Raw genomic sequence first — 57,220 nt, 5'->3', positions numbered from 1 at the left:
AGGGCCCGACGTCATCGCTGTACGGCACCAGCGAGCCGGGCGGCACCTTCAACGTGGTCACGCGCCAGCCGCAGTTCCGGCCTGCGCAGCGCTATGGCTTCGAGCTTGGCACGCGCGACGGCTATCGTGCCACGGCCGATGTCACCGGCCCGCTTGGCGAGAACGTGGCCGGCCGGCTGATCGCCGTGGCCGACCACCAGGGCAGCACGCGCGACTACATCAACAGCCAGCGCTACCTGGTGGCGCCGTCGTTCACCTGGACCCTGGGCAACGACACCGTGCTGCAGTACGCGGCCGAATTCCAGCGCTACACCACGCCGATGGACCGCGGCGTGGTGGCCGTCAACGGCCAGCTGGGCCGCATCCCGCGCTCGCGCTTCCTGGGCGAGCCCGGCGACGGCGACATGCGGCTGGACAGCCAGTCGCACCAGCTCAGCGTGGAGCACCAGTTCAGTCAGAACTGGAAGGGCAGGCTCGGCCTGTCCTACCGCGGCGGCGCACTGACGGGACATAGCAGCGAGGCGACTTCACTGGCCGCCGACGGCCGCACGCTCTGGCGCCAGCGCCGCTACCGTGACTTCCAGTCGGACGATGTCTCGCTGCAGGCCAGCGTGACCGGCAAGTTCAGCACCGGCCCGGTCGGGCATGAACTGCTGATGGGGGTGGATGCCTACCGCTTCGGCAATACCATGGCGATCCTGCGCAAGAACCCCAGCGCCGCGGCGCCGTACGCGATCGACATCTACGACCCGGCCTATGGCCAGCCGGCGCCGCCGATGCCGTGGAACATGGACACGTACGAGCGCCAGCGCAATCTCGGCGCCTACGCGCAGGACCAGCTGAGCCTGGGCGAGCGCTGGCGCGTGCTGGCCGGCGTGCGCTTCGACGCCTTCGACCAGTCGCTGGACAACCACCTGCGCGGCACGCGCACCACGCAGCACCAGAACGCAGTGTCGCCGCGCGTGGGCGTGAGCTACCTGGCCAGCCAGAACGTGTCGCTGTTTGCCAATGCCAGCCAGTCATTCCGTCCCAATGCCGGCGCCGACGCCGCGGGGCTGCCGTTCGACCCCGAGCGCGGCCGCGCGGTGGAGGCCGGCATCAAGTTCGACAGCGAGGACCGCCGCAGCGGCGCCACGCTGGCCATCTTTGAGATCCGCAAGCGCAATGTGCTGGCCACCGACCCGTCCGATCCCTCCTTCTATATCGCCGCCGGCGAAGCGCGCAGCCGCGGCCTGGAGCTGGATGTGGCCGGGCAGCTTGGCACCCACTGGCGCGTATCGGGCAGTTTTGCGCTGACCGATGCCGAGATCACGCAGGACACGCGCCTGGCCGCCGGCACGCCGCTGTCCAACGTGCCGCGCACCAGCGGCAGCGTGCTGGCGGTGTACGAGGATGCCGCGCCGGTGGGCCAGCGCTATGGCGTTGGTGCCGGCCTGCGTTATGTGGGGCGGCGTCCGGGCGATGTGCAGGACAGCTTCTCGCTGCCGGCCTATGTGCTGGTGGACCTGCATGGCTACTGGCAATACAGCCGCAACGTGCGCGTGTCGCTCAACGTGGGCAACCTGTTCGACAAGACCTATTACGCCAGTTCGTACAGCAGCCTGTGGATTGCGCCGGGCGCGGGCCGCAGTGTGCGGCTGGGCGTGCAACTGAGCTATTGACGATGCTGCCAGCCAAGGCGCGCACTGCCGCGCCCCTGTCTTCTCCGACAGACTTCCCTTCTGCCGCGGTCGCGCGGCCGGCCGGCGGCCGGCTGCTGTCCATCGACGCTCTGCGCGGACTGGTGATCCTGATCATGCTGCTGGACCACGTACGGGACATGTTCTTCCTGCACGTCCAGGTGGCCGATCCCATGGATGTCGCCACGACCTCTCCGGCACTTTTCTTCAGCCGGCTCGCCGCGCATCTGTGCGCACCGGTTTTCATCTGGCTGGCCGGCATATCGGTGTGGCTCTACGGTGCCGCCGGGAACGACCGGCGCGCCGTCAGCGGCTTCCTGCTCAGGCGCGGCGTGTTCCTGGTGCTGCTGGAGGTGACGCTGGTCGGCTTTGCCTGGACCGGGACCTTGCCGCCGCAGGTGATCTACCTGCAGGTGATCTGGGCCATCGGCCTGAGCATGATGGCGCTGGCGGCACTGGTGTGGCTGCCGCGGGCAGTGCTGATTGCCGCGGGCATTGCGCTGGTTGCCGGCCACAACCTGCTGAGCCCGCTGCATTTCCCGGTGGACAGCGCCTGGCACGTGCCCTGGGCCATCCTGCACGACCGCACCTGGATCGAGGTGGCTGATGGTTTCAGGGTGCGTACCTCATACCCGGTGCTGCCGTGGATCGGCGTGATCGCGCTGGGCTATGCGGCGGGGCCGTGGTTTGCCGTCACGGTGCCTGCCGCGGTACGGCAGCGGCGGCTGGCTGGATGCGGGCTGGCGGCGCTGGCAGGCTTTGCGGTGCTGCGCGCGCTGAACGGCTACGGGCAAGAGCAGAAATGGCTGGCGGGCAGCGACGCCTTGCATACCGCGATGAGCTTCCTCAACGTCACCAAATACCCGCCGTCGCTGCTGTTCCTGCTGCTGACACTGGGCGTGGGCTGGTTGCTGCTGGTGTGGCTGGAGCGAGCGCAGGGCGGCTGGATCGCGCGGCGCCTGGCCGTGTTCGGCGCCGTGCCGATGTTCTTCTACCTGCTGCACCTCTACGTGCTGCAGGGGCTGTACCAGGCTTGCGTGCACCGCTGGGGCCTGAACCAGGGCAAGGTGTTCGGCCTCGACCACGTCTGGCAGCTGTGGCTGGGCGCGGCCGTGCTCGCCCTGGCGCTGTGGCCGGCGGTGCGCTGGTTCGCGGCGCTGAAAGCAAGGCGGCGGGACTGGCGCTGGCTGAAGTACTTCTGACCAGCGCCTGGGTCCCGCACGTCCCGGCTCAGCGCGGCGTGGCCGCGACGGGTGCCGGCTGTGCCGCCGCCGGGGATTGCGCCGGAGCCTGAGGTTGCGCTGCGGCCTGGGGCTGGGCTGCTGCCTGAGCCGGTGCCACGGCTTGAGGCTGTGCGGCGGCTTGGGGCCGTGCCACGGCCTGAGGTTGCGCCGCGGCTGGAGGCTGCGCCACGGCCTGCGGCTGCGCCACGGCTTGAGGCCGTGCCACCGCCTGGGGCTGTGCCGCGGCTTGCGGCCGCGCGGCCGGTGCCTGGCGTGCGCCGCCATTGGCCGCCGGGGCGGCCTCGGTCACCTCGCGCCAGCCGCCGCCGAGCGACTTGTACAGCGATACGCGGCTGGTCAGGCCGGCCAGCTTGTACGTGATCAGCGCCTGCTGCGCGGTGTAGAGCTGGCGCTGCGCGTCGAACACGCCGAAGTAGTCGTCCACGCCGTTCTTGAAACGCATTTCCGACAGCCGCCGGGTCTCGCTGCCTTCGCGCACCAGCGCTTCCTGCGCCTGCACCTGGCGCTCGTAGGTGGCGCGTGCCGCCATGCTGTCGGCCACTTCGCGGAACGCGGTCTGGATGGTCTTCTCGTAGTTGGCGATGTTGATGTCCTTGCGCACGTTGGCCGCATCCAGCCCGGCCCGGTTGCGGCCGGCGTCGAAGATCGGCACGGTCAGCTGCGGCGCGAACACCCATGCCATGCCGCCGGAGAACAGCCCCGCCAGGCTGCTGCTGGCCACGCCCAGCGCGCCGGTCAGCGAGATGCGCGGGAAGAACGCCGCGCGTGCCGCGCCGATATTGGCGTTGGCCGCCTTGAGGCGGTGTTCGGCGTTGAGGATGTCGGGGCGGCGCACCAGCACGCTGGACGGCAGCCCTTCGGGGAACTCACTCACCAGGGTGCGCGCGTCCAGCGGATCTCGCGCGGCGGCGTTGGCGTTGGCCGTTGCCGCGCCGGCATCGGTCACGGATTTCGGCAACGGGCCGCCGATCAGCAAGGACAGCGCGTTCTCATCCTGCGCCACCTGCCGCGTGTATTGCTCAACGCCGACCTGCGAGGTCTGCACCTGGGTTTGCGCGCGATGCTGGTCCAGCTGCGCCATCGCACCAACCTGCCGCCCGCGCCGCACCATCTCCGCCGCGTCCTGCTGCGTCTTCAGCGTGTCCTGCGACAGCTTCAGCAGCGCGCGGTCGGCCAGCAGCGTCAGGTAGGCGTTGGCCACCTCGGACACCAGGCTGATCTGCGCGCTGCGGCGCGCTTCCTCGGTGGCCATGTATTCCTCGAGCGCGGCATGCTTGAGGCTGCGCACCCGGCCGAAGAAATCAAGCTCGAACGCCGTAAAGCCGATGCCCGCGTTGTAGGTGGTGATCTGCGGCGACTGGCCCGCCGCGCGCAGCCGTTGCGGCAACCGCTGCGAGACCATGCCGGCATTGCCTTCCACCGTGGGGAACTGCGCCGCGCGCTCGATCTGGTACAGCGCGCGCGCTTCGTCGATGGCAAGCGTGGCCATGCGCAGGTCGCGGTTGTTGGCCAGCGCCAGTTCGATCAGCTGGCGCAGTTGCGGGTCGACGAAAACATCGCGCCATCCCAGGTCCGCGGCCGAAGGGCCGGCGGGTTGAGCCGGCTGGCCCGGCTGCGCCGCACCGGCCTGCGGGGTGCGGTAGGCAGCGCCCTCCGGCCACGCCGACGGGACCGGCGCGTCGGGGCGCTGGTACTGCGGTTCGAGCGTGCAGGCAGCAAGGGCCAGCACGAGTGCGCCGGGCAGCAGCAGGCGCGGCGGGGGCAGGGTACGGGGGCGTGGCAGGCTTCGCATGGATGGTTCCGGAGAGTGGAGATTGTTATCTGGCATGGTTCAGCCCAGCAGCGCGCGCCGCACAAAGCGCGACAGCGCCAGCTTGGGCTGCCCCTGCCGGGCAATGTTGTGTGCGGGATCGGTGAACAGCAGCCGGATCAGCGCGTGGCGCGCCGCCATGCCGGCGTTCAGGGCGATGCCCAGCAACTGGCCGTCGCGGCGCACCACGCGGCACGGGATCCAGCCGGCCTGCGCCAGCCACAGCGCGCCCTCGGTGCCGGCTGGAATGGCCGGCGCCAGCGGCGTGGTGACGGCAACGCCGTTGCAGGAAAGATCCCTGGTGGTCACGCGGTATTCCTTGCCATCCACGCGCAGCAGCGCTGCCGCGCGGTGCGGGAAGCGCTCTTCCTTGCGCGGGCGCGGCAGTTCCACGCAGACCAGCAGCGAGGCCAGGTACAGCATCAGCGCCACCCCGGTCCAGATGGTGTTGAAGGCGAGCCCTTGCGCATCGGGGTCCACCACCAGGGCGCGGCCCAGTCCCAGCGCGGAGAAGCCCAGCAGCCCCGCGTACAGTGCAGCGAACTTGCCGTGGATCACCAGTTTGGAGCGGTCCAGCCCCTTGTTGGTCACCTTGAAAGGCCGTCCGAACGGCTTGAACATCGCGCTCACCAGCGATGCGGTGACGGCCAGCGCCGCCACGATCTGCGTGACTTCGGTGAAGATCGGCAGCGCGCGCTGGCCGGTGATCCAGATGCTGTACGCCCAGTACGCCACCAGCGCCGGCAGGCCGTAGGCGAGAAACTGCAGCGGCTCGCCATACAGGGTGGAGACGCCGAGGTACCAGTACAGCAGCGGCCCTGCCAGCAGCATCAGCGTGAATGGCCGCGACAGCCAGTGCAACAGGCCGTGCACGTAGTGCAGCCGCTGCATCCCGGTGTAGCCGCGCCCGCGCAGCGGCCCGTCCGCGGTCAGCGCCACCTGGATCGTGCCCAGCCCCCAGCGGCTGCGCTGGCTGATGTACTCGGGCAGGCCTTCGGCTGACAGGCCCACGCTCAGGCGCTCATTGAGCCAGCGCGTGATATAGCCGTGCGGCAGCAGCCGGTAGGTCAGGTGGATGTCCTCGGTCACCGTGCCGGTGGGGAAGCCGCCGATCAGGTCGATCAGGTCGCGCCGCACCACGAACGAGGTGCCGATGCAGAACGCCGCGCCCCAGGCGTCCTTGGCCGGCTGCATCACGTCGAAGAAGGCGCGTTGCTCATCGACCCAGCATTCGGTGGCACGCAGGTTGTACTGGATCGGATCCGCGTTGTAATAGAACTGAGGTGTCTGCACCACGCCCACGCGCGCATCGCTGAACAGCCCCACGGTGCGCAGCAGGATATTGCGATGCGGCGCGAAGTCGGCGTCCAGCACCAGGATGTAGGGCGCGCCGCCGGCCGCGGCGCTGTGGCGCAGGCCGTTGTTGAGATTGCCGGCCTTGGCGTGGGCGTTGTCCGGGCGCGTCACGTAGTGCGCGCCGACCCGTTCGCAGAACTCGCGCAGCCAGTCGCGGCGGGTGTCGTCCAGCACCCAGACGCGGAAGTCGGGATAGTCGATCGCCAGCGCCGAGACAATGGTCTTCTCCAAAATGTCCAGGCCTTCGTTGTAGGTGGCGATGAAGATGTCCACCGGCGGCACCTGCTTCGCGCGGCGCAAGGCGGCCTCGCCCGCGTCGGCGTCGGGGGTGTGGTTGCTGGTGCGCGCCAGCACCACGATCGACAGCAGCGTATAGGCCAGCGTCATGCATTCGAAGGCAAAGAACACATGGGCCCACACGCTGGCGAAGTTCATCTGCCAGTCGGGCAGCGTTTCGCGGACGCGCCAGGTCAGGTATACCGCCAGCAGCAAGGCGGTGACGCCGCCGAACAGCACGCGGTCCGCCGGCCGGTCTTGCCGGCACAGCATCGAGAGCAGCACCATCGCCAGCAGCACGCCGCCGTTGATGACCAGCAGCGTCTGGTTTTCCAGAAACAGGGCGAACATCGTCACTCCTTGGCGGCGGTGTTGATAGGGGCGGTTGCAGGTGCCGCGGCCGCAATGGCCGGCGGCGGGCAGGACGGTTCCAGGCATCCGCCCGGACGGAAGGGGTTCCAGCGCGCCGCGGCCAGCACGGCCCATGCAGTGGCGCCCAGGTGGGGCAGGTGGAAGTAGTGGAAGTCCTCCGTGGTCGAGGTGGGCCCGATCGACAGCCCGGTGCTGATGCGCGCCTCGGGCGTGGCGTAGAGCATCCCGGACGGCGCCCGCTGCGACAGCAGCAGCTGCCACAGTGGCTGCGCCTGTTGCGCCTGCCCGGCGGCCTGCAGCACCAGCGCGGCCTGCCCGGTGCCTTCGGTCCAGATGCCGTCGGGGCCACCCTTGAAGCCGTAGCCCGCGCCGGCGCGGTGCTTGGCCTCCACCCACGCCAGGTTGCGGCGCCAGTCCTGCGGCGGGTCCGGGATCGCGATCAGCGGCCACAGCACCGCATCCAGCGCGGACGGGCCGGCGTTTGGCGCGCGCCCATCGTCGCGTGTGCCGATGATGAAGCGGCCCTCGCGCGCCTGCCACATGGCGCCGACAAAGCCGCGCGAGCGCGACGCGCCGTCGCGCCAGCGCGGATCGTTGCGCTGGCTGGCGAGCCAGCTGAAGGCGGCATAGGTATCGACGTTGTGCTCGGTTGATTTCCAGCCCTGGCGGGTCTGCTTCGGTTCATGGCCGAAGAAGCCGCCGATGTAGCCGGCGGGCGCGCCCGTGTCGGGCACGGTGGCATGCACCCAGCCCATCAGCGCGGCGGCGCCATCCAGGTAGCGCGCATCGCGGGTGGCCTCATGCACGGCCAGCAGCAGCAGCGCGGCCCAGGCCACGTTACCGGTGGCAGTGCCGGCCTGGTAGGCATCTTCAAACCAGCGCTTGCTGGGCTCGTCCCACCAGCCTGGCAGGGGCACCGCGCCGGCCGGCAGCGGGCCGGCGCGATAGGCGTTGCGCAGGCGCGCATCGCGGAAGTGGCGGTCCTGGCGGGTTGCCTGCAGCACGGCGTCGGCAATGCGGCGCGCTTCGGCGGGACGCTTGCAGGCCACCAGCGCGATGCCGGCCAGCGCGTTGTCGTAGACGAAGGCGGCATTGCGCAGCGCCGGGGCCAGCGGCCCGCCGCCCGGCGCCGGCTCATAGCTGGCGAGAAACAAGGGGCCGTTGCCGCTTTCACGGCTGACGCGCTCGGCCAGGGTCTTGCAGCCGTCGGCCAGCAGGGTCTGCTGGGCAGGCTCGGCAGCGCGCGCCGCGCCTGGCGCCAGCGCGAGCACGGCGGGAAGCAGCGCGCCGGCAACCAGGCGGGGCAGGCGTGCAGTCGGGATCGGCAGTCGCATCCGGGTCTCCTTTGCCTGCGTCGGCGGTTATATCAGCGATGCCCGCAGCTGGCCCAGCCAGCTCTGGTTCAGCGTCACGCGCGCCCAGCGGCCCATGCCGCAATGGCCGGACTGGGTTGGCCCTGCCGCTGCCCGTGCTGCTGCCCCTGACGCCCCGCCAGCCTTGCCGGGCACGTTGCCCAGCGGGCGGTCGAGCTTGGCGATCACATAGATCTCGTTCTTCTCGATCGGCGGGAAGGGCACGAAGTAACGCGCCTGGTCGCCGTCCGGCGCGCGCGGCAGTACCTCTGCCACCGATGCCGGCAACGCCGTGGGCACGCCGTCGACATTCACGTTCAGCCGTGCACCGGGCAGCAGGTTGTCGCTGAGGCTGCGCGGGAACACCGCAACCACGCGCGTCTGCGCGCAGTTGCTGGCGCGCGCCAGGGTGGCGCCGGCGGCCACGCGCATGCCGGGCTGCGCGATCAGGTCTTCGATGGTGCCGGGTTCGGCCGAGCGGATCTCCAGGTTCGAAAGCCGGTCGAGGCGTTCCTGTTCCGTGGCGATCATCTCGTCCACCGACTTGCCATAGGCCTCCAGTTGTTCCAGCTCTGCCGTCAGCTGTGCCGATTCCGCGCCCAGTACCTGGCGCCGCTGGGCCAGCGTGGCGCTGGGGCCGTCGGTGGATGAGGCATAGACCTTGTTGCGCGCGGCCTCGCTCACGCTGACTGCGTTATCGAGCTCGGCCTTGGCCGCTGCCTTGGCATTGGAAAGCATCGACAGCTGGTAGCGCGAGGCATTGGTGTAGGCCTCGCTGACGGCCCCGGCCCACTGCATGTTCTGGTTGCGGTTGACCACTTCCTGCTGCTGGTCTTCCTGTGCCCGGGCCGATGCCAGGCGCGCCTCCAGGGCGCGCACGCGCGCACCGTGCTCGCGTTGCGCAGCGCTGTTGTAGCGCTGCAGGTCCTGCTCGGTGGCGGCCATCAGCCGGCGGTTGCTTTCCAGCCGCGCGCGGGCGGAGTCATGGCGCTGCTGGTTGTCGAGCTTCTTGCCGGTCAGGTCGACCAGCAGCGAACGGTCGATGTTCGGGTTCTGCACGATCATCAGCGCCTGGTTGGCCGAGAACGACTGGCCCGCGGCCACCATCTGCTTCGTCACGATGCCTTCCACGGGAGAAGTCACCAGGCTGACCGGACTGTTCACCACGGCCCGCTCCGACGAGCGCGTAAACACATTTGGAAACATGATTGTCAGTACGGCCCAGATGATGAACAGCACCACGCCGTAGCCCGCCATGCGCGGCACGATGTGCCAGAGCGGCACGGTAACGGGCTGCGGGCGTTGCACCAGGCCGTCGCCGTGGGGCTGGCGCAGCGGAGCCGGTGTCAGCGGGTGTTGTCTGGGTGGCGGATTATTGCGCTGGTCGGCCATGGTGTTGTTCTCCGGCAAGCAAAGTCAAAAAGCGTCCCCGCCGGCATGCACAGGGTGCATGCCGGATGAGCGAAAATTCCACGCAAGCGGGTAGCGTCGCGCAAGGGCTGTCGCGCGGTGCCCGGCTTGCATGTCCCCAATTCAGCTTGTTGTCTGCAGCACGCTCGATGTGGCCAGGCCGTATCGGCGCGCCTTGCATTCGGGCCGACAAGCGGCCCCTGGATTTGCCCGGCTTCATCCGGGCAGAGTTGAACAATGGCCAGTCAATGGCCAAGAAGTGGCAGCCCGCTGACGCAAAGATTCATGCACTCAGGCCGCCGTGTGTGAGTTAAAGGCTAGTCAGTTGCCCCGTCCCTTGCTGTAAAAATGTGTAAGGGGAGGCTGTAGCACTGCTTAACACGGCAGTAACATGACATGCAATGAACGACGAATACAGCACACATTGACGGGGTTTTGACGCTGGTACGGAGTTGAGTCCGGCAGCGATGGCAGTTGGCGCGCGCTGCGGTGACGCGGGCTAATCGTCGGCTGCGAGTGGCGGCGCGATGTGCTCCAGCGGCCGCCGTTCGGCGTCGATGCCGAAGCGCAATGCCAGCAGCCCGGCGACGATCACCAGCAGCGCGCCGAAGCCGTAGCCTGCCGCCACGGCTTCGCGGCTGCCGCTTTCAATCAGCGCGCCCAGCAGCACCGGCGCGATAAAGCCGCCGGTGCCGGTGCCCACGGCGTAGAACACCGAGATCGCCAGCGCGCGCATTTCCAGCGGGAAAACTTCGCTGGCGGTCAGGTAGGCGGAGCTGGCCGCGGCCGAGGCCAGGAAGAACACCGCCGACCAGCACAGCGCCTGGCCGCGCGCATCGAGCCAGCCTTCAACGAAGGCCCAGCCGGTCAGTGCCAGCCCGATGCCGGACAGCACGTAGGTGGCGGCAATCATGCGCCGGCGCCCGATGTGGTCGAACAACGGGCCAAGCAGCAGCGGCCCCAGCGCGTTGCCCAACGCAAAGGGAAAGATATACAGCGCCACGCGCGCTTCCGGCACGGCATAGAAGCGTGTCAGCACCAGCGCATAAGTGAAGAAGATTGCGTTGTAGAAGAAGGCCTGCGCCACCATCAGCGCCAGCGTGATCATGCTGCGGCGGCGGAAGCGCCGCAACAGCAGGCGCATGACTTCGCCCACGCCCGGCGCGGCGCGCCGGCGCATCGCCACCGCGACGCAATCCGGTGCCACCGGCGGCAGCGGGCCATGGCGGGCGCGCACCTCGGCCTCGATCGCGGCGATCACGCGCTCGGCCTCTTCCAGCCGGCCATGGGTGGCAAGCCAGCGCGGGCTCTCCGGCACATGCTTGCGCACCAGCACGATGGCCACGGCCAGTACCGCGCCCAGCGCGAAGCAGACGCGCCAGCCCCAGACCGGGCCGAACACGCGCGCATCGAGCAGCACCAGGCTCAACCCGGCGCCGAGTGCCGCGCCCAGCCAGAAGCTGCCGTTGATGGCCAGGTTGACGCGCCCGCGCACGCGCGCCGGGATCAGTTCGTCGATGGCGGAATTGATGGCCGCGTATTCGCCGCCGATGCCAAGGCCGGTGAAAAAGCGGCAGGCCGCAAAGAAGGCAAAGCCGGGTGAGAAGGCGGTTGCCAGCGTCGCCACCATGTAGACCGCGAGCGTGGCCAGGAACAGCCGCTTGCGCCCGAGCCGGTCGGCCATGCGCCCGAACACCAGCGCCCCCAGCACCGCGCCGGCGATATAGAGCGAGCCCGACCAGCCGACCTGCGTCGCGGTCAGGCCCAGCGTATCGGGGCGCTCCAGCACGGCGCCGACCGAGCCCACCAGCGTGACTTCGAGGCCATCGAGGACCCAGGCGACGCCCAGCGCAATCGCCACGCGCCAGTGCCAGCGCGACCATGGCAGGCGGTCCAGCCGCCCCGGAATGTCGGTGCGGAATGCGGTGTCGACGGGAAGGCTGGCGAGGGCGGTATCGGTTGGCATTGCCAACCAGTATAGGAAACGGGTGCAAACGGGTGCCGCAGCGTTCAGCGGTACAGCACCGTGGGCAGCCAGAGGCCGATGCCGGGGAAGACGTAGAGCAGCACCAGCGCAATCAGCTGGATGCCCATGAACGGCAGCATGCCCAGGAAGATCTGGTTCAGCGTGACATGCGGCGGCGCCACGCCCTTCAGGTAGAACGCGGCCATTGCCACCGGCGGCGACAGGAAGGCGGTCTGCAGGTTCAGCGCCACCAGCAGCCCGAAGAACAGCGGGTCGATGCCGAAGTTATCCAGCAGCGGGATAAAGATCGGCATGAAGATGATGATGATCTCGGTCCATTCCAGCGGCCAGCCGAGCAGGAAGATGATCAGCTGCGCCAGGATCATGAACTGCACCGGCGACAGGTTCAGCGACAGCACCCACTGCTCGACCAGCGCCTGTCCGCCCAGCAGCGCGAACGCGGCAGAGAAGATCGACGAGCCCACGAACAGCCAGCACACCATGGCGCTGGTCTTGGCCGTCAGCAGCACCGATTCCTTGACCACGCGGAAGTTCAGCTGCCGGTACGCTGCCGCCAGCAGCGCGCCGCCGAGCGAGCCCACCGCCGCGGCTTCGGTCGGCGTGGCCAGCCCGAACACGATCGAGCCCAGCACCGCCAGGATCAGCAGCGCCAGCGGGAAGAACGACGACAGCAGCATCTTGAAGATTTCCAGCCGCGCGAAGCTGAAGCGCCAGTAGAAGTACACCAGCACCGCCGCCACGGCCGCCAGCGTGATCCAGAACCAGCGGGGTGCGGATACTGCAGCCGCCGCCGGCACTGGCGCTGGCTGCGCCCCGGCTTGCGCTGCGGTCGTCGGTGCAGGGGTGGTAGCGGCGGGAGCGGCCGGCGCTGCGGGCGCAGCGGATTCTTCCACTGGCGGCGCCTGCAGGTCGTCGAGTGATGCGCTGCTTTCCTCGGCGCCTCCCATCGACAGCGGTGCCTCCACCGCGACGCTGGCGGCGGGCGCGGTGACCACGCTGTATATCGTTCCCATCACCAATACCACGGCGATCGCCGGCAGCAGCACGATGCCCAGCTGGCGCGCGAACACTGCCGTCGGCAGGTCGGCATTGCGCGGGCCCTTGAGGGCGCGCATCAGGCCAGCACCGAGCGCAGGCAAGGCATGGGTGGCGCCGCCGGCTTCCAGCGTGCGCGCCACCGGCGGCAGCGGCACCACCCGCTCTGCTTCCGGCAGCGGCGGCGCCAGCGCAGGCTTGAGCTTGGCCAGGATCAGGATGTAGACGATATAGAGCCCGGTCAGCATCAGGCCCGGGAAGAACGCGCCCGCATAGAGCTGCACCACCGACACGCCCGCGGTGGCGCCGTAGACGATCAGCAGCACCGACGGCGGGATCAGGATGCCCAGGCAACCGCCCGCGGTGACCGCGCCGGCCGACAGCGACGTGCTGTAGCCCGCGCGCAGCATGGCGGGGAAGGCCAGCAGGCCCATCAGCGTGACCACGGCGCCGACGATACCGGTGGCGGTCGCGAAGATCGCGCAGGTCACCAGCGTGGCCACCGCGAGCGAGCCGGGAATCCACGCCAGCGCAAGGTGCAGGCTGCGGAAGAGCTTTTCGATCAGGTTGGAGCGCTCGACCAGGTAGCCCATGAACACGAACAGCGGGATCGAGATCAGCACGTCGTTGGTCATGACGGCATAGGCCCGCTGCACCATCAGGTCCAGCGTCTGCTGCACCGCGATCGTGGGGTCGGCGTGGCGGTAGGCCAGCCAGGAGAACAGCACGCCCATGCCCATCAGCGTGAACGCGGTGGGGAAGCCCAGCATGATCGCCACCACGATCAGCGCCAGCATCAACAAGCCGAGGTGTCCGTTGGTCCATTCCGCCGGCGCGGGCATGAACCAGGCCACGGCGCCGACGATCAGCACCATCAGGGAAATGCCGAACCACAGTTCCTTCCTCATCGGCCGGCTCCAGGCTGGTCGTCGCGCGGCGGCGGTGACTCGGCCAGCTCAGCGGTAGGGGTGCCTTGCACCATCTCCTTGAGCTGCTCGACATCGACTTCCTCGACATCGCCTTCGCGCGGCGGCCAGCTGCCGTTCGCCAGGCACAGGATGCAGCGGATGGTCTCGGCCACGCCCTGCAGCAAAAGCAGCGCGCCGGCCACGGGAATCACTGCCTTGAACGGATAGATCGGCGGACCGTCGGCGGCGATGGAAGAGTGTTCGTCCTGTGCCAGCGAGACCTCGAAGAAATCGATGCCCGCCCAGGCCAGCGCGATCACACCGGGGAAGAAGAAGGCCAGGTAGAGCACCAGGTCGATTGACGCCTGCATCCGCGGCGGCAGGAAGCCATAAAGGATGTCGCCGCGCACGTGGCCGCGCTTGGCCAGGGTATACGCGCCGGCCAGCATGAACATCGTGCCGTACAGCATATTGCTGGCATCGAACACCCAGGCGTGCGGCGTGCCCAGCGCATAGCGCGAGAACACCTCGTAGCTGATCATCAGCGTGAGCCCGATGATCAGCCACGCGCCGGCCTGGCCGACGAAGGTGCTGATGCGGTCGATGCCAAGCAGCAGGCGTTGCACGGTATGGCCCCCGGAGTGGCGCGGCTCAGGTGCGTTTGGAGAAGTAGTGGCTCGTTGCCAGCCGGAAATCGACGTTAGTGTCGTTCTGCCAGCGCGTGGCGCGCTCGGCGAAGGCCTTCATCGAATCATTGACCTTCTTGAACATCGGGTTTTCCTTTTCCTTGCGCGCCACGATCTCATCCCATACCTTCAACTGCGCCTGCAGCACCGAGTTGGGGGTCGCGTAGAACTTCACGCCTTGCTTCTGCAGCGCCTGGTAGTCCTTGGAATAGCGGTCGATCGCCTTGATCGACATATCCGCGGACGCCGCTTCCACCGCGTTGGCGATCAGCGCCTTGAGCTTGGCCGGCAGCGCGTCATAGCGCTTGCGGTTGAACAGGATCTCGAACTGCTCCGAGGGCTGGTGGAAGCTGCGCAGCATGCAGACCTTGGACACGTCCTGGAAGCCCAGCGCGCGGTCGGAGCTGGCGTTGTTGAACTCGGCCGCATCGAGCAGCCCGCGGTCCATCGCCGGCACGATCTCCGCGCCCGGCAGCGCGTTTACCGCGGCGCCCAGGCCGGTGAAGATGTCGATCGACAGCCCCACCGTGCGGAACTTCAGCCCCTTGAAGTCTTCCGGCTTGGTGATGGGCTTCTTGAACCAGCCCAGCGGCTGGGTCGGCATCGGGCCATACAGGAACGACACCACGTCCAGGTTGAGGCTGCGGTAGATCTCCTGCTGCAACTCCTTGCCGCCGCCGTACTTGTGCCAGGCCAGCAGCATGTTCGGGTCCATGCCCCAGGCCGGGCCCGAGCCCCACAGCGCCAGCGCCGAGTTCTTGCCATACCAGTACGCGATCACGCCATGGCCGCCGTCCAGCGTGCCCTTGCTGACCGCGTCGATCAGGTCGAAGGCCTTGACCACCGCGCCCGCGGGCAGCAGCTCGATCTTCAGGTCGCCGCCCGACATATTGTTCACCTTGGTGACGAAGTCGCCGGCGAACTCGTGGAAGATGTCCTTGGTGGGCCAGGTGCTCTGCCAGCGCATCGTGACCGGGCCTTGCGCCTTGACGATGGCCGGGAAGCCCATTGCCGCGGCGCCCGCGGCCGCACCGGCGGCCCCCCCAAGGAAGCCGCGCCGGGAAACGCCTGGCTTGGTTTCCGCTTCAGGTTTTGCTGCGCCTGCTTTCCTTGTCCTGGATGCCATGACCGCCTCCATTTGCTATGTGTGGGATTACCCGCGAGCGCCGGCCATGGGGGCCGAGACAACTCGCCACTGACGCGAACATCGGAAAAGTCGGGAAATCTGAAGCATGCCGGGCCAGTGGCCGCGCGGCAGAAGCGGGCGTGCAGGTGGCCCGTGATTCCCTTCATGGTAGGAAAGGGACAGGGAACCACAATCTAGGGATTACCCGCGCGGTGTGGGCCCGCGCACTTCGTGGCGGGGCCCGCCGATGTCGCGGATCCGGGGCTGGGCGCTCAGGTGCGGACGATGCCGACCGTGAACTCGGCCTCCAGCAGCCCCGCTGCATCGGCAGCCTGGCGCACGCGCATCTGGTTCGGGTGGGGTCCCGCGATCGGGTCCTGCGTGGTGGCGCGCGACGGCACGCCGTGCGCGCGGTAGGCCGGGTGGCTGCCCAGCACCTCGCGGTTCAGGGTATCGCTGAAGTACAGCTGGCTGGTCAGGGCTTCCGACCGCTCCAGCAGCACCTTGAAGTGGATATGGATGGCGCGTGGCGCGTACCAGCCGGGATAGATCGACGTGAACGCGGCCACGCCGTCCTGGCTGGTGGGCTGGACGCCACGCAGGAAACGCGCCTGGCGGTTGCCGCGGCCCTCGCCGCTGTAGCTGCCGTCGGCATCGCAGTGCCAGATGCTGACCAGCGCACCCGGCACTGGCGCGCAGCCGCGCCCGGCATCCACCACCCGGATGCACAGCCGCAAGGGTTGGCCAGGGCGGTCGTCGCGGATGTCGGTGCGCACCAGGGCGTCGTCGAGGTAGAAGGGGCCTTCGGTGGCGGCGGGCGTCAGCAGGCAGGCGGCGGGGGTGGCCGCTGCCGCCGCGGGCGCGATGCCGGCAGCGGCAAGCAGGCCGCCCAACTCATGCAGGAAGCGGCGGCGCGCCGCGTCGGTGGCTGCCGCGCTGTCGGCGCCAATTGCCGGGCGCACTGTCATGGTGGGCTCCGAGGTGATCCGGGTGCGCCTTGCGGCGCGTGGTGCTGCCGCGCCGGCGCCGAGACGTCAGCGTCCCATCGCCTTGAGCATCGAGTAGCCGTGGCTGGTAATGCGCGGCTCCTGCCGGCGGCCATGCAGGATCTCAAGTTGTACGAGTTGCTTTTCGACCAGTGCCTTCAGGTCGATGGGGTCGATCTGGCGGGAATCGCTGGAATCGAGAGAATCGGGGCCGTCGCTCAGCAATAGCAGCGTGGCAAATTCATGCGGGCTCAGCACGTTCGTCTCCTTGGCTAGAGGGGGGCGTTTGCTGGGAGTCTGCGCGGCGCAGCAGCGCCAAACGCGGGAAGATTGTCAGAAGCCCTGGAGACGATGCGGCACATGCCGCCCATGCGTGCTGCGCCGCGGTGAAATGCTGCGGCGCGGCATCCTGTCTCCGGCGACTAATTGGTTTGACGAGGCCGGCAGCACGCGGTTCCGTGCAACCGCTCGCGGTTACATGTGACCGGGCGTCGCACGCCGTGATCGTCATCCGCCGCTCATTATCAGCCTGTCACGATGACAATGTGATGGCCATGCCGGTACTGTGGAATTGGGCGGCAGCCTACCGCCCATTGCACCGCTTGCGCCGCATCGCGGCGTCTATCGGTCCTGCTGCTCGCGCCACGCCTCGTACAGGTCGATGCCCTCGTCGCGCGCCGGTACATAGGCCAGCGTCATCTCCCGTTGCTCCAGCGGCCTGGCCAGCTCGATATAACCGCGCTCCGCGGACAGGTCGTAGGGTTCGCCGTCTTCATTGGAGTAGGCGTAGTAGACCGCCTTCACGCCGGCCAGATACATTGCCGACAGGCACATCGAGCAGGGGTAGCCGCTGGCGTACACCGTGCAGCCGCTCAGGTCCGGCTTGCCCAGTGCCCGGCTGGCGGCGCGCACGGCCTGCATTTCGGCGTGTGCACTCGGGTCGCAGGTGGCGTCTACCTGGTTGACCGCGCGGGCCAGCACCTCGCCGTCCCTGACGACCACGGCGCCAAAGGGCCAGGTATTGCGTTCGCGCACGTTCTCCATGGCGAGGCGGATGGAATCAAGCAGATAGGCTTCTGTCGTGGACACGCGTTGTCTCCCTTGAGGCCTGGCCCGTGCAGGCGGACGATGGTTCGGGCCTCGGGACTATAGGCCAGCGTGCACGGGCATGGTGGCGTGGGTTGTTATAGGGCGTATTTGGGCCTTGCGCGTGCAGCACCGGTTATTGGCGATGGCACTGGCGTGCATTCGAATCCATAACTTCGCGCGGCGTGGCCGACATGACAGAATGCACCGGACCGCATCGACACCCCTTACACCCGACGCATCCGCACGGAGGAAAGAACATGCTGGCGGCGCGCCTGTCCATCTGCCTTGCCCTGGTCATTGCCATGCTGATATCCACCCCAGCCGCCGCCGCCGGCGGCCCGCCCGAACAACAGTTGCGCGAGGCCGCGGCCAGCGGCAACGCCGCGCAGGTCACCGCACTGCTTGGCCAGGGCGCCAGCATCGATGACCGCGATGCGCAGGGACGCACGGCGCTGCTGCTGGCCACGCACCACAACCGCGTGCAGGCGGCCAGGGTCCTGGTCGATGCCGGCGCCGACGTGAACGCGAAAGATGCCATCCACGACAGCCCCTACCTGTACGCCGGCGCGCGCGGCTACAACGAGATCCTGCGCCTGACGCTGGCACATGGCGCGGACCTGCGCAGCACCAACCGCTACGGCGGCACCGCGCTGATTCCCGCCGCCGAGCGCGGCCATGTCGAGACCGTGCGCACGCTGATCGCGGCCGGCGTGGCGGTGAACCATGTCAACAAGCTCAAGTGGACGGCCCTGCTGGAGGCCATCATCCTTGGCAACGGCGGGCAGGCCCATACCGAGATCGTGCGCCTGCTGGTCAAGGCGGGCGCCGACGTGAACCTGGCCGACGGCGACGGCGTGTCGCCGCTGCAGCATGCGCGCCAGCGCGGCTATACGCAGATCGAACAGATTCTCAGCGCCGCCGGCGCACGCTGAACCCTGCGCCGCAAGGCGGCTCGCTCTCGCCTGCCTCATATATACTGTCAGTGTGCATACAAAATGGTGAGAGCGATGTCTGCGAGAGCGAAACGCAACGCAACGAGTGGCAGTCATGAGGTGGCGGATGCCATGCCGGAAGCCGATCCGGCAAAGGAATTGCTCTGGGCCCGCCCGGGGTTCCTGGTGCGGCGCTTGCACCAGATCCACGTCGCGATGTTCTTCGAGGAGTGCAAGTCGCCCAATATCACGCCCGTGCAATATGCCATCCTGACGGTGCTGTCGGTGCTGCCGGGATTGGACCAGACTTCGCTCGGGCAGGAGGTCGGCCTGGACCGGACCACGACCGCCGACGTCGTGCGCCGGCTCGAGGAGCGCGGGCTGGTAGAGCGCCGCGACAACCCCGCCGACCGGCGCACCCGCCACGTCCACCTGACGCGGGAAGGCAAGAGCGTGGTCACGGCGCTGCGTGGCGACATGGCGCGTGCGCAGGAGCGCATGCTGGCGCCGCTGAAGCCCGCCCAGCGCGAAGTGTTCATGGACCTGCTGGCGACGCTGGTGGAAGCCAACAACCAGTACAGCCGCACCGTGCTGCGCAGCATGTGAGCCCGGCGGCGGGCGCAAGGCCCGCCGCGCCCCCAACGCGCGCTAGACCGGGTAGACCAGGTCGTTGGCGATGATGGTGGTGTCGTAGACAACCTGCCGCTCGCGCAGCAGCAGGCTGCCACCCTGGCGGCGGAAGCGGTCGTAGTAGGTCCCCGCCAGGTGGATCGTGGTGGGGCCCTCCACCAGTGTCTGCAGCAGCATGTAGTTGGCCTGTGCCACGATATCGCCGTCCGCGGTTTCGTCGCTGACCCGCGTGTTGGTCACCAGGTGCAGGTTGTAGCGCGGCGCGAACATCTGGGTATTGGCAATCGCAGCGGCGCGGTCGCGCATCATGCCCACCCCTTCGGCGTAGACCAGCCCCACCGGCAAGTTGCGCTCGGCATTCTCGCGCGCGGTGATCCGGTAGAGCGCATCCTCGGTGAAGAAGCGGGGCCATTGCTCCACCAGGCCGGCGTCGAGCACCGCGCAGTATTCCGCGTGGAAGGCCTCGATCTCCAGTCGCAGTTCAATGGCGCGCGCGGTGCCGAGGGCGCTCTCGCGATAGAGGGAATAGTTCATCGGTTTCATATTCTGGGAATCCCGTTAGCCGCCGTTCAGAACCCCATCACGCCGCGGTAGTACTGGTACATCGCACGGATGGCGGATTCGGAGATCAGGGAGTTGGAGGTGCCGACCTGGTCCGGGTCCAGCTTGAGCACATTGAGGTCGCTGCTGGAGCGGCGCACGCCTTCCTGCACGAACTTCATCGCCTCGTTGTCTTCCAGCCCCAGGAAGCCAGCGGGGCCCATCAGGTTGCCTTGGCGCAGGCGGTGCTGCGTCATCTCCTCGGTATCATCCTCGTAGCCGAACATGGTCCACAGCATCAGCATGCTGTCCGGCCCGTTGGGCACGATCTGGCGCACGCCGAGGGTGTTCATTTCGCGCTGCACGATCAGGTTCGGCCAGATCGTCTGCATCGTCACCGACCAAGGCGAATCGAACTCTTTCACATATTCCAGGAAGCGTTCGTCCTCCAGGCGCATGCCTTCATGGTATGAGCGCATCTCCTTCTTGTTCTCGTCGCTGACGGCCGCGTACTTGTCTTCCTTCTTCGCCGACGCCATGGTGCCGTGCCGCCCGTGCACGGGATCGGCGATCATGGCGCTTTCGTTGCCCGCCACCAGCAGTCCGAACACCACCAGGAAGGAGTGCAGCAACGTGGCGTGGTACGGGTCCTTGAGGTTCTCGTGGTACATCTTCCAGTTGCACGGAAGTTCGTTCTTGTAGTACCCGAGCACCTTGAGCGGCTTGCCGTTGAAGACGATGTCGAAGTCCTTGAGGATCTCCGGCGTCAGGTAGTCTTCCAGGCTTTCCATGTCCGCCGCGTACGAGGCGAAGATCACGCCGTTGCGCGTGGCCACGTTCAGCTTGACCAGGCCGTGGTCCTCGTTGCGGAAGTCCCTGGGCATGCCACCCGCGCGATTGACGCCGCGCTTGAACGGAACGCCCTGCAGGTTGCCCTTGAGGTCGTAGGACCACTGGTGATAGGGGCAGACGAATTCCTTTGCATTGCCCTGGCTGTGGCGGCAGAACTCGGCGCCGCGGTGCGCGCAGCGATTTTCGAAGACGTTGACCGAGCCGTCTTCGGCGCGCGACACCACCACCGGCGTCGCGCCGACATAGGAGCGCTTGTAGTCGCCGGCGTTGGGGATCTCCGCTTCGAGCGCGACGTAGTTCCAGGAGCGTCCGCGAAAGATCTTCTGCAGCTCGAGGTCATGCACCTCCTTGCTGGTGTAGACCCAGTCCGGGATGTAGTGCAGGCTGTCTTCGGGCCAACGGCAGTCGGCCAGGCCGGCGTCTTTCTTGCCCAGCGTGTGCTGGATCACAGCTTGTGTCTGGTACATGTGGGAGTCCTTTCAGAGTGTAGCGGGGCTGGCCGCTGCCGTAGGGAGGTCGCGCACCAGCTGTCGCAGCGGCATGGCGTCATCGCACAGCCGTGGCAGCAGGTCTTCGACGGCATGGCCGAAGAGCGCGCGCAGCGGCCGCAGGTCGCCGCCGGCATTGATGGCGATGGCGTGGCTGAGCCGGCCGTGCCGGGTGCCGAGCAGCATGAACCTGGGGCAGGGCGCGTCGCTGGCGGCGATGCCGCGCCAGGCATAGCGGGTATCGGGAGTGGCCGCGCCGAGCATCTGCACGTTGCAGCCGAACTGGTCGGTCCAGAACCACGGCATCGCCGCGGGTTCGGCCTGCACGCCCAGCATGGCGGCGGCGGCGATGCGCGCCTGCTCGTTGGCGCTTTGCCAGGATTCCAGCCGCATGTGGGCGCCGAGCCGGGGCTGGTACTGGCTGCAGCAGTCGCCCGCGGCATAGATGCCGGCCGCGCTGGTGCGGCCCTGCTGGTCGACCTGGATGCCGCCGTTGGCGGGGTCCAGCGCCAGGCCGGCGGCGGCGCCGAGCGCCACCTCGGGCGTCAGCCCGATCGCGACCACCACCAGCGGCGCCTGCAACGCCGCGCCGTCCGCAAGCCTGACCTGCACGCCATCGGCCTGCGGCACCAGGGCCGCGATGCCGCAGCCGAGCCGCAGCTCGACGCCTTGCGCAAGCACGCGCTGCGCCAGCCAGCTGCCAAGCTCAGGCGGCAGCGCGCGGCCGAGCAGCCGGTCGGCGCTTTCGATCAGCGTGACCCGGAGGCCGAGGCCGGCCGCGGTCGAGGCCGTTTCCAGGCCAAGGAAGCCGCCGCCGATCACGATCACTTCGCGCGCGCGCTGCATGGCATCGCGCAGGCGGGCGGCGTCGTCGAGCGTGCGCAGGTAGTGCACGCGGGGCGTGCCCGGGGGAAGCGTAGGCAGGACGCGCGCATTGCCGCCTGTGGCGAGCAGGCAGGCGGCGTAGCGAATGGCCTCGCCATCGGCGCAGTGCGCCACGCTGTGCGCGGGGTCCAGCGCGGTGACCGTGATGCCAAGCCGCAGCTCGATCTCCTGCCCGGCATAGAAGCCGGCGGGGTGCACGCCAATCTTGCCGTCCTGCGCGGCATCGGCGAGCACGGACTTGGACAGCGGCGGGCGTTCGTACGGTGCATGGCGTTCGCCGCCGGCCATGACGATGCGGCCGCGATGGCCGAGCCTGCGCAGTTCGGCAGCGGCCATCGCGCCTGCCTGGCCGGCGCCGACAATCAGGATGGGCGTGTCTTGTGGCATGCTCGGCTCCTTCAAAGCTCGACCCACACCCGGCTGTCTTCGAACTTGACCGGGTAGGTGCGGATGTCGCTGGTGGCAGGCGCGCACATCGCCTTGCCGGAGCGGATGTCGAAGCGGGCCTGGTGCAGCGGGCACTCGATGCAGCCGTCTTCCAGGTAGCCGTCGGACAGCAGCGCGTACTGGTGCGTGCAGACGTTGTCGGTGACGAAGTACTGGTCGTCGCTGCGATAGACGGCGAGCTGGCGGTCCCCCAGCGTGAGCGGCATTACCTCGTCGTTCCGCAGGCCGTGGGCGGCGTCGATTTCAATCCATGCCATGGCGATCTCCGTGAATTTGATTTGTCAGTATGCTGAATATATAAGATCAGTGTACTGATGTTTTATGCTCGCAGTATTCTGGTTAACCCTGGCCCGGGTTGGCCGCGCCGGATCCGGCTGGCCCCACCGCGGGCGCGCCGGCCTGCAGCGACGGGCGGGCCTGCCAGCGCGCCAGGATCTCGCCCATGATGCCGCGGCGGAACGTCAGCACGCACACCACGAAGATCAGCCCCGTCACCATGCTGACCGATTCGCCCAGCGTTTCGAACCAGCCGATGCCGGTCATGGCCGCGAGCGCATTGCCGGCGTCGCCCAGCTTGTTTTCCAGCGCCACGATCACCAGCGCGCCGACCAGCGGGCCCGACAACGTGCCCATGCCGCCGACCAGCGTCATCAGGATGACCGTGCCCGACATCATCCAGTGCACGTCGGTGAGCGTGGCAAAGCCCAGCACCAGGGTCTTGAGCGCGCCCGCCAGCCCGGCCAGCGCCGACGACAGCACGAACGCCAGCAGCTTGAAGCGGTCCGCGTCATAGCCCAGCGAGATGGCACGCGGCTCGTTCTCCTTAATCGCACGCAGGATCTGCCCGAACGGCGAGTTGACGATGCGCATGATGCCGAGGAAGGCCGCGGCGGTGATCAGCAGCACGACGTAGTACATGGTGTGGTCCGACGCCAGCGGCAGCACGCCGAACAGGTCGCCCCGCGGCACCGCCTGGAGGCCGTCTTCGCCACCGGTCGCGGGCGCCTGCAGGCAGAAGAAATAGAACATCTGCGCCAGCGCCAGCGTGATCATGGCGAAGTAAATGCCCTGCCTGCGTATTGCCAGTGCACCAAACACCAGGCCGAGCAGGGCACCGAACGCGGTGCCTGCGAGCAGGCCAAGCTCCGGCGTCAGCTGCAGGAACTTCATCGCATAGCCGCAGGCATAGGCGGCGCCGCCGAAGAAGGCCGCATGGCCGAACGACACCAGCCCGGTGTAGCCCAGCAGCAGGTTGAAGGCGCAGGCAAAGAGCGCGAAGCACAGCAGCTTCATCACCAGCACCGGGTAGGCGCCCAGCCAGGGCGCGAGCAGCAGGACCGCCAGCAGCAGTCCGTAGGCGAAGGTCGCACGCTTTCCGCTTGCCATCATTTTTCCTTTCCAAAGAGCCCGGCGGGGCGCACCAGCAGCACGCACACCATGGCGACGAAGACCACCGTCGCGGAGGCTTCGGGGTAGTAGACCTTGGTAATACCCTCGAAGACACCCAGGCCAAGTCCGGTGAAGATCGAGCCCAGGATCGACCCCATGCCGCCGATCACCACCACGGCGAAGACCGTGATGATCAGATTCTGGCCCATCAGCGGCGAGACCTGCATCACCGGCGCGGCCAGCACGCCCGCCAGCGCGGCCAGGCCCACGCCGAACGCGTAGGTCAGCGTCACCAGCAGCGGCACGTTGACGCCGAAGGCCTCGACCATGCGCGGATTCTCGGTGCCGGCGCGCAGGTAGGCGCCCAGCCGCGTCTTCTCGATCATGAACCAGGTGGCAAAGCACACCGCCAGCGACGCCAGCACCACCCATGCGCGGTAGTTGGGAAGCACCATGAAGCCCAGCTGGCTCACGCCAGACAAGCCTTCAGGCGTGGGATAGGGCAGGCCTGAGACGCCATAGATCGAGCGCAGCGCGCCTTCGATCAGCAGGCAGATGCCCAGCGTCAGCAGCAGCCCGTACAGGTGGTCGAAGCGGTAGAGGTGGCGCAGCATGGTGCGCTCCAGCACCACGCCGAGCGCCCCGGCCAGCACCGGTGCCAGCACCAGCATCAGCCAGTAGTTGAGCCCGAGATAGTTCAGGCCCATCCAGGCCAGCACCGCGCCGAGCATGAACAGCGCGCCGTGCGCAAAGTTGATCACGTTGAGCAGACCGAAGATCACGGCCAGGCCCAGGCTCAGGATCGCGTAGAACGAGCCGTTGACCAGCCCCAGCAGTAACTGGCTCAGCAGCGCGGGCAGGGGCACTCCAAACAATTCCATGAAAGTCTCCTTAAACGCCCAGCAAGGCGCTGAGCGTGGGCATCTTTCGTTCGAGCTCATCGGCGCCGAAGGCCTCGACGATGCGGCCGTGCTCCATCACGAAGAAGCGGTCCGCCAGCGGCGCGGCAAAGCGGAAGTTCTGCTCCACCATGACGATGGTGTAGCCGCGGCCGCGCAGCATGGCGATCATCTTCGCCAGCTTTTGCACGATCACGGGCGCCAGGCCTTCCGAGATCTCGTCGAGCAGCAGCACGCTGGCGCCAGTGCGCAGGATGCGGGCCACCGCCAGCATCTGCTGCTCGCCGCCCGACATGCGCGTGCCCTGGCTCTTGCGCCGCTCGTGCAGGTTGGGGAACATCTCGTAGATCTCGCCCAGCGTCATGGGCTCGCGCAGTCCGACCGCCCCCGGGGTGCAGGCGAATTGCGGCGGCAGCAGCAGGTTCTCCTCGCAGGACAGGCTGGCGAAGATGGCGCGCTCTTCCGGGCAGTAGCCCAGGCCCAGCGGTGCGATGCGGTGCGTCTTCATGCCGATGGTTTCCTGGCCGTGCACACGCACCGAACCCTTGCGCATGCCGACCAGGCCCATGATGGCGCGCAGCGTGGTGGTGCGTCCGGCGCCGTTGCGGCCGAGCAGCGTCACCACCTCGCCCGGGTTGACGGTCAGGTCCACGCCGTGAAGGATGTGCGACTCGCCATACCAGGCGTGCAGGCCGCGGAGTTCGAGGGCAGGGGAGGCCGTCCTTGTCATGATGCCTCCGCGTTCAGCGCCGCCGCGGCTGCGTGGCGGTCTTCGGGTTCGTCGGTGGTTCCCATATAGGCTTCCCTTACCTGCGGATTGCGTGAGATCTCGTCATAGGTCCCTTCTGCCAGCACCGCGCCGCGCTGCAGCACCGTGATGCGGTCCACGATGGACGACACCACGCTCATGTTGTGTTCCACCATCAGCACCGTCCGCCCCGCCGAAACGCGCTTGATCAGGGCGGTGACGGTCTCCACGTCTTCATGCCCCATGCCTTGCGTCGGTTCGTCCAGCAGCATCAGCTCCGGGTCGGTCGCGAGCGTGGTGGCGAGTTCCAGCGCGCGCTTGCGCCCGTAGGCCAGCTCCGCCGTGCCCAGGTGCGCGAAGCCGGCCAGGCCGACCGCATCCAGCAGTTCCATGGCGCGGCCGTCCAGCCGCGACAGGGAGCGCCTGCCACGCCAGAAATGCCAGGAGGTCCCGAGCCGGCGCTGCAGCGCGATGCGCACGTTCTCCAGCACCGTCAGTTGCGGAAACACCGCCGAGATCTGGAACGAGCGGATCACCCCCATGCGGGCGATCTGGGCCGGCCGCAGCGCGGTGATGTCGGTGCCGTTGAAGTGGATCGAGCCTGACGAGGGCGCATGGAACTTCGTCAGCAGGTTGAAGCAGGTGGTCTTGCCGGCGCCGTTGGGGCCGATCAGCGCGTGGATCGAGCCCCGCCGCACGGACAGGCCTGACATCGCTGACTGCGGTAAAGCCCTTGAACGCCTTGGTCAGTCCCTGCGTCTGCAGGATTACATCAGTGTCAGGCATGGCGCGCTCACTTCTTCACCAGGGGACATTCGCTGGCGGACGGCGGCCGGAAGGCTTCGTCGCCGGGGATCGTGCCGATGTACCTGACCAGGTCCCACGGGCCCTTGGACTCGGCCGGGGTCTTGGCCTGGGCCAGGTACATGTCATGCACCATGCGGCCGTCGACACGCACCTTGCCATTGCGCACGAAGGCATCGTTGACGGGCAGCGCGCGCATCTTCTCCGCCACGGCCGGGCCTTCCACGGTCTTGGCGGCTTCCACCGCCTTCAGGTAATGCAGCACGCCTGAATAGACGCCGATCTGGCCATGCGTGGGATAGGCCTTGTGGCGCTTGTAGTAGCGCTCGACGAAGTCCTTCGACTTGCCATCCAGGTCGAGCTTGAACGGGTCGACATAGGTCAGCCCTTGCGCAGCGTTCAGGCCCAGGCTCTTGATATCGGTGATGAAGGTGGAGGGCGTGATCACCGTCTGGCCCGCCTTGATCAGGCCGAACTCGCCGGCTGCCTTGACCCCGTTGATCATGTCGTTGCCGGCGTTGGCCAGCACCACCACCTTGGCCTTGGAAGCCGAGGCGGCCACCACCGGGCTGCTGAAATCGCTGGCGTTGAGCGGATGCCGGGTGGCGCCCACGTTCTTGCCGCCGCCTGCGTCCACGGCCTTGCGGAAATCTGCCTCCAGCGACTGGCCGAAGGCGTAGTCCACGGTGATGTAGTACCAGCTGTTGCGGCCCTGTTCGATCATGCGCCGCACCAGCGGGTAAGACACCGAATACGTGTCCCAGGCCCAGTGGAAGCCGGTGGGCGAGCAGTTCTGGTTGGTCAGCGCCATGGCGCCGCCGGTCGAGACGATGTCGATCTTCTGCTTCTGCCGCGCCACCTCCTGCACCGCCAGCGCGGTCGACGAGTTGGGAAAGTCGATCACCATGTCGACGCCATCGGTATCGAACCAGCGGCGCGCCAGCGACGAGGCGATATCGGCCTTGTTCTGGTGATCGGCGGAAAGCACCGTCACAGGTTTGCCGAGGGCCTTGCCGCCGAACTCTTCCACGGCCATCTGCGCGGCAAGCACGGAGCCCTTGCCGGAGAGGTCGGCATAGGAGCCGGACATGTCGGTGATGACGCCGATCTTCACGCCATTGGCGTCGGCCAGTGCGGGCGTGGCGGCGGCCAGGCCCAGCAGGGCGGAGGACGCAGCGAGGGTGCGGAGGATGCGAGAGGTGGACATCAGGGGCTCCAGGTTGTCTACGCGAAAGATTGGAATGGTTGCTGCGTCGGCAGACCGCGGCGCCATCGCTGCGCCGCGGGTAGCGCGGATAAACTCAGTATGCTGAATAGTTTGCCGGAAGAAAGGGCGGAGAGATCCGCCCTTCAGCTTCACCCGTAGTGCCGCTCAGGTGGCCAGATCGCGGCCGCGCGTCTCCGGCACGAACAGCATGCCGATGACAAAGGCCAGACCGGCGATGATCACCGGGTACCACAGGCCGAAGTAGACGTCGCCGCTGGCCACGTTCATGGCCGTGACCACGAAGGACAGCATGCCGCCGACCCAGCCCGCGCCGAGGTGGAAGGGCAGCGACAGCGAGGTGTAGCGCACCCGGGCCGGGAACAGTTCCACCATGAAGGCCGCCATCGGCCCGTACACCATGGCCAGGAACAGGATCGGGACCAGCAGCAGCACGAATACCATCGGCGTGTTGATCTTGGCGGGGTCCGCGCGCTCGGGCCAGCCGGCCGCCACCAGCGCGCTCTTGATGGCGTCGCGGTCAAAGCCCTGCAGCGTGCGATCCGCGATGCGTACTTCAGCCTGCGCCGGATTGCTGGCCGGCACGAAGGTGTAGCCCACGCCCAGGTCGGTCAGGTAGCCGCGGATCTTGTCGCAGGCGGACACCGGCTCGCCGAACAGGCGCGCCTTGCAGTCGCCGGCCGTCACCTGCACGGCCCCTTGCTGCTGGAACTGTTCGAGCGCCGGATTGGCATAGTGCGTCAGGCCCTTGAACACCGGCTGGATGCACACCGCCGCCAGCAGGCAGGCGGCCATCATGATGTACTTGCGGCCGATGCGGTCGGACAGCCAGCCGAACAGCAGGTAGCAGGGGGTGGCCACCACCAGCGCGATCCCGATCAGCATGTGGACCGTTTCGAGCGGCACGTGCAGCGTCTTGTTGAGGAAGAACATAGAGTAGAAGTGGCCGGTGCCGAAGATGGCGCCCAGGCCCGCCGCCACCACGAACAGCAGCAGCACCGACCTGAGGTTCTTCCAGTTGGTGAAACTCTCGCGGATCGGCGCCCTCGAGGTGGTGTTGGCAGCCTTCATCCGGGCAAAGACCGGCGATTCATGCAGCTTGCCGCGGATGTAGACCGAGATCACCAGCATCACAAGCGACACGATGAAGGGAATGCGCCAGCCCCAGTCACGGAACTCGGCCTCGGTCAGGAAGGTCTTGAGCAGGTAGACGACCAGCAACGAGGACAGCAGGCCCAGCGTTGCCGTGGTCTGCAGCGAACTGGTGTACAGCCCGCGCTTGTGCACGGGGGAGTGCTCGGCCACGTAGGTGACCGCGCCGCCGACCTCGCCGCCCAGCGCCAGGCCTTGCAGCAGCCGCAGCAACACCAGCAGCACCGTGGCGGTGATGCCGATCTGCTCATACGTGGGCAGCACGCCGACGCCGACGGTGGCAACACCCATCAGCAGGATGGTGACCAGGAAGGTGTACTTGCGCCCGATCAGGTCGCCCAGGCGGCCGAACAGCAGCGCGCCCACCGGCCGTATCAGGAAGCCTGCGCCGAAGGTGGCCAGGCTGGCCAGGAAGGCGGCAGTCTCATTGCCCTTGGGGAAGAACAGTGCGCCGAAATACACCGCCAGTGCGGCGTAGATGTAAAAGTCGTACCACTCCATCAGGGCGCCGAAGGAAGAGGCAAGGATGACCTTGCGCTCCTCGGCTGTCATGCCGGATGCGGGGGCGCGTGTCTCGCTGCGAGTCAGGCTGATCGTCATGGCGGGGGTCCTTTGGTCTAGCTATTGTCTCTATATGTCTGCTCGTCCCGGCGGTGCCGGCGCCGCTGGCCAGGGCCTGTCGGTCCCTCGCGCAGTGCAGCGCCGCATCCTTCCGGTGCATCAGTCAGTATGCTGATGAGAAACGCAGTATGCTGAGCAAAATGCGGGCCAGTCCACAATGTGCCGGAATGCCCGAAATCGCCTATTTAAATGGCCTTTTAATATCGTCAGCATACTGAGCATCTGGGCTCAGTGTACTGAGCACCTATGGTCATCGTTATAGGTGTTAACCCTCCGCGCCGTTTCTAGACTTTTGGAAATTCGCTGACTAGAATCCGAAACTAATCAGTGTACTGATCAATTGCATCGGTGCACGCCGCATGCCATGCAGCACACGCCCGCAGCGAAGCGATTTCACCAATCAGGAGCCCCCACCAGCATGACCAAAGTGAAGAAGATCGCCCTCGAAGAGCATTTCATGACGCCGGGATTTCAGGCCTATTCCAAGGCGTTCACGCAGCATATTGATCCGGCGGTGTTTGCCGAGCTGGGCCGCCGCCTCGCCGATTTCGACGAGGACCGCCTTGCCGAGATGGACCGCGCCGGCATCGACATCACGGTGCTGTCGCAGACGGGTCCGGGCGTGCAGGGCGAGCCCGATGCCGGCCTCGCCGTGGCGCGGGCGCGCGAGAGCAATGACTTCCTGGCCGCGCAGATCGCGCGCCACCCCACGCGCTTTGCCGGCTTTGCCGCGCTGCCCATGCACGACCCGGAACAGGCCGCGCGCGAGCTGGAACGCGCCGTGCGCGAGCTTGGCTTCAAGGGCTCGCTGGTGAACGGCCATACCCACGGGCGCTACTACGACGACCCGGCATACGATGCTTTCTGGGAACGCATGCAGGCGCTGGACGTGCCCATGTACCTGCACCCGACCGACGCGCTGGTTCAGCCGCAGGTCCTGGCGGGCCACCCCGAGCTGACCGGCGCGGCGTGGGGCTGGGGCGTCGAGACCGCATCGCATGCGCTGCGGCTGCTGTTCGGCGGCGTGTTCGACCGCTTCCCGCGCCTGAAGCTCATCCTCGGCCATATGGGCGAGGGCCTGCCGTACCAGCGCTGGCGCTTCGACAGCCGCTTTGCGGTCTATTCGCACGGCGTCCGGCTGGAGCGCTCACCTTCGGAATACATCGGCACCAATATCGTCATCACCACTTCGGGGGTGTGTTCGCACGGTGCGCTGGCCGGTGCCATTGCCGAGCTCGGCGCTGAGGCCGTGATGTTCTCGGTCGACTATCCCTACGAATCCACCGAAGTCGCGGCGAAGTTCATCGAGGACGCGCCGCTCGACGACACCATGCGCGCGCTGGTCTGCCACGGCAACGCGCAACGCCTGCTCAAGCTGTAACCGTACAACCCGAGGACCCTCATGCAAAAAGTCTTTCGCATCGGCCAGATCGTTCCCAGCTCGAACACGACCATGGAAACCGAGATTCCCGGGATGCTGCTGGCGCGCCAGCAGATCCGTCCGGAGCGCTTCACCTTCCACTCCAGCCGCATGCGCATGAAGAAGGTGGTCAAGGAAGAGCTGGCCGCCATGGATGCCGAATCCGACCGCTGCGCGGTGGAACTTAGCGACGCCCGCGTCGACGTGCTCGGCTACGCCTGCCTGGTCGCCATCATGGCCATGGGCCACGGCTATCACCGCAAGTCGGAGCAGCGCCTGAAGGTCCACACCATCGAGAATGGCGGCGACGCGCCGGTGATCACCAGCGCCGGTGCGCTGGTGGATGCGCTGCGCGTGATCGGCGCGCGCCGCATCGCCGTGGTCGCGCCATACTTGAAGCCGTTGACCGAGCTTGTGGTGGATTACATCCGCAACGAAGGCTATGAGGTGGTGGACTACCGTGCGCTGGAGATTCCGGACAACCTTGAGGTCGGCCGCCACGATCCGGCGCGGCTGCCGGGCATCGTGTCGCAGATGAACCTGGCGGATGTCGATGCCATCGTGCTGTCGGCCTGCGTGCAGATGCCGTCGCTGCCGGCAGTGGCAAAGGTAGAGGCGATGACGGGCAAGCCGGTCATCACCGCGGCCATTGCCACGACCTACGCCATGCTCAAGGCGCTGGACCTGGAGCCGGTCGTGCCGGGCGCCGGCGCGCTGCTGTCGGGCGCCTACTGAGGGCTTGCCATGACCACCTTCCTTTATGGCGGGCATGTCCATGCCAACGGCATTCGCCAGCACTTCCTGCGCTATGGTGGAAACGACGGTGAACGCGCCGCGCGCGATCCCGTGATCATCGTGCCGGGCATCACCAGCCCGGCAATCACCTGGGGCTTCGTCGGCGAGCGCTTTGGCGCCAGCTTCGATACCTATGTGCTGGATGTGCGCGGGCGTGGCCTGTCGTCGGCCGAGGCCGGGATGGACTACAGCCTCGACGCCCAGGCCCGCGACGTGGTGGCCTTTGCCGAGGCACTTGGCCTGCGCCGCCACAGCGTGGTTGGCCATTCGATGGGCGCGCGCATCGGCGTGCGCGCCGCGGCGGGCCGGCCTGGCGGCCTGGCCAGACTGGTGCTGGTCGACCCGCCGGTGTCGGGGCCCGGGCGCCGCGCGTATCCTGCGCAACTGCCGTGGTATGTGGATTCCATCCGCCTGTCGCACCAGGGCACCGACGTGGAAGGCATGCGCCGCTTCTGCCCGACCTGGACCGACGAGCAGCTGCGCCTGCGCGCCGAATGGCTGCATACCTGCAACGAAGACGCCGTGGTGCGCAGCTTTGAGGATTTCCATCGCGACGACATCCATGCGGATCTGCCCCGGGTCAAGGTGCCGACGCTGCTGATGACCGCCGGGCGTGGCGACGTGGTGCGCGCTGAAGACGTGGCGGAGATCCGCACGCTGCTGCCGGGGGTGCTGGTCAGCCACGTTGCCGGGGCCGGCCACATGATCCCGTGGGATGACGAAGCGGGCTTTTACGCGGCGTTTGGGGATTTCCTCGGCGCGCCGCTGACGCAATGACAAGCAAGGAGGCGACATGCCGGTAAGTGACCACCAGATGATCGAGGCCTGGCGCAAGGTGCTGAAGCTGTCGCGGCTGGAGCCGGGGCAGACCGTCACCATCCTGACCAGCGCCGCGACCCACCCGCAGACGCTCTCCACCGCGCTGATCGCCACGCAGGCGATGGGTGCCATCGTCAACCGGCTCGACCTGCCGCCCGTCAACGGCGAAAAGGCGCTGAGCCGCGACGCGCTGGCCTACCTGGGCACGACCCCGCTCACGGGCAACCGGGCCGCGATTGCCGCGCTCAGGGAAAGCGACCTGGTGCTGGACCTGATGACGCTGCTGTTCTCCCCCGAACAGCACGACATCCTGAAGGGCGGCACCAAAATCCTGCTGGCCGCCGAGCCGCCCGAGGTGCTGACGCGCCTGGTGCCTTGCGAGGCCGACCGCGAGCGCGTCAAGGCCGCCTCCGAGCGGCTGGCCCGCGCCAAGGAGATGCATGTGGTGTCGCCGGCCGGCACCGACCTGCGCTGCCCGCTGGGCGAGTTCCCGGCCATCAGCGAGTATGGCTTTGTCGACGAGCCCGGGCGCTGGGACCACTGGCCCAGCGGCTTCGCGCTGACCTGGCCCAACGAGGGCGCTGCCAATGGCACCATCGTGCTGGAGCGCGGCGACATCCTGCTGCCGCAGAAGACCTACGTCACCGAGCCGGTCATGCTGACGGTGGAGGGCGGCTTCGCCACGCGCATCGAAGGCGGCCTGCACGCCGAACTGCTGAGCGAGTACATGGCCTCCTTCAACGACCCGCAGGCCTATGCCATCTCGCATATCGGCTGGGGGCTGCAGCCGCGCGCGCACTGGTCCACGCTGGGGCTGTACGATCGCGAGGCCACCATCGGCATGGACGCGCGCGCGTTCGAGGGCAACTTCCTGTTCTCGCTCGGCCCCAATAACGAAGCCGGCGGCAGCCGCACCACGGCCTGCCATATCGATATTCCCGTGCGCAACTGCACCGTGCGCCTGGACGGCGTGGATGTGGTGAGCCGCGGCAAGGTCATGGACGGGTTCCGCTACCCGGAGGAGAAGTAGCCATGCACAAGGAGATCGGCGCGTACCAGCGCCAGGGCTTCGGCAACGACCTGGAACTGGCGGGCCCGTTCGGGCTGCTGGTGGTCGATTTCGTCAACGGCTTTGCCGACCCGGAGGTGTTCGGCGGCGGCAATATCCGCGAGGCCATCGCCAACACCGTGCCGCTGCTGGCCGTGGCACGGCGCGAAGGCTGGGCGATTGCGCACAGCCGCATCGTCTTTGCGGACGATGGTTCGGACCACAACATCTTTTCCATGAAGGTGCCGAACATGCTGTCGCTGAAGGAGCGCGAACGCAACAGCGCCATCGTCGAAGAACTGGCGCCGCGGGTGGGCGAGCTGGTGGTGCGCAAGACCGTGCCGTCGGCGTTCTTCGGTACGTCGCTGGCCGCCTGGCTGACGCAGCGCGGCGTGCGCACGCTGGTGGTGGCCGGCGCGGTGACCAGCGGCTGCGTGCGCGCCAGCGTGGTGGACGCCATGCAGTACGGCTTGCGGCCGCTGGTGCTGTCGGATTGCGTCGGCGACCGCGCGCTTGGACCGCACCAGGCCAACCTGTTCGACATGGAGCAGAAATATGCGACGGTCACCACGCGCGCGGAAGGGCTGGCGGCCATCGGGGTGCGCGAATGAGCGCTTGCATGAATCATCGGGACGGATAAAACAATGACATCGTCGATGGAACCGGATCATTCGGAAGGAGGGTGCGGCCAGGGCGTGGGAGCCCGGGTGGCGCGCAAGGAAGACGCCAGGCACCTGCACGGCAAGGGCCGCTTTGTCGCGGACATCGCCATGCCGGACCTGCAGGAGGTGGCCTTCCTGCGCAGCCCCGTGGCGCATGCCAGGCTGTTGTCCGTGACCAAGCCCGCGCGCCACGCGCAAGCGGTGATCGTGCGCGAGGACATGGCGGCGGCGCGGGACATCGTCGCGGATTCGGCGTTCCCGTCCTACCAGCCGTCGGCTCAGGCGCCGCTGGCCAGCGGCAAGGTGCGCTTTGTCGGCGAGCCCGTTGCCATGGCCTTTGCCCCCACGCGCGCCGAAGCCGAGGACATCGCCGAGCAGGTGGTGGCCGAGTTCGACGAGCTGCCCGCGCTGACCGACGTGGCGCAGGCCCGCCAGCTCGCTGGCGAGGTGCGCGTGCACGAACACTGGCGCGATAACACCTTCCTGACGCTGAATATCGACAAGAACTTCGAGGCGCGCCAGCGCGAGGCCTCCGTCGTCGTTCACCGCAAGGTCAACCTGGCGCGCCAGTGCATGGTGCCGATGGAGGGCAAGGCGGTGCTGGCCTACTGGGACCACCAGTTCGACCAGCTGGTGGTGTACAGCGCCACCCAGGTGCCGCATATGATCCGGACCATCCTGAGCCATTGCCTGGACCTGGACCAGGCGCGCGTGCGCGTGATCTCGCCGGACGTTGGCGGCGCCTTTGGCTACAAATGCGTGCTGCAGCAGGAAGAGCTCTGTATCGCCTGGCTGGCGCTGACCTACAAGCGGCCGTTCCGCTTTATCGAGGATCGGCGCGAGCACCTGACCGCCGGCGCCAACTCGCGCGAGCATCACTACGAGCTTACCGCCTATGCCGACAAGCGCGGCCGCCTGCTGGCGCTGGACGCGAACATTGCCATCGACGGCGGTGCCTATTCGGTCTGGCCATTCACCATCGGGCTGGAGCCGGGGCAGGCGATCGGCAACCTGCCCGGTCCCTATGCCTTCGACGGATACCGCTGCGAGACTACCTGCGTGGCCACCAACAAGCCGGGTTTCGTGCCGTATCGCGGTGTGGCCCGGACCGGCGTCTGTTTCGCCATGGAGCTGATGATCGACGCGATCGCGCGCGAGGTGGGACGCGAGCCGTGGGAAGTGCGCGTTGAAAACCTGGTGCCGCCGCAGTCCATGCCTTACGTCAACGTGACCAACAAGCACTTCGACGGCGGCGACTACCCGGCCAGCGTGCGCCAGGCGATGGAGATGATCGACCTGCCCGCGATCCGCGCGCGGCAGCAGGCGGGTCCGCAGGGCAGCCGCTATGTCGGCGTGGGCTTTGGCACCTACACCGAGCAGTCGGCGCACGGCACTTCCGTGTTCGCGGCCTGGGGCACGCCGGTGATCCCCGGCTTCGACTCGGCGACGGTGCGCATCACGCCGGACGGCGGGCTGGAGGTGCGCGTCGGCGTGCACTCGCACGGGCAGGGCATGGAGACTACCTTCGCGCAGATTGCCCACGAGATCCTGGGCATCGACATCGGACGGATCAAGCTGGTGCACGGCGATACCGGACTCACGCCGTTCTCCACCGGTACCTATGCCTCGCGCTCGCTGGTGATGTCGGGCGGCGCGGTGTCGCGGGCGTGCAAGGCGCTGCTGCCGCGGCTGCAGAAGATTGGCGCGCATATGCTGGGGCAGCGGGTGGAGGCGGTAACGTTTGCAGCCGGCGCGGTTCGTGCGGGCGATGCCGACGCCATCGACATCGGCCGTATTGCCGACGCCTGGTACATCAATCCCCACCTGCTGCCGCCCGATGTGGATGCGCAAGGGCTGGAGGTCACCATGGGCTTCAAGCCCGCGGTCGACACCGGCAGCTTCACCTACGCCACGCATGCGGTCGCGGTGGAAGTCGACACCGATTCCGGCCATGTCGAGATCCTGGACTACGTGGTGGTGGAGGACTGCGGCACCATGATCAATCCGATGGTGGTCGAGGGCCAGACCTATGGCGGCGTGGCACAGGGCATCGGCACCGCGATGTTCGAAGAGATGCGCTATGACGGCAACGGGCAGCCGCTGGCTTCCACGCTGGCGGACTACATGCTGCCCGGGCCGACCGAGATTCCGTCGATCCGCATCCATCATTTCGAGACGCCGTCGCCGCATACGGAATTCGGCGCCAAGGGCATGGGCGAGGGCGGTGCCATCGCACCGCCGGCGGCGATCTTCAATGCGGTGAACGACGCCTTGCGCGGCTTCGGCGTCGAACTTCAGGAGACGCCGCTGACCCCGAGAAAGATCCTTGAAGCGCTGGATGCGGCAGTGGCCGGCGCACAGAGCAAGAAGGCAGCCTGACCGATGAAAGCCGTCGCTTTTTCCTATCATGCGCCCGGCTCGCTGCCGGACGCGCTGGCCCGCCTTGGCGCGGGCACCGACGTGGCCAAGACCATGGGCGGAGGCCAGTCGCTCGGCCCGATGCTGAACCTGCGGCTGACCCGTCCTGACACGGTGGTCGATGTGTCGGGGCTGGCCGAACTGCGGCAAGTCGCGTCCACCCCCGATGGCATCCGCATCGGCGCCTGCGTGACCCATGCGCAGATCGAGGACGGCGTGTTCGCGCCGCTGCAGGGCACCATGCTGCAGGCCGTGGCGGGCGGCATTGCCTACCGCGCGATCCGCAACCGCGGCACCGTTGGCGGCAGCCTGGCCCATGCGGACCCGGCCGCGGACTGGGTCGTGGTGATGACCGCGCTGGGTGCGCGCATCGAGATTGCATCAGGCACCGGCACGCGCGAGGTGCCCATGGAAGCCTTCATGATCGGCGCCTACACCACGGTGCTGGCCGATGGCGAGCTGATCGCCGCCGTGCGCGTGCCGCACGCCACCGCGCACAGCCGCTGGGGCTACCAGAAGCTGTGCCGCAAGACCGGCGAGTTTGCCGAAGCCAGCTGCGCCGCGTACTTCGATGCCGGCCGCCGCTTCGCACGCATCGTGCTCGGCGCGCTGGACGGACCGCCGGTGGTGCTGCCCGGCCTCACGCGCGCGGTCGCCGCGCAAGGCGCCGCGGCGCTCACCGCCGGTGCCGTGGACGAAGCGGTGGCGCAGGCCGCGCCCGGCAAGGACGCCATCGACCGCAAGCTTTACCGTACCGTCGTGATGCGCTGCGTCACGCAAATGCTGAACTGAGGAGCGCCCGTGCAGACCATCGAATTCAATGTCAACGGCCGCCGGGTTTCCGGCGCGTGCGCGGACCGGACGCACCTGGGCGACTTCCTGCGCGACACGCACCGGCTGACCGGCACCCACCTCGGCTGCGAGCACGGCGTGTGCGGCGCCTGCACCGTGCTGCTCGACGACAAGCCGGTGCGTTCGTGCATCACCTTCGCGGCTGCCTGCCAGGGCGCCGACATCGTCACCGTCGAAGGCTACCAGGACGATGCCGTGATGGCCGGCCTGCGCGCGGCGTTCAACCAGCACCACGCGCTGCAGTGCGGCTTCTGCACGCCGGGCATGCTGGCGACCGCGCGCGACATCGTGCTGCGCCTGCCCGACGCCGACGACGCCACCATCCGTCACGAGCTGTCGGGCAACCTGTGTCGCTGCACCGGCTATATGGGAATCGTCGCCGCCATCCGCTCGGTGCTGGACGCACGCCGCGCAACAGCCGGCGTGATTGCGCGGCACGCCGCGGGCGCGGCGCCGGCCGAAGCGCCGTTCACCGGTTTTGCGGTTGCGGACGAAGCGCTCGGCACGCTGCCTCACCTGGCCGCGGGCACCGGCGTCGAGGCGGAACGGTCAGCCGACCGCAAGGGCTGGTCGCGCATCGAAGGCGGCTTCACCGTCCCCTATACGCTCGACGCGGTATGGGCCTTCATGGCCGACCTGCCGGCCGTGGCAGGCTGCCTGCCGGGTGCGGTGCTCACTGAAATGGAGGGGGAGAAGGTCAAGGGCCATATCGCCATCAAGTTCGGTCCGATGTCCGCCAGGTTCGAAGGCGCCGCGCGCCTGCAGCGCGACGACGCGAACAAGCGCGGCGTGCTGAAGGGGGCGGGGCAGGACTCGCTCAGCAATTCCAAGGCCGCGGGCGACATCGCCTACCAGCTGAAGGCGCTTGCCGCGCACGAGACCGAGGTTGCGGTCGACCTGCAGTATTCGCTGCAGGGGCCGCTGGCGCAGTTCTCGCGGTCGGGGCTGGTGCGCGATTTCGTGCGGCGCATGATTGCGGATTTCGGCAAGTCGGTGGCGCGCCGGATGGACCCGACGCTGAGCGATGCCGAACGCAACCAGGCGGTACGCCTCAATCCCGCGGCGATGTTCTTCGGCGTGCTGTGGGAGCGGGTCAAACGGTGGTTCGGCGCCCGCTGAACCCGCCCTCCGGGCTGTCGCAACCCTTGCCCGCGTCAGCCCGGATGCACTACAACCAGTAGTGCGGTGGCAGTGGTCTTGCCGCCATTGGAGATCGCATGTGCGACATCGGCCGCATAGCGCGCGGTCTCGCCGTGCCTCAGCTTCTTTTCATCGGCACCCGCGCGCACTGTCATCGATCCGCTCAGCACAGACAGGTGTTCCTGGGTGCCGGCCTCGTGTGGCTCGGAGGCCAGCACGCCGCCGGCCTGGATGGTCAGCTCATACCACTCGAAGCGCCCGGCCAGGTCGATCGGGCCCAGGATGCGCAGGTCGCAGCGGGTATCAGGGCTTTTCAGCGACGGGATCGCGTGCGGCTGGACCACGGTGATGCCGCCGGCGGGGCGCTCAGCGGCGCCTCCGGCGAGGAAGTCCGTCAGGTTCACCCCAAGCGCATTGGCCAGGCGCCACAGCACCGCCACAGTGGGGTTGGCCAGGTTGCGTTCGATCTGCGACAGCATCGACTTGGAAACCCCGGCACGGCGCGACAGTTCATCGAGCGACAGCCGTTGCTGCTGGCGCAGCGCCTGCAGCGCCATGCCGACGGCGGGCGGGCCATCGGCCTGCGGGGTCTGGGCGAGGGCTTGCGTCATGGATTAATGTTCGTTATATTGCGCAAAATGTTCGATATACAGAACGTGTTCGATTTATCGATCGAATCCTAGCATATCCCTCGCACACCAACGGGAGCCATCCATGTCGAATGCCGAGGCATTCTATGCATCCATCCGTACCGAACTCGAAAGCATCCGCGCGGCGGGGCTGTTCAAGAACGAGCGCGTGATCGCCACGCCGCAGGGTGCGCGGGTGCGCACCACCGACGGCCGCGAGGTCATCAACCTGTGCGCCAACAACTACCTTGGCTTGTCGTCGCACCCGCAGGTGATCGAGGCCGCGCATGAAGCGCTGCGCACGCATGGCTTCGGGCTGAGCTCGGTGCGCTTTATCTGCGGCACGCAAGACCTGCACAAGACGCTGGAGGCGCGGCTGTCGGCCTTCCTCGGCACCGAGGACACCATCCTCTATGGCTCGGCCTTCGATGCCAATGGCGGTTTGTTCGAAACGCTGCTGGGCGCGGAAGACGCGGTCATCAGCGATGCGCTCAACCATGCCTCGATCATCGACGGCATCCGCCTGTCCAAGGCGCGCCGCTACCGCTACCAGCACAACGACATGGACGACCTGCGCGTGCAACTGGAGCAGGCGCGGGCCGACGGCGCGCGCTACACGCTGGTGTTTTCCGACGGCGTGTTCTCGATGGACGGCACCGTGGCGCGGCTCGACGAGATGCGCGCGATCTGCGACGAGTACGGCGCGCTGCTGGGCATAGATGAATGCCATGCCACCGGTTTCATGGGCCAGCGCGGGCGCGGCACGCATGAGGCGCGCGGCGTGTTCGGCAAGATCGACATCATTACCGGCACGCTGGGCAAGGCGCTGGGTGGCGCCTCCGGCGGCTTCACCAGCGCGCGCAAGGAAGTGGTGGCACTGCTGCGCCAGCGTTCGCGGCCGTATTTGTTCTCCAACACCGTGGCGCCGGCCATCGTGGGCGCGTCGATCGCGGTGCTCGATATCCTGGAAGCCAGCACCGAGCTGCGCGACCGGCTGGAGGGCAATACCAGGTTCTTCCGCGCGGGACTGGACCGGTTGGGCTTCGACGTCAAGGCGGGCGACCACCCGATCATCCCGATCATGGTCTACGACGCCGACAAGGCGCAGCAACTGGCGCAGCGCCTGCTGGAGCTCGGCGTGTACGTGGTCGGCTTCTTCTACCCGGTGGTACCCAAGGGCCAGGCGCGCATCCGCGTGCAGATGAGCGCGCTGCATGACGAGGCCGCGCTGCAGGCGGCGCTGGATGCCTTCGGCCAGGCTGGCCGTGAACTGGGGCTGATCTGATGGAAGCTGGCAAACCGAAGATCCTGATTGTCGGCGCCAACGGCCAGATCGGGTCTGAACTGGCACTGGCGCTGGCCGAGCGCTACGGGCGCACCAACGTGATCACCTCCGACGTGGTGCCCACCGGCCGCCATGTGCACCTGACGCACGAGATGCTCAACGCCACCGACCGCGGCGAGCTGGCCACCGTGGTCGAGCGCCATGGCATCACCCAGGTCTACCTGCTGGCCGCCGCGCTGTCCGCCACCGGCGAAAAGGCGCCGCAGTGGGCCTGGAACCTCAATATGACCAGCCTGCTCAATGTGCTGGAGCTGGCGCGGCAGACCGGGCTGGAGCGGGTGTTCTGGCCAAGCTCGATTGCAGCCTTCGGCCCGACCACGCCTGCCGGACAGACACCGCAGAAGACCGTGATGGAGCCCACCACGGTCTACGGCATCTCCAAGCAGGCGGGCGAGGGTTGGTGCCGCTGGTATCACGCCAACCACGGCGTGGATGTGCGCAGCGTGCGCTATCCGGGCCTGATCTCGCACAAGACGCCACCCGGCGGCGGCACCACCGACTATGCGGTCGACATCTTCCATGCGGCGGTGACGGGCGAGCCCTACACCTGCTTCCTGAAGGAAGACGAAGCCCTGCCGATGATGTATATGCCCGATGCGATCCGCGCCACCATCGAACTGATGGAAGCCCCGGCGGACAAGCTGAGCGAGCGCGGCAGCTACAACATCGCCGGCATGAGCTTCACGCCCGCGCAGATCGCCGCGGCCATCCGCGAGCAGGTGCCGGGCTTCCAGATCCGCTATGAACCCGACTATCGCCAGGCGATTGCGCAGGGCTGGCCGGATTCGATCGATGATTCGGTCGCGCGCGCGGACTGGGGGTGGAAGGCCCAGTATGGACTGAAGGAGATGGTCGCGGACATGCTTGCCAACCTGAAGGCCACGCTGGCGGGCTGAAGCGCTATGGCCCCAACGGGAAGCGCGTGCGCGCAGTGGCTCACGGGATCAGGCCGCGCGCGCGCCCCAGAGCCACCGCTTCCGTACGGCTTTGCGCGCCCAGCTTGGCATGGATGCGGCGCAGGTGCGACTTGACGGTCAGCTCGGACAGGAACAGCTTCTGCGCGATCACCCGATTGCGGTAACCCGCGGACAGCATGCGCAGCACTTCCAGTTCGCGCCCGGTCAGCGGGTCGGGCTGGTGCGCCGGTTCCGCCGGCGGTTCTGCGGCCGGCTTGGTCGAGCCGGCGTCGGTAAGCCGCGCGAGCAGGCTCGCGACAAAGGGCTCGGCCACGCCAAGCGCTGCTGCCTGTGCCAGATGGACACCTGCCCAGGCCCGCAGCAGCACGGCAACGCGTTCGCCTTCTTCCAGGAAGGAGCGCAGGAAGCCTTCATGGCTGGCCAGGCGCAGGGCTTCGGTCATTTCCTGCAGGGCGGCATCGCGCTGCTGCATGCCGTCGAGCGCGGTGGCGCGCAGGACGCGCAGCCGGATCAGGCGCCAGTAGCGCTGGCGTGCCAGTGCGGCGTCGATGGCGGCATCCAGTGCGGACAGCGCCGGCGCGATATTGCCGCGCGCTATGTCGAGCCGGCAGCGCGCGATGGAAGGCCGGTCGATGTCGTTGGCATGGCCGGTGGCGTCCAGCGCTTCCCAGCCGCCGTACAGGTCGGCCGCCTGCAACGCCTGCGATGCGGTTTCCAGCTTGCCTTCCAGCGTGGCGACGCGGGCCCGCTCCAGCCAGGCCGAGCACACGATGCGCGCGGTGCCGGACTGCTGTCCCAGTTGCTCCAGTTCAGCCAGGCGCTGCAGCCACTGGCCGCGGTCGCCGCGCGCCAGCGCAAGCCGCGCGCTCAGCACGTGACAGGCGATCAGCGAATCGGGCGGGCCGTTGCCCTTGCTGTAGGGCAGCGCATTGGCCAGCAGGCGCCCGGCCTCTTCCAGCGCATCGTGCTCATACAGCGCCAGTGCCCAGAACACGTCGCTGCCCGGGCTGTCGCCGGACGCGGCGCGCAGGCGCGCCAGCGCGTTGCCCAGGCGTCCCTGCACCAGGTCGATCACGCCCTCCAGCGTGTCGCTGAGGCTGCGTACCGGCTGGGGCTGCTGCGCGCGCAGCGTCGCCCGCGACAGCACGCTGCGCGCTTCGTCGTAGCGGTGCGTGCAGATCAGCGCGTAGGCCAGCGAATTGGCCAGGATGCGGTACTGGAAGGGCTCGTCGGGCGCCAGGCGGCGCAGGTGCGCGCCGGCGGCATCGCGGCAGGCCTCGACCTGGTCGGTCATGGCCAGCAGCACGCAGTGGATGGTCTGTGCTTCCACCCCCAGGCGCGCACGCTGGTTGTCGTCGCCGGGTTGCTCAAGTTCGGGCTGGAATGACGCCAGTGCGGCCATGGCTTCGGCGTGGCGCCGGTTGAGCAGCAGCACCCACGCGCGCGTCAGCGCCAGCGCCGGTTGCCGCGCCAGCGTTGCGGGATGGATCTGCTCGAACCAGCGCAACAGCAGGCGCACCCGGCCCGTGCCCAGCAGCGAGTCGGACTGGCTGGCAATGGCGCTGAGCGCCTCGTCATGACGGCCCGCCTGCAGCAGGTGGTCCACTGCGGGGATCGGGTAGCCGTGCTCCAGGTACCAGTGCGCGGCGGCCAGGTGCAGCGGCGCGACCCGCTCCGGCGCCTGCACGGCCAGCCGGTGCTGCAGGAAGCTGGCAAAGAGCCGATGGTAGCGGTACCACGTGCGTTCGGCATCGAGCGGGAACAGCAGCAGGTTGGCGCGTTCGAGGTGATCCAGCATCGCGCGCGCGTCGGCGCGGCCGGTGAGGGCGTCGCATAGCGGCGCGCTCAGCTGCCCCAGCACGCTGGTTTCCAGCAGGAAGGCGCGGCACGCGTCGGACTGCCGCGCCAGGATGTCCTCGGCGAGGAATTCGCCCAGCTCCAGGTGAGTGCCGGAAAACACCGCGACGAAGGCGGCGTGGTCGCTGCACTGCTGCAGCGACAGCGCGGCCAGGTATATCGCGGTGGCCCAGCCTTCGGTGCGGCGATGCAGCGTGGCGATGTCGCTGTCGCGCAGCGGCAGGCCGCAGCGGCTGCGCAGCAGCTGCGCGGCCTCGTCGACGGAAAAATGCAGGGCGGCGGGCGGGATCTCCAGCAACTGCCCGCGCGCGCGCAGCCGGCCCAGGCCGATTTCCGGCGCGGTGCGCGAGCCGATCACCAGCATGCCGCAGGGCGGCATCGCCTCGATCAGCTGCTGCACCAGGTCCAGCGCCGGCAGGCTCTGCAAGGTCTCGAAATCATCCAGCATGATCGCGAACGGCTGCGCCGCGGCGCCCACCAGCCCCAGGATGCGCTGCGCCAGGCGCGGTCCGCTGGCCGGCTCCGGCGCTGCCGCGCCGCGCCGCTTGCCGCCGCGCAGCGCGTCCAAGCCGGCGTCCAGGTGGACCAGCAGCCGTTGCAGGTCATTGTCGCCCGCATCCAGGCGCAGCCACACCGTGGCTTGCTGCTGCGCTGCGCAATGCTCCGCGTATTGCTGCATCAGCGTGGTCTTGCCAAAGCCGGCCGCGGCCCGCACCAGGATCACGCGCGCGGCGCGGTCCTGTGCCATGCGCGCGACCAGGTGCGGCCGGCCGATCGTGGCGGGGTGCGCCACGGGGGGCGCGAGCTTGGACGCGAGCACCGTCGGCAGCGGGCCGCCGCTCACGGCGTGGTTGGCAAAGGGATGCAATGCACTCTCCTGGGGGCGATGCCCGTCACCGCCACCCTGGCCCGCCTGTGGCAGACAAGATCATAAGTGCTGTATCGGTAATATTTTGGCGGGAGGGCATCAGGTCCGGGCGATTGTTCCACGGCCCTGAGGGTTGCGTCCTAGTTCGTTTGGACGATTCTGCCGGCTTGCCGAATTTCCTCCCTTCGATGGACGACAGCGGTGCCCGAGCCTCCTACATTGACCCGCACGCGCTCCCGGCAGCGGCCCGCAGAGGCTGGCCGGGTATGACACGGCAGGATGCCGGCACGGCACGAGGCCGGCTGCCGGAGACGAGACACAGGAGACAAGGTATGCAGCAAGGCAGGCGCAGGGTTCTGCAGCAAATGGGTCTGGGCGTCGCAGGTGCGGCGCTGGCAGGGGTTGGGCTGGGTGCGCGCGCGCAGGGTGGTGCGGGGGTGGATTTCCCGGCACGCACGGTGCGCATCGTGATGCCATACGCCGCGGGCGGGACCGGCGACGTGGTCGCGCGCATGGTCGCGGACGGCCTGGCCAAGGCATGGGGCAAGGCCGTGGTGGTGGACAACCGGCCGGGTGCCGGCGGCATGATCGGCGCGGACATGGTGGCCAAGGCAGAGCCGGACGGCTATACGCTGTTGTTCGCGCTGACCGGCCTGGTCCAGGCGCCGCTGCTGTACAGCAAGGCCAACTACAACGCAGTGCGTGACTTCGCGCCGATCTCTGAGCTGGCGACCTCCAACCTGGCGCTGGTGGTGCAGCCCGACGTGCCGGCGGCCAACGTGAAGCAACTGATCGACTACATCCGCAAGCTGGGCAAGCCGCTGCCGTATGGCAGCTACGGGCTGGGTTCCAGCGGGCATCTGCAGATGGAGGTCTTCGGCCGCAACGCCAGGGTTGAACTGACCCACGTGCCCTACAAGGGCGAGGGCCCGCTGGTCAACGACCTGCTTGGCGGACAACTGCCCGCCGGCATCGTGGCCGCGGTCACCGCGCGCACGCATGCGCGCGCCGGCAAGCTCAAGGTGGTCGCCGTGGCCGGGCAGTCGCGCTCGCCGCTGCTGCCGGAGGTGCCGACCTTCCAGGAGGCGGGCGTGCCCGGGCTGGAGCGCCAGGGCTGGCTGGGCCTGTTCGCGCCGGCGGCGACGCCGCGCGCCGTGGTCGACAAGGTGTCTGCCGACGTCAACCGCGTGCTGGCCAACCCCGAGCTGCACACACGGCTGGTCGATCTCGGCATCATCGTCAAGGGAAGCTCGCCCGCGGCCTTTGCCGATGTCGTGAAGGTGGAGCAGACCTACTGGGCTGAAGCGATCCGGGCGTCCAATATCCGCCTGGACTGACGCGGCCCCGGCAGGGCATGGCGGCAGGCAGGGCCGGCTGGTGCGGGCGCCTGCCTGCCGCGCGTTTACTGGTAGGTCACTACCACCACGTACGCGTCCGGCGTGCCGCGTTGCCCGGCACGGGCGGGCTCGACGTCCAGCCTTGCCACGCCGATGCGGGCTTGCCCGGTCATCCGGGCAGGCGACAACGGCAACGGCGCCGAGACGATCTGCCCCGACGGCTGCTGGCAGTTCGCCTGCAACTGTCCGGCGGACGGACGGAAGCCGCAGGACGGGTACGAGATTCCCCCAAGGAACGTAATGGTGCCGGTATGCGCGGCAGCGGTGCCGATACCCGCGGCTGCCAGAACGCCCACTGCGACCAGCCGGCCGGCAACGCCGGCGGCCTTCCTGCTGAGTTCGACCGTTTTCATGACTACCCCTCTCTCTTATTGTCAGCGTGGCGCCGAGACAGGGCGCCTCTGAGAACCGGCACAGTGCAGGCCCACGGATCCGCGCGTGGGCCATATTCATCATAGCGACGGTTTCAGAACATTCTTAAGAGTTATGACACTTCTGTGACAATTGAGCCTGGGGACGGCCGCTGCCCTATCGCAGGATCAGCCGCGAGCGGGCAAAGCCTGCATGGGTGCGCAGCGCCTGCATCAGCTGGTCTGACGGCACGCGGTCGAGGTCGGTGACCACATAGCCGGTGTGGCCGCGCGTCTGCAGGTGCTGGCCGGTGATATTCACGCCTTCCTGCGCCAGCAGCGTGTTCAGTGCCGCCAGGGCGCCCGGCGCGTTGCCGTGCACATTGAGCAGCCGCGCCGGCGCGTGCAGCGGGCCGGGATCGACCTCGGGGAAGTTGACGGCGCCGATGGTGCCGCCGGTGGCCAGGAAGTGCGCCAGCTTGGCCGCCACTTCGGTGCCGATATTCTCCTGCGCCTCTTCGGTGCTGCCGCCCACGTGCGGGGTCAGCAGTACGTTGGGCATGTTCTGCAGTTCGCTGACGAAAGGATCGTTGTTGGTCTTCGGCTCCTCCGGGAACACGTCGATGGCGGCGCCGCCCAGGCGCTTCTCGCGCAGCGCCGCGGCCAGCGCGGCGATGTCCACCACGCTGCCGCGCGAGGCATTGATCAGGATCGCGCCCGGCTTGCAGGCGGCCAGGATGCGCGCATCGATCATATTGCGCGTGCGCGGCGTGGCTGGCACATGCAGGGTCACCACTTCGGCCTGCGACACCGCCTCTTCCAGCGATCCCGCGGCGCGCGCGGAACCGTGCGAGAGTCGCGCCAGCACGTCGTAGTAGACCACGCGCATGCCCATCGATTCGGCCAGCACGCCCACCTGCGAGCCGATATTGCCGTAGCCGACGATGGCGATGGTCTTGCCGCGCGCCTCGAACGCGCCGGCGGCGCCCTTGGCCCACTTGCCGGCGTGTGCCAGGGTGTTCTTCTCCGGAATCCGGCGCAGCAGCATCACCGCTTCCGACACCACCAGCTCGGCCACCGAGCGGGTGTTGGAGAAGGGCGCGTTGAACACCGGGATCCCGGCCGTGGTGGCGGCTTCCAGGTCCACCTGCGAGGTGCCGATGCAGAAGCAGCCAATCGAGAGCAGCTCGGGCGCGCTGCGGATGTCGTCGGCGCGCAGGTGGGTGGCAGAGCGGATGCCGATCACGTCGTGGCTGGCCAGCACCTGGCGCAGTTCGGCACCGGCCAGGGCGCCGGTGCGGCGCTCGACCTGCAGGCCGGCTTCAGCCAGCCGGGCATTGGCGCTCTGGTGGATGTTCTCGAGCAGGATCGCAGTGGTCACGTTTGTTTTCCGCATGGAGGGTTGGCGGCGCTTGCCGCATCGCCACCATTCTGCGCGCAAAAAAGCCCGTGGACCGGGGAGTCCCTGCTGCCGGCAATGGCACCGGCTGCCTCGCTGGCGTCGCTTCAGCGCGAGTGGCGCGCGTCGCCGCCGAGCGGGTCGACGATGATCATGGTCTGGCGCAGCACGCCGGCATCATCGAAGTAGCAGCTGAAATGCGCGGTCTGCAAGCCATCCTTGTACATGCGCCAGGACCAGGCTTCACGCTTCATCAGGGGGTAGTACTGGATGGGCTCGCGCGGCAGGCCAAAGTGCTCCTGCACGTCCTTCTTGGTCCAGGTCCCGACCTGGGCGCGGTAGATCTCCGTCTCGGTCAGCATCTGGCGATAGTTGGTGAGCTTGCCGCCGGCGTCGAAATCGGCGGCATAGACCTGATGGCCAAGGGGCTGGCGCGACCAGATCCAGCGGCTGGTGCCGTCGGCGAGGCGGTAGGTCTCGGTGGGGGATCCGAATGTACTGCGTACGGCACTTTCCGGGCTGCCGATCATTTGCTTGCCGGTCTGTTCCGGCTGCAAGGTCGCACAGGCTCCGAGCGAGCCGAGCACGACAGCGGCGACGCACAGTTCGCCGATACACCGGGATGGCGTGCGGGATTGCATGGCGCTCTCCTGCGGACGAGATGCCCGCATCCGGCCATTCTCCGTCCGCCAGGCCGGCCCGTGCAACACCGGCTGGTGCCGGGGGCAGCTGGGGCCGGCCGGTCAGTGCTGCGCCGGCGCTGGCTCAGCAGCGGCCTTTCTTGGCTTGTCCCGGCGGGCAGAAGGACTCGTTGCCGTACGGGTCGACGCGGCAGTTGCCCTTCTTTGCCTGCCCCGGCGGGCAGCCCTGGGGGCCGCTGCCGTAGGTGTCATAAGGGGCTACCACGCAGCCACCCAGCAGTGCGCTGCAGGCGACCAGAAGGGCCAGAGCGGATTTCATCGCATTCTCCTTGTTGTGGGGGATTCCGTTTGCGACAGGAGAATAGATGGTGGCAGCGCCTTTGTCTGTAAGGAATAGTGAAAACGAGTCCGCTCAGGGTGAATGCCGGCTACTTGCCCGCGCCGCCGGCGGGGCGCTTCCCGGCTGGCCGGGGCCGGCGCACCGCACGGATTTTGCCGCTGTTGCCGCCGCCGCAGAAGAACTGGTCGCCGCCATCGGACTCCAGCCCCGACACGCTCGCGCCGGCCGGCATGGTGACCGATTCCAGCACCGCGCCCGATTGCGGGTCGATGTGCCGCAGCTCGCTCTGGTCACCTTCCCAGGTGCCGTGCCAGAGCTCGGCATCGACCCAGGTGACGCCGGTGACAAAGCGGTCGGACGTGATGGTGCGCAGGATCGCCCCCGTCTGTGGATCGACCTGGCGGATCTTCCGCTCCCGGTACTGGCCCACCCACAACGTGCCTTCGGCCCAGGCAAGCCCCGAGTCGCCGCCGCCGCCCGGCGCGGGGATCGTGGCCAGCACGCGGCCGCTTTGCGGATCGATCTTCTGGATCCGGTCCTCGGCAATCTGGTACAGGTGCTGGCCGTCGAAAGCAGTACCGGCATGGGCGGCGACATCGAGCGAGCGCAGCGTCCTGCCGGTGACCGGATCCAGGGCATTGAGCTTGTCTCCGCTGGCAAACCAGACCCGCTGGCCGTCATAGCTGACACCGTGGACGTTCTCGACGCCGGGGAAGGGACCATACTCGCGAAGCACTTCGGCTTGTGATCGTTTCATGCTGTCATCCTTTTGGTTTGGGGATGGCTACATGCTAGTCAACCGGCAGCGGCGAGGGGAGTAACAAGGTCGTCGTGAATCCCGGCACCGGCGGCGTCATCCAGCGGCGCGCACGCCCGTGGCCAAGGGACTGGATCTTGCCGGCTGCCGCCAGCGTTTCCAGTGCCCGCTGCACCGAGCGCTGGCTGGCACCCAGCGCCAGCGCGAGAGCGGAGCTGGACCATGACTCGCCATCGGCCAGCAAGGCGAGCACTGCCGCGTGCTTCTCTTCCACCGGCCGCGCCAGCACCACCACCTCGCGCGCGCGGTGCGGCACCAGCGCGAAGCCGCGCCCGCTTGCCGTGACGCCGGCAAATGCGCCAAGCACCGCGCGCAGCCGCCCGATCTCGACACGCAGCCGCGCGCGGTGCGATGCATCGGCGTGCCTGGTGCGGAAGGCGTGCGCGATCAGCGTGTCCCGGGGCACGTCGGCGGGCCAGGCCTCGGCCAGCGCGCGCGCCAGCGTGAACAACACCGGCCGCCTGGCGAGCGGGACCGTGGTGCCAGCGCAGCGCACGGCATAGCGGCACGCGTCCACGACCAGCGCTTTCGATGCCAGCAGCGCTTCGACTTCCTCAAGCAGCAGCGGCCGTTCCTCGCCGCGCGCGATGCGGCGTGCCGCGGGGCTGTGCAGCGCCTGGGCCGCGCTTTCGACCTCGGCGCGCAAGGATGGAATGCCGGCGCGCTGCGCCGCGTGCGCGGCCTGTGCCAGCGCGGTGCGCGCCGGCCGGGTCTGCACGCGCCGCATCGCGATGCCCGCCACGATCAGGGCATGGGTTGTGCGCAATGCGGGCGGGAAGGGAGTGGGGTCAAGCCCGGCAAGCGCCTGCTCGGCGTCGTCGATGCGGCCGATCAGCAGCAGCCGCCGGATCGCGAGATACCGCGCATGGGCGGCGTTGACCCAGTCGCCGTGCGCTTCAAGGGTGGCGCGCGCACGGTCCAGCGTCTTTGCCGGCCAGCCCAGGTCGCGCGAGGCAAAGGCGATTTCCGTTTCGGCCACCACGCACCTGGCGCGCGCTACGGCTTCGCGCGGACCGAAGGCGCGCGCCGCGCTGCGCAACAGTGCCCGGGCGCGGATAAAGTCGCCCAGTTGCGCCATGGCGATGCCGCGCAACGCCAGCGCCGGCGGATCGTCGCGCAGGGCAACCCGGTTCAGCGCGCCAAGCGGATCACCCGCGGCAAGCGCGAGCGCCGCGGCGGCAATGCGTGAGTCCATCCGAATCCCGCCAGAAATCCCGCCACACTTGTCACTCCCACCGTTGGAAGCCGGCGCCTAATCTAGCACACGAACACCAACCAACGGAGGGATGCACGATGACCACACACAGCACCGGAACCCGTGAAGTATGGCTGGCCGCGCGGCGTGAACTGCTCGAGGCCGAGAAGGATCTCACCCGACGCAGCGATGAACTGGCACGGCAGCGCCAGGCCTTGCCGTGGGTTCGAATCGACAAGCCCTACCGGTTCGAGACCGCGGCGGGCAGCGCCTCGCTGGCAGACTTGTTCCAGGGACGTTCGCAACTGCTGGTCTACCACTTCATGTTCGGCCCGGACTACCAGGCAGGGTGCCCGTCCTGCTCCGCGATTGCGGACGGGTTTGACGGCTTTGTCGTCCACCTGGCGCATCACGACGTCACGCTGGCCGCGGTGTCGCGGGCACCGTTGGCGAAGTTGCAGGCGTACCAGCGGCGCATGGGCTGGACCTTCCCGTGGGCATCGTCGCAGGGCAGCGACTTCAACACGGACTTCAACGTCTGGTTCAGCGAAGCGCAACAACGCCAGGGCGATATCGACTACAACTACCGGCGCGAGGCGGCATTCGCCTGGCGACCTGAACTGGAGGCCGGCGGCGCAGCGGCCGAGGCCCAGTTTGCTGCCATGTGCGGCACCGATGCCGCAACGTACCAGCGCGACCGGCCGGGCATGAGCGCCTTCGCGCTGGAAGATGGCGTTGTGTACCACACCTATTCCACCTATGCGCGCGGGCTGGATGGCCTGTGGGGCATGTACCAGTGGCTGGATCGCGCACCGCGCGGACGCAACGAGGCCGGGGTCTGGTGGCGCCGGCACGATGAATACGAGCAGGGCTGAGGCATTCCATGTCCATCGTACTCACCACGCACAGGCTGGCGCGCTCACGCGGCACCGGCCCGCGCCTTGCCTTCTTTGGCATCGTGGCCGTGCTATTCATCGCCGGCGGGGCGGCGACACTCGCCTGGCATGCATCCATGCCGGCGATGAGCGCGATGCCGATGCCCGGCGGCTGGACCATGTCGATGGCGTGGATGCGGATGTGCGGCCAGACCTGGGCCCGCACGGCAATGGCCTTCCTCGGCATGTGGATCGCCATGATGGTGCCGATGATGCTGCCCTCACTGGCACCGATACTGTGGCGCTACCGCCAGGCCCTGGCGACGGCAGGGCAGGTGCGCCCGGGCATGTCGACGGTATTGGCGGGCGCCGGCTACTTCTTCGTGTGGGGCATGGTGGGCTTCGCCGTTTTCCCGGTTGGCGCTGCGCTGGCGGCGATAGCCGTGCAGGCGCAGGGCCTGGCGCGCGCGGTTCCGCTCGCCACGGCGGTGGTCTTGGTGATGGCAGGCGTGCTGCAGTTCACCCCGTGGAAAGCACGGCAGCTTGCCTGCTGCACCAACGCAGCGGGCCGCACGCGCGCACTGCCGGCGGATGCCGGCTCGGCGTGGCGCCATGGCCTGCGGCTGGGCCTGCACTGCACCCGGTGCTGTGCGGGCCTGACTGCGGCATTGCTCGTCATGGGCGTGATGGACCTGCGCGTGATGGCAGCGGTGATGTTGGCGATGACGCTCGAACGATGGATGCCGGCAGGTGCGCGCGTGGCCAGGCTTGCGGTACGGCTTACCGGGGCCGTCCTGGTCGGCGTGGGCGTGGCTACGCTTGTGCAGGCAGGTTGGGGCGGATGACGGCGGGGTACTAGTGTCCTGTTCCGCAGATAGCTTGCCATGAAATCGCCCAGTTGGCCGCCATGCGTCGCTGCTCGTCGTTGCCATAGCTACGGCTATGGCGCCTCCTCGCGCCTAGCCTGACGACCAACTGGACGATTTCACGTTGGCAAGCTATCTGCGGAACAGGACACTAGCCCAGCGCGACCGCGAACAGCGCCGCAATCAGCGGCCGCTCCTTGCGCACCTCCAGGCAGCACAGCGAGTAATCGATCGACAGCAGCGGCTCGTCGACCGGCACCACCTGCAGGCCCGGCAGCGGGATGCATTCGATCTGCGTGACGAAGCTGATGCCCATGCCATTGGCCACTGCATGCAGGATGGCCTCGCGGCTGTTGATCTCCATCACGCAGTTCAGCGCCACGCCATGCTGTGCGCACGCGCGTTCAACCCGGAGCCGGGTCTTCGAGCCCGGCTCGCGCAGGATCACGGCTTCGCCGGCGACCTCCTGCACCGTGATCGAAGCGCGCGCGGCCAGCGGATGGCCGGCCGGCATCACGGCAACGATGCGCTCTCTCCGATACGGCGCGATATGCAGGCCATCGACCGGATCGGGCTCGGCCAGGATGCCGACGTCGATATCGAAATCCTGCAGGCCGCGCAGCACCGAGGCTTCCGAGCCGATGGTGACCGTCAGTTCCAGCGAAGCATGGGTGGAACGGAAACTACGCGCCAGCCCCAGCGCGATCGGCGGTGACACCGCGCCCACGCGCACCAGCCCGGTCTTGAGCTTGTGCGCGCTCTGCAGGAACTGCATGGCCTCTGCTTCCTGCCCGAACAAGCCCTGGGTGATGGCGTAGAGCCGCTCGCCGGTGTCGGTCAGGCGCACGGTGCGGCCTGCGCGCAGGAACAGCTCCACGCCGAAGCGCGTCTCCAGCGCCTTGACCTGGTCGGTCACGGTCGGCTGCCCGATATGCAGGTATTGCGCCGCGGCAGTAAAGCCGCCCGTCCGGGCGACCGCATGGAAGCAGCGGATCGACTTGTAGTACTGGTGGAACATGGGGTCTCGATGGGAGCTGGCCGCCGTTCTGCGCGGCGTGTGCGGCGAGTCTCCCACAGACGCGTGCCGTTGCGTACAGGGTTTCCCCGAGGCCGGCAGCGTGCCGGCGATCCATCGGTTTTGGCGCACCTCGCCGTCAAAGATGCGATTGGACCGGGGGTTTGGCGTCTCCCAAACTTCAGCCACCAGGAAACGCGGCTCAAGCCGCCGCCCAGGCTACCCAGAAAAGAAGTGAGGAGACCCCATGAACCATGCCTACCACAACCCCGTGTCGATCCATTGCGGGGCTGGCAGCCTTGACCGGCTCCCGGCCCTGCTGCACGGCCGGCGCGTCGTCGTCGTGACCTTTCCCGAAGCGCGTGCGCTGGGACTGGTGGCGCGGCTTGAAGCCCTGCTGGGCGCAGACCTTGCCGGGCTGATCGAAGACGTGCAGCCGAACCCGGATGTCGCCCAGTTGTCCGGCCTGTACAACCGCTTCTGGGAAGACGCCGACGCCTGCGACGCCATCGTTGCGGTCGGTGGCGGCAGCGCGATCGATACCGCCAAGGCGTTGATGGTAGGGACCAGGTCGGGCCGGTTCGATTCGCTGATCAGCCTGCTGGCGACCGGCAAGGCGTTCACGCCGGCGCAGGTCAAGCCGCTGATCGCGGTGCCGACGACTGCCGGCACCGGCAGCGAAGTGACGCCCTGGGCCACCATCTGGGACGCCGCGAACCAGAAGAAGTACTCGCTTCACCTGCAGGCAACCTGGCCCGAAGCGGCCATCGTGGATGCGGAGCTGATGATGTCGGTGCCGCGGGACACCACGATCTCCACCGGGCTCGATGCCCTGTCCCACGCGCTGGAATCGATCTGGAACGTCAACGCCAACCCGGTTTCCGACACCTTCGCGATTTCGGCGGTGGAGGACATCTTCGACACCTTGCCGGAACTGGTGCGCAACCTGGACGACATTGGCCTGCGTGAGCGCATGGCGCTGGCCGCCCTCAAGGCCGGACTGGCGTTCTCCAATACCAAGACGGCACTTGCGCACTCCATCTCCTACGAAATGACGCTGCGCCATGGCCTGCCGCACGGCATCGCGTGCTCGTTCACGCTGCCGATGGTGCTTGAAAAGGCGTGGGCACGCCGGCCCGACCGCGACCGCACGCTGCAGCGGCTGTTCGGGCCGGTGCTGGGCGACGGGCAGCAGCGGCTGCGCGCCTTCCTGCAGGACCTGGGCGTGAAGACCGAGTTTGCCGACTACGGCGTCTCCGACGACGAGGCCGGCGCCATGATCGCGCGTGCGCTGGACGGCGCCCGGGGCAAGAACTTCATCGGCGCTGTGCCGGCCTAGTGGCACGACCCCCGGCCGACGGGTGCAGCCGGCCAACACGAGCCCGCAATACGGGCCGACAATACAAGAGGAGAAAAAAATGGAAACTGCCGATCGCATCCAGGCAGGGGCGTTCGTCGCTCCAGCCGAGCATTCGTTCCGGCGCGCCCAGTGGCGCATGCTGCTGGCCGCGATGTTCTGCTACTTCTTCTTCTACACGGGGCGGCAGACCTTTGGCTTCGCCATTCCCGGCATCCAGCAGGAATTCGGGTTTTCCAAGGAAGCGCTGGGCTGGGCCTCCACCTGCCTGCTGTGGTGCTACGCCATCGGGCAGGCCATCAACGGCAACCTGGGTGACAAGTTCGGCGGCCGCCGCGTGATGACCGCCGGCGCGATCCTGTCGTGCGCGGCCAACTGGGTGGTCAGCTTCGCCGTCGGCTTCAAGAGCCTGGCGATTCCCTGGGGCATCAACGGCTACTTCCAGGCCCTTGGCTGGGCGCCCGGCAGCCGGCTGCTGTCGAACTGGTGGGGCGCCGAAGAGCGCGGCAAAGTCTACGGCTTCTACGTGTTCGCGGCCGGCTGCGCCTCGGTGCTGTCGTTCGTCACCTCGATCGTGGTCGTGAATATCCTGCACCTGGACTGGCGCTGGATCTTCCGCCTGCCGGTGCTGCTGATGCTGGTGGGCGGCATCACCTTCTTCCTGATCGTGCGCGAGCGGCCGGAAGACCTTGGCTTCAAGTCGCCCGATACCGGCGTTGCCAAGGCCGAGGGTGCGGAGAAGGCCACCGCAGTCGAGACCGATGCCGGCGAAAGCTCCTGGTCGCGCTACAAGGCCGTGCTGCGCAACCCGCGGCTTCTGATCGCGGGCCTGTCGATCGGTTTCCAGAATGCCGCGCGCTATGGCCTGATCGTCTGGGTGCCGGTCCACTTCCTGGGCAAGAACTGGAAGAGCGCCGAGACCCTGATCGACCCGGCCTGGATCTCGGTGGCGCTGCCGGTGGGCATGGCCTTCGGCGCGCTGTCCAACGGCTGGATTTCCGACCGCCTGTTCGGCTCCAGCCGCAGCAAGGCCATCATGCTCTACATGGTGCTGGGTGCGATTGCCTCGATGATCATGTACCAGCTGCCCACGGGCATGGGCGCGATCGTCGCGCTGTTCCTTGCCGGCTTCTTCGTGTACGGCCCCGCCTCGTCCTTCTGGGCGCTGTGCCCGGACCTGGTCGGCGCCAAGCGGGCCGGCACCGCCACCGGTATCCTGAACTTCTTCTCGTACCTGCTCGCAGGCCTGGGCGAACCCCTGATCGGCCGCATCCTGGACCAGTCCGGCAATACCTCGCTGGTGTTCCCGATCGTGGCAACCAGCTGCATCATCAGCGCCGTGATCGCGGCCTTCATCCGCCGCTGAGCGCGCCGGGCCGGCGCCTTGCCGGCCCGCCCGCGACGGCTGCATCTCCTTCCACACACTGCTCAAGACCCGAGAGGGCAAGCTCATGACCGCATTGCAAGCCATTGCCGAAATCCGCCACGAAGCGCTGCGCATCGCCGGCGAGAAGATCTACCGCGAAGACGTGATCGAGGTGACCTATCCGTACACCGGCGAAGTCATCGCCACCGTGCCGAAGGCCACGCTCGACGAAGTGCGCCGCGCCTACCGCATCGCGCGCGACTACCAGCCCACGCTGACGCGCTATGAACGCTACAAGATCCTGATGCGCGCCGGCGAGATCATCGCCTCGCGCCTGGACGAGATCTCGCGCACCATCACGCTGGAATCCGGCCTGTGCCGCAAGGATTCGCTGTACGAGGTGGGCCGCGCCTCCGACGTGCTGCTGTTTGCCGCCAACCAGGCGCTGGTCGACGACGGCCAGGTGTTCTCGTGCGACCTGACCCACCACGGCAAGAGCCGCAAGGTCTATACGCTGCGCGAGCCGCTGCTGGGCGTGATCACCGCGATCACGCCGTTCAACCACCCGTTGAACCAGGTGATCCACAAGGTGGCGCCGGCGGTGGCCACCAACAATCGCATGGTGCTCAAGCCCAGCGAGAAGACGCCGCTGGCGGCCTACCTGCTGGCCGATATCCTGTATGAGGCCGGGCTGCCGCCGCAGATGCTGTCGGTCATCACCGGCGACCCGCGCGAGATCGCCGACGAGATGCTGACGCACCCGGACGTGGACCTGGTGACCTTCACCGGCGGCGTGCCGATCGGCAAGTACATCGCCGCCACGGCCACCTACAAGCGCCAGGTGCTGGAGCTGGGCGGCAATGACCCGATCATCGTGATGGAAGACGCCGACCTGGAAGAGGCCGCCACGCTGGCCGCCAGCGGCTCGTACAAGAACTCCGGGCAGCGTTGCACGGCGATCAAGCGCATGCTGGTGCATGAGTCGGTGGCGGACCGCTTTGTCGACCTGCTGGTGGCGAAGACCGAAGCGCTCAACTATGGCGACCCCATGGACCCGAAGGTGGACATGGGCACGGTCATCGACGAAGCCGCGGCGATCCAGTTCGAGGCGGTGGTCAATGAAGCGATTGCCGCCGGGGCCACGCTGCGCTACGGCAATATCCGCCGCGGTGCGCTGTACTCGCCGACGGTGCTCGATCATGTCGATCCCGAAATGACCGTGGCCAGGCATGAGACCTTCGGGCCGGTGTCGCCGGTGATCCGCTTCAGGGACATTGAAGATGCGATCCGCATCTCGAATGGCACTGCGTACGGGCTGTCGTCGTCGGTCTGCACCAACCGGCTCGACTACATCACGCGCTTCGTGCGGGAGCTGAAGGTCGGCAGCGTCAATGTGCGCGAGGTGCCGGGCTATCGCCTGGAGCTGACGCCGTTCGGCGGCATCAAGGATTCCGGACTGGGCTACAAGGAAGGCGTGCTGGAGGCGATGAAGAGCTTTACCAATACCAAGACGTATTCGCTGCCGTGGTAAGCGGCGGTGGCCCGTGCGCCGGGGGCGGCAGCGCAGTTCGTCCCTGCGCTGCCTGCCCCGGCGCGTAGTTTCTGCTGGTGTCTCCGGTAGCCGGGGCCAGGTGGGGTCTCCGGCACCGCCACCCCGGATTTGGCCGCCTGAGCAGGCGGCTGCTTTGTTTTCAGGCGGCGCTGTCCTGCGCCGCATCCCTGTTTCCGAGCTTTCATGACAAGCATTCAATCCGTTGTGCACGAAGGGCGGATGTTCCCGCCATCCCGCCACGCCAGCGCCAAGGCCGCGATCCCCGGCATGGACGTCTACCAGGCGCTGTGCGACGAAGCCGAGCGTGACTATGAAGGCTTCTGGGCGCGCCACGCGCGCGAGCTGCTGCACT

Annotated in this window: 49 protein-coding genes and 1 pseudogene (1 of these 50 cut by a window edge); 20 read left to right on the top strand and 30 right to left on the bottom strand. The window is 67.8% G+C overall.

What is annotated here, in order from left to right:
• Both AC1Q6V_RS32705 and AC1Q6V_RS32700 read left to right on the top strand, forming a co-directional pair.
• Positions 1–1,661 carry the 3' portion of a TonB-dependent siderophore receptor gene (locus AC1Q6V_RS32705; RefSeq protein ID WP_454749134.1) on the top strand. It extends 523 nt beyond the left edge of the window, so the window shows 1,661 of its 2,184 coding nt (coding positions 524–2,184); its start codon lies off the left edge, out of view; it ends in the stop codon at positions 1,659–1,661.
• 2 nt (positions 1,662–1,663) lie between these two features.
• The gene (locus AC1Q6V_RS32700; RefSeq protein WP_454749135.1) at positions 1,664–2,881 is read left to right on the top strand and encodes an acetyltransferase domain-containing protein; all 1,218 of its coding nucleotides are present in this window, start codon (positions 1,664–1,666) and stop codon (positions 2,879–2,881) included.
• Between the two features lie 28 nt (positions 2,882–2,909).
• On the opposite strand, the gene AC1Q6V_RS32695 is transcribed toward AC1Q6V_RS32700, so the two are convergent.
• From AC1Q6V_RS32695 to AC1Q6V_RS32645, 11 genes are all read right to left on the bottom strand, one after another.
• Complete coding sequence (locus tag AC1Q6V_RS32695) at positions 2,910–4,715, bottom strand: efflux transporter outer membrane subunit (RefSeq protein ID WP_010814230.1); 1,806 nt, start codon at positions 4,713–4,715, stop codon at positions 2,910–2,912.
• Between the two features lie 39 nt (positions 4,716–4,754).
• A complete protein-coding gene (locus tag AC1Q6V_RS32690) occupies positions 4,755–6,716 on the bottom strand; it encodes a glycosyltransferase (protein ID WP_010814229.1) in 1,962 nt (653 codons plus the stop codon).
• Positions 6,717–6,718: 2 nt separating this feature from the next.
• Positions 6,719–8,071, bottom strand: coding sequence for a hypothetical protein (locus tag AC1Q6V_RS32685; protein ID WP_058698591.1), 1,353 nt, complete (start codon positions 8,069–8,071; stop codon positions 6,719–6,721).
• Positions 8,072–8,098: 27 nt separating this feature from the next.
• A complete protein-coding gene (locus tag AC1Q6V_RS32680) occupies positions 8,099–9,481 on the bottom strand; it encodes an HlyD family secretion protein (protein WP_010814227.1) in 1,383 nt (460 codons plus the stop codon).
• A gap of 517 nt (positions 9,482–9,998) precedes the next feature.
• The gene (locus tag AC1Q6V_RS32675; RefSeq protein ID WP_010814226.1) at positions 9,999–11,465 is read right to left on the bottom strand and encodes an MFS transporter; all 1,467 of its coding nucleotides are present in this window, start codon (positions 11,463–11,465) and stop codon (positions 9,999–10,001) included.
• Positions 11,466–11,509: 44 nt separating this feature from the next.
• A complete protein-coding gene (locus AC1Q6V_RS32670; protein ID WP_439669786.1) occupies positions 11,510–13,429 on the bottom strand; it encodes a TRAP transporter large permease in 1,920 nt (639 codons plus the stop codon).
• Positions 13,426–14,055, bottom strand: coding sequence for a TRAP transporter small permease subunit (locus tag AC1Q6V_RS32665; protein ID WP_010814224.1), 630 nt, complete (start codon positions 14,053–14,055; stop codon positions 13,426–13,428). The genes AC1Q6V_RS32670 and AC1Q6V_RS32665 overlap by 4 nt, the downstream gene beginning before the upstream one ends.
• Positions 14,056–14,080: 25 nt before the next feature.
• Entirely contained in the window at positions 14,081–15,124 is a 1,044-nt protein-coding gene (locus tag AC1Q6V_RS32660) for a TRAP transporter substrate-binding protein (RefSeq protein ID WP_010814223.1), read from the bottom strand.
• A 389-nt stretch (positions 15,125–15,513) separates the two neighbouring features.
• Positions 15,514–16,209 carry an intradiol ring-cleavage dioxygenase gene (locus AC1Q6V_RS32655; RefSeq protein ID WP_454749136.1) on the bottom strand — a complete coding sequence of 232 codons (696 nt, stop codon included), beginning with the start codon at positions 16,207–16,209 and terminating at the stop codon, positions 15,514–15,516.
• A 66-nt stretch (positions 16,210–16,275) separates the two neighbouring features.
• Positions 16,276–16,485 carry a hypothetical protein gene (locus AC1Q6V_RS32650; protein ID WP_010813516.1) on the bottom strand — a complete coding sequence of 70 codons (210 nt, stop codon included), beginning with the start codon at positions 16,483–16,485 and terminating at the stop codon, positions 16,276–16,278.
• Between the two features lie 363 nt (positions 16,486–16,848).
• Positions 16,849–17,316 (bottom strand): nucleoside deaminase, encoded by a 468-nt coding sequence (locus AC1Q6V_RS32645; RefSeq protein ID WP_010813515.1) that lies wholly within the window; start codon positions 17,314–17,316, stop codon positions 16,849–16,851.
• Positions 17,317–17,573: 257 nt separating this feature from the next.
• Here AC1Q6V_RS32645 and AC1Q6V_RS32640 point away from each other — a divergent pair, with 257 nt between their 5' ends.
• Together AC1Q6V_RS32640 and AC1Q6V_RS32635 are read left to right on the top strand one after the other, a co-directional pair.
• The gene (locus AC1Q6V_RS32640; RefSeq protein WP_454749137.1) at positions 17,574–18,248 is read left to right on the top strand and encodes an ankyrin repeat domain-containing protein; all 675 of its coding nucleotides are present in this window, start codon (positions 17,574–17,576) and stop codon (positions 18,246–18,248) included.
• 132 nt (positions 18,249–18,380) lie between these two features.
• Entirely contained in the window at positions 18,381–18,854 is a 474-nt protein-coding gene (locus AC1Q6V_RS32635; protein WP_010813513.1) for a MarR family winged helix-turn-helix transcriptional regulator, read from the top strand.
• Between the two features lie 42 nt (positions 18,855–18,896).
• Here AC1Q6V_RS32635 and AC1Q6V_RS32630 read toward each other — a convergent pair whose 3' ends face one another.
• From AC1Q6V_RS32630 to AC1Q6V_RS32585, 10 genes and pseudogenes are all read right to left on the bottom strand, one after another.
• Complete coding sequence (locus tag AC1Q6V_RS32630; RefSeq protein WP_011616805.1) at positions 18,897–19,412, bottom strand: aromatic-ring-hydroxylating dioxygenase subunit beta; 516 nt, start codon at positions 19,410–19,412, stop codon at positions 18,897–18,899.
• Positions 19,413–19,447: 35 nt separating this feature from the next.
• A complete protein-coding gene (locus AC1Q6V_RS32625; protein WP_010813511.1) occupies positions 19,448–20,737 on the bottom strand; it encodes an aromatic ring-hydroxylating dioxygenase subunit alpha in 1,290 nt (429 codons plus the stop codon).
• Between the two features lie 12 nt (positions 20,738–20,749).
• The gene (locus AC1Q6V_RS32620) at positions 20,750–22,030 is read right to left on the bottom strand and encodes an NAD(P)/FAD-dependent oxidoreductase (RefSeq protein ID WP_454749138.1); all 1,281 of its coding nucleotides are present in this window, start codon (positions 22,028–22,030) and stop codon (positions 20,750–20,752) included.
• 11 nt (positions 22,031–22,041) lie between these two features.
• The gene (locus AC1Q6V_RS32615; protein WP_011616807.1) at positions 22,042–22,347 is read right to left on the bottom strand and encodes a non-heme iron oxygenase ferredoxin subunit; all 306 of its coding nucleotides are present in this window, start codon (positions 22,345–22,347) and stop codon (positions 22,042–22,044) included.
• 82 nt (positions 22,348–22,429) lie between these two features.
• A complete protein-coding gene (locus tag AC1Q6V_RS32610; protein ID WP_011616808.1) occupies positions 22,430–23,476 on the bottom strand; it encodes a branched-chain amino acid ABC transporter permease in 1,047 nt (348 codons plus the stop codon).
• Positions 23,476–24,360 (bottom strand): branched-chain amino acid ABC transporter permease, encoded by an 885-nt coding sequence (locus AC1Q6V_RS32605; RefSeq protein ID WP_010813507.1) that lies wholly within the window; start codon positions 24,358–24,360, stop codon positions 23,476–23,478. Before AC1Q6V_RS32605 ends, AC1Q6V_RS32610 begins: the two co-directional genes overlap by 1 nt.
• Before the next feature lie 10 nt (positions 24,361–24,370).
• On the bottom strand, positions 24,371–25,108 hold the full coding sequence (locus AC1Q6V_RS32600; protein WP_010813506.1) for an ABC transporter ATP-binding protein: 738 nt from the start codon (positions 25,106–25,108) through the stop codon (positions 24,371–24,373).
• Positions 25,105–25,912: pseudogene (locus tag AC1Q6V_RS32595) on the bottom strand (ABC transporter ATP-binding protein). Before AC1Q6V_RS32595 ends, AC1Q6V_RS32600 begins: the two are co-directional and overlap by 4 nt.
• A 7-nt stretch (positions 25,913–25,919) precedes the next feature.
• On the bottom strand, positions 25,920–27,137 hold the full coding sequence (locus AC1Q6V_RS32590; RefSeq protein ID WP_439672539.1) for an ABC transporter substrate-binding protein: 1,218 nt from the start codon (positions 27,135–27,137) through the stop codon (positions 25,920–25,922).
• A 165-nt stretch (positions 27,138–27,302) separates the two neighbouring features.
• Entirely contained in the window at positions 27,303–28,907 is a 1,605-nt protein-coding gene (locus AC1Q6V_RS32585; protein WP_010813503.1) for an MFS transporter, read from the bottom strand.
• A 439-nt stretch (positions 28,908–29,346) separates the two neighbouring features.
• On the opposite strand from AC1Q6V_RS32585, the gene AC1Q6V_RS32580 reads away from it, so the two are divergent.
• Genes AC1Q6V_RS32580 through AC1Q6V_RS32545 form a run of 8 tightly spaced genes read left to right on the top strand, consistent with a single transcriptional unit; the run spans position 29,347 to position 38,061 of the window.
• On the top strand, positions 29,347–30,309 hold the full coding sequence (locus AC1Q6V_RS32580; protein ID WP_010813502.1) for an amidohydrolase family protein: 963 nt from the start codon (positions 29,347–29,349) through the stop codon (positions 30,307–30,309).
• Positions 30,310–30,330: 21 nt separating this feature from the next.
• On the top strand, positions 30,331–31,083 hold the full coding sequence (locus tag AC1Q6V_RS32575) for a maleate cis-trans isomerase family protein (protein WP_010813501.1): 753 nt from the start codon (positions 30,331–30,333) through the stop codon (positions 31,081–31,083).
• A 9-nt stretch (positions 31,084–31,092) separates the two neighbouring features.
• Entirely contained in the window at positions 31,093–31,920 is an 828-nt protein-coding gene (locus tag AC1Q6V_RS32570) for an alpha/beta fold hydrolase (protein ID WP_010813500.1), read from the top strand.
• 16 nt (positions 31,921–31,936) lie between these two features.
• A complete protein-coding gene (locus AC1Q6V_RS32565; protein WP_010813499.1) occupies positions 31,937–32,992 on the top strand; it encodes a 2,5-dihydroxypyridine 5,6-dioxygenase NicX family protein in 1,056 nt (351 codons plus the stop codon).
• Between the two features lie 2 nt (positions 32,993–32,994).
• The gene (locus tag AC1Q6V_RS32560; RefSeq protein ID WP_010813498.1) at positions 32,995–33,621 is read left to right on the top strand and encodes an N-carbamoylsarcosine amidohydrolase; all 627 of its coding nucleotides are present in this window, start codon (positions 32,995–32,997) and stop codon (positions 33,619–33,621) included.
• Positions 33,622–33,654: 33 nt separating this feature from the next.
• Entirely contained in the window at positions 33,655–36,051 is a 2,397-nt protein-coding gene (locus AC1Q6V_RS32555; RefSeq protein ID WP_011616815.1) for a xanthine dehydrogenase family protein molybdopterin-binding subunit, read from the top strand.
• A gap of 3 nt (positions 36,052–36,054) precedes the next feature.
• Entirely contained in the window at positions 36,055–36,882 is an 828-nt protein-coding gene (locus AC1Q6V_RS32550; protein ID WP_454749139.1) for an FAD binding domain-containing protein, read from the top strand.
• Between the two features lie 9 nt (positions 36,883–36,891).
• Entirely contained in the window at positions 36,892–38,061 is a 1,170-nt protein-coding gene (locus AC1Q6V_RS32545; protein WP_454749140.1) for a xanthine dehydrogenase family Fe-S subunit, read from the top strand.
• Positions 38,062–38,096: 35 nt separating this feature from the next.
• Here AC1Q6V_RS32545 and AC1Q6V_RS32540 read toward each other — a convergent pair whose 3' ends face one another.
• Positions 38,097–38,693, bottom strand: coding sequence for a helix-turn-helix domain-containing protein (locus AC1Q6V_RS32540; RefSeq protein WP_010813494.1), 597 nt, complete (start codon positions 38,691–38,693; stop codon positions 38,097–38,099).
• Between the two features lie 103 nt (positions 38,694–38,796).
• Between AC1Q6V_RS32540 and kbl the strand changes: the two genes are divergently transcribed.
• Together kbl and AC1Q6V_RS32530 are read left to right on the top strand one after the other, a co-directional pair.
• Positions 38,797–39,996 (top strand): glycine C-acetyltransferase, encoded by a 1,200-nt coding sequence (gene kbl / locus AC1Q6V_RS32535; RefSeq protein ID WP_010813493.1) that lies wholly within the window; start codon positions 38,797–38,799, stop codon positions 39,994–39,996.
• Positions 39,996–40,952, top strand: a complete 957-nt coding sequence (locus AC1Q6V_RS32530; RefSeq protein ID WP_010813492.1) for an L-threonine 3-dehydrogenase — start codon at positions 39,996–39,998, stop codon at positions 40,950–40,952. Before kbl ends, AC1Q6V_RS32530 begins: the two co-directional genes overlap by 1 nt.
• Positions 40,953–40,992: 40 nt before the next feature.
• Here AC1Q6V_RS32530 and AC1Q6V_RS32525 read toward each other — a convergent pair whose 3' ends face one another.
• Positions 40,993–43,698, bottom strand: a complete 2,706-nt coding sequence (locus AC1Q6V_RS32525) for a winged helix-turn-helix domain-containing protein (protein ID WP_454749141.1) — start codon at positions 43,696–43,698, stop codon at positions 40,993–40,995.
• 332 nt (positions 43,699–44,030) lie between these two features.
• Here AC1Q6V_RS32525 and AC1Q6V_RS32520 point away from each other — a divergent pair, with 332 nt between their 5' ends.
• Positions 44,031–45,035, top strand: a complete 1,005-nt coding sequence (locus AC1Q6V_RS32520) for a Bug family tripartite tricarboxylate transporter substrate binding protein (RefSeq protein WP_058698602.1) — start codon at positions 44,031–44,033, stop codon at positions 45,033–45,035.
• A 65-nt stretch (positions 45,036–45,100) separates the two neighbouring features.
• On the opposite strand, the gene AC1Q6V_RS32515 is transcribed toward AC1Q6V_RS32520, so the two are convergent.
• The 6 genes from AC1Q6V_RS32515 to AC1Q6V_RS32490 form a co-directional block, all read right to left on the bottom strand.
• Positions 45,101–45,448 carry a hypothetical protein gene (locus AC1Q6V_RS32515; RefSeq protein WP_454749142.1) on the bottom strand — a complete coding sequence of 116 codons (348 nt, stop codon included), beginning with the start codon at positions 45,446–45,448 and terminating at the stop codon, positions 45,101–45,103.
• A 175-nt stretch (positions 45,449–45,623) separates the two neighbouring features.
• A complete protein-coding gene (gene serA / locus AC1Q6V_RS32510) occupies positions 45,624–46,841 on the bottom strand; it encodes a phosphoglycerate dehydrogenase (RefSeq protein WP_454749143.1) in 1,218 nt (405 codons plus the stop codon).
• 110 nt (positions 46,842–46,951) lie between these two features.
• A complete protein-coding gene (locus AC1Q6V_RS32505; RefSeq protein WP_010813487.1) occupies positions 46,952–47,485 on the bottom strand; it encodes a hypothetical protein in 534 nt (177 codons plus the stop codon).
• Between the two features lie 124 nt (positions 47,486–47,609).
• Positions 47,610–47,804: a lipoprotein gene (locus tag AC1Q6V_RS32500; RefSeq protein WP_010813486.1), complete on the bottom strand. Its 195-nt coding sequence runs from the start codon at positions 47,802–47,804 to the stop codon at positions 47,610–47,612.
• A 109-nt stretch (positions 47,805–47,913) separates the two neighbouring features.
• The gene (locus AC1Q6V_RS32495) at positions 47,914–48,582 is read right to left on the bottom strand and encodes a Vgb family protein (RefSeq protein WP_011616823.1); all 669 of its coding nucleotides are present in this window, start codon (positions 48,580–48,582) and stop codon (positions 47,914–47,916) included.
• Positions 48,583–48,616: 34 nt separating this feature from the next.
• Positions 48,617–49,837 carry a hypothetical protein gene (locus AC1Q6V_RS32490; protein WP_010813484.1) on the bottom strand — a complete coding sequence of 407 codons (1,221 nt, stop codon included), beginning with the start codon at positions 49,835–49,837 and terminating at the stop codon, positions 48,617–48,619.
• Between the two features lie 98 nt (positions 49,838–49,935).
• Here AC1Q6V_RS32490 and AC1Q6V_RS32485 point away from each other — a divergent pair, with 98 nt between their 5' ends.
• Together AC1Q6V_RS32485 and AC1Q6V_RS32480 are read left to right on the top strand one after the other, a co-directional pair.
• The gene (locus tag AC1Q6V_RS32485; protein WP_454749144.1) at positions 49,936–50,712 is read left to right on the top strand and encodes a DUF899 domain-containing protein; all 777 of its coding nucleotides are present in this window, start codon (positions 49,936–49,938) and stop codon (positions 50,710–50,712) included.
• 8 nt (positions 50,713–50,720) lie between these two features.
• Entirely contained in the window at positions 50,721–51,557 is an 837-nt protein-coding gene (locus tag AC1Q6V_RS32480) for a DUF2182 domain-containing protein (protein WP_011616826.1), read from the top strand.
• 172 nt (positions 51,558–51,729) lie between these two features.
• On the opposite strand, the gene AC1Q6V_RS32475 is transcribed toward AC1Q6V_RS32480, so the two are convergent.
• Positions 51,730–52,596: a LysR substrate-binding domain-containing protein gene (locus AC1Q6V_RS32475; RefSeq protein WP_010813481.1), complete on the bottom strand. Its 867-nt coding sequence runs from the start codon at positions 52,594–52,596 to the stop codon at positions 51,730–51,732.
• Between the two features lie 244 nt (positions 52,597–52,840).
• Between AC1Q6V_RS32475 and psrA the strand changes: the two genes are divergently transcribed.
• The 3 genes from psrA (at position 52,841) to phnY (ending at position 56,847) form a co-directional block, all read left to right on the top strand.
• Positions 52,841–53,932 carry an iron-containing alcohol dehydrogenase PsrA gene (gene psrA, locus AC1Q6V_RS32470; RefSeq protein ID WP_011616827.1) on the top strand — a complete coding sequence of 364 codons (1,092 nt, stop codon included), beginning with the start codon at positions 52,841–52,843 and terminating at the stop codon, positions 53,930–53,932.
• 79 nt (positions 53,933–54,011) lie between these two features.
• Complete coding sequence (locus AC1Q6V_RS32465) at positions 54,012–55,316, top strand: MFS transporter (RefSeq protein ID WP_010813479.1); 1,305 nt, start codon at positions 54,012–54,014, stop codon at positions 55,314–55,316.
• A gap of 85 nt (positions 55,317–55,401) precedes the next feature.
• Entirely contained in the window at positions 55,402–56,847 is a 1,446-nt protein-coding gene (gene phnY, locus AC1Q6V_RS32460; protein WP_010813478.1) for a phosphonoacetaldehyde dehydrogenase, read from the top strand.
• The last annotated feature ends 373 nt before the right edge of the window (positions 56,848–57,220 follow it).

This window comes from Cupriavidus sp. GW823-FHT07B10 (genome assembly GCF_058794355.1).
The sequence above is the reverse complement of the archived record's forward strand: the minus strand, read 5'-3'. Positions and strand labels throughout refer to the sequence as shown.

Coding starts and splice junctions, on each gene's coding strand:
- AC1Q6V_RS32700 (WP_454749135.1), top strand. CDS start 1,664: ATGCTGCCAGCCAAGGCGCGCACTGCCGCGCCCCTGTCTTCTCCGACA.
- AC1Q6V_RS32695 (WP_010814230.1), bottom strand. CDS start 4,715: ATGCGAAGCCTGCCACGCCCCCGTACCCTGCCCCCGCCGCGCCTGCTG.
- AC1Q6V_RS32690 (WP_010814229.1), bottom strand. CDS start 6,716: ATGTTCGCCCTGTTTCTGGAAAACCAGACGCTGCTGGTCATCAACGGC.
- AC1Q6V_RS32685 (WP_058698591.1), bottom strand. CDS start 8,071: ATGCGACTGCCGATCCCGACTGCACGCCTGCCCCGCCTGGTTGCCGGC.
- AC1Q6V_RS32680 (WP_010814227.1), bottom strand. CDS start 9,481: ATGGCCGACCAGCGCAATAATCCGCCACCCAGACAACACCCGCTGACA.
- AC1Q6V_RS32675 (WP_010814226.1), bottom strand. CDS start 11,465: ATGCCAACCGATACCGCCCTCGCCAGCCTTCCCGTCGACACCGCATTC.
- AC1Q6V_RS32670 (WP_439669786.1), bottom strand. CDS start 13,429: ATGAGGAAGGAACTGTGGTTCGGCATTTCCCTGATGGTGCTGATCGTC.
- AC1Q6V_RS32660 (WP_010814223.1), bottom strand. CDS start 15,124: ATGGGCTTCCCGGCCATCGTCAAGGCGCAAGGCCCGGTCACGATGCGC.
- AC1Q6V_RS32655 (WP_454749136.1), bottom strand. CDS start 16,209: ATGACAGTGCGCCCGGCAATTGGCGCCGACAGCGCGGCAGCCACCGAC.
- AC1Q6V_RS32640 (WP_454749137.1), top strand. CDS start 17,574: ATGCTGGCGGCGCGCCTGTCCATCTGCCTTGCCCTGGTCATTGCCATG.
- AC1Q6V_RS32635 (WP_010813513.1), top strand. CDS start 18,381: ATGCCGGAAGCCGATCCGGCAAAGGAATTGCTCTGGGCCCGCCCGGGG.
- AC1Q6V_RS32630 (WP_011616805.1), bottom strand. CDS start 19,412: ATGAACTATTCCCTCTATCGCGAGAGCGCCCTCGGCACCGCGCGCGCC.
- AC1Q6V_RS32625 (WP_010813511.1), bottom strand. CDS start 20,737: ATGTACCAGACACAAGCTGTGATCCAGCACACGCTGGGCAAGAAAGAC.
- AC1Q6V_RS32620 (WP_454749138.1), bottom strand. CDS start 22,030: ATGCCACAAGACACGCCCATCCTGATTGTCGGCGCCGGCCAGGCAGGC.
- AC1Q6V_RS32615 (WP_011616807.1), bottom strand. CDS start 22,347: ATGGCATGGATTGAAATCGACGCCGCCCACGGCCTGCGGAACGACGAG.
- AC1Q6V_RS32610 (WP_011616808.1), bottom strand. CDS start 23,476: ATGGCAAGCGGAAAGCGTGCGACCTTCGCCTACGGACTGCTGCTGGCG.
- AC1Q6V_RS32605 (WP_010813507.1), bottom strand. CDS start 24,360: ATGGAATTGTTTGGAGTGCCCCTGCCCGCGCTGCTGAGCCAGTTACTG.
- AC1Q6V_RS32600 (WP_010813506.1), bottom strand. CDS start 25,108: ATGACAAGGACGGCCTCCCCTGCCCTCGAACTCCGCGGCCTGCACGCC.
- AC1Q6V_RS32590 (WP_439672539.1), bottom strand. CDS start 27,137: ATGTCCACCTCTCGCATCCTCCGCACCCTCGCTGCGTCCTCCGCCCTG.
- AC1Q6V_RS32585 (WP_010813503.1), bottom strand. CDS start 28,907: ATGACGATCAGCCTGACTCGCAGCGAGACACGCGCCCCCGCATCCGGC.
- AC1Q6V_RS32580 (WP_010813502.1), top strand. CDS start 29,347: ATGACCAAAGTGAAGAAGATCGCCCTCGAAGAGCATTTCATGACGCCG.
- AC1Q6V_RS32575 (WP_010813501.1), top strand. CDS start 30,331: ATGCAAAAAGTCTTTCGCATCGGCCAGATCGTTCCCAGCTCGAACACG.
- AC1Q6V_RS32570 (WP_010813500.1), top strand. CDS start 31,093: ATGACCACCTTCCTTTATGGCGGGCATGTCCATGCCAACGGCATTCGC.
- AC1Q6V_RS32565 (WP_010813499.1), top strand. CDS start 31,937: ATGCCGGTAAGTGACCACCAGATGATCGAGGCCTGGCGCAAGGTGCTG.
- AC1Q6V_RS32560 (WP_010813498.1), top strand. CDS start 32,995: ATGCACAAGGAGATCGGCGCGTACCAGCGCCAGGGCTTCGGCAACGAC.
- AC1Q6V_RS32555 (WP_011616815.1), top strand. CDS start 33,655: ATGACATCGTCGATGGAACCGGATCATTCGGAAGGAGGGTGCGGCCAG.
- AC1Q6V_RS32550 (WP_454749139.1), top strand. CDS start 36,055: ATGAAAGCCGTCGCTTTTTCCTATCATGCGCCCGGCTCGCTGCCGGAC.
- AC1Q6V_RS32540 (WP_010813494.1), bottom strand. CDS start 38,693: ATGACGCAAGCCCTCGCCCAGACCCCGCAGGCCGATGGCCCGCCCGCC.
- kbl (WP_010813493.1), top strand. CDS start 38,797: ATGTCGAATGCCGAGGCATTCTATGCATCCATCCGTACCGAACTCGAA.
- AC1Q6V_RS32530 (WP_010813492.1), top strand. CDS start 39,996: ATGGAAGCTGGCAAACCGAAGATCCTGATTGTCGGCGCCAACGGCCAG.
- AC1Q6V_RS32520 (WP_058698602.1), top strand. CDS start 44,031: ATGCAGCAAGGCAGGCGCAGGGTTCTGCAGCAAATGGGTCTGGGCGTC.
- AC1Q6V_RS32515 (WP_454749142.1), bottom strand. CDS start 45,448: ATGAAAACGGTCGAACTCAGCAGGAAGGCCGCCGGCGTTGCCGGCCGG.
- serA (WP_454749143.1), bottom strand. CDS start 46,841: ATGCGGAAAACAAACGTGACCACTGCGATCCTGCTCGAGAACATCCAC.
- AC1Q6V_RS32505 (WP_010813487.1), bottom strand. CDS start 47,485: ATGCAATCCCGCACGCCATCCCGGTGTATCGGCGAACTGTGCGTCGCC.
- AC1Q6V_RS32500 (WP_010813486.1), bottom strand. CDS start 47,804: ATGAAATCCGCTCTGGCCCTTCTGGTCGCCTGCAGCGCACTGCTGGGT.
- AC1Q6V_RS32495 (WP_011616823.1), bottom strand. CDS start 48,582: ATGAAACGATCACAAGCCGAAGTGCTTCGCGAGTATGGTCCCTTCCCC.
- AC1Q6V_RS32490 (WP_010813484.1), bottom strand. CDS start 49,837: ATGGACTCACGCATTGCCGCCGCGGCGCTCGCGCTTGCCGCGGGTGAT.
- AC1Q6V_RS32485 (WP_454749144.1), top strand. CDS start 49,936: ATGACCACACACAGCACCGGAACCCGTGAAGTATGGCTGGCCGCGCGG.
- AC1Q6V_RS32480 (WP_011616826.1), top strand. CDS start 50,721: ATGTCCATCGTACTCACCACGCACAGGCTGGCGCGCTCACGCGGCACC.
- AC1Q6V_RS32475 (WP_010813481.1), bottom strand. CDS start 52,596: ATGTTCCACCAGTACTACAAGTCGATCCGCTGCTTCCATGCGGTCGCC.
- psrA (WP_011616827.1), top strand. CDS start 52,841: ATGAACCATGCCTACCACAACCCCGTGTCGATCCATTGCGGGGCTGGC.
- AC1Q6V_RS32465 (WP_010813479.1), top strand. CDS start 54,012: ATGGAAACTGCCGATCGCATCCAGGCAGGGGCGTTCGTCGCTCCAGCC.
- phnY (WP_010813478.1), top strand. CDS start 55,402: ATGACCGCATTGCAAGCCATTGCCGAAATCCGCCACGAAGCGCTGCGC.